At 68.4% G+C, this 56,857-nt stretch carries 51 protein-coding genes (1 of these 51 cut by a window edge); 34 read left to right on the forward strand and 17 right to left on the reverse strand.

From position 1 onward, the window contains the following. Positions 1-539 precede the first annotated feature (539 nt). A complete protein-coding gene (locus AC07Y4_RS15165) occupies positions 540-1,361 on the reverse strand; it encodes a ferritin-like domain-containing protein (RefSeq protein WP_095947537.1) in 822 nt (273 codons plus the stop codon). Positions 1,362-1,622: 261 nt separating this feature from the next. Here AC07Y4_RS15165 and alaS point away from each other — a divergent pair, with 261 nt between their 5' ends. From alaS to AC07Y4_RS15280, 23 genes are all read left to right on the forward strand, one after another. Next, entirely contained in the window at positions 1,623-4,247 is a 2,625-nt protein-coding gene (gene alaS / locus AC07Y4_RS15170) for an alanine--tRNA ligase (RefSeq protein ID WP_495274811.1), read from the forward strand. A 33-nt stretch (positions 4,248-4,280) separates the two neighbouring features. Further along, positions 4,281-5,297: a 2-dehydropantoate 2-reductase gene (locus tag AC07Y4_RS15175; RefSeq protein ID WP_070060324.1), complete on the forward strand. Its 1,017-nt coding sequence runs from the start codon at positions 4,281-4,283 to the stop codon at positions 5,295-5,297. A gap of 54 nt (positions 5,298-5,351) precedes the next feature. Next, the gene (locus tag AC07Y4_RS15180) at positions 5,352-6,611 is read left to right on the forward strand and encodes a D-amino acid dehydrogenase (protein ID WP_487847172.1); all 1,260 of its coding nucleotides are present in this window, start codon (positions 5,352-5,354) and stop codon (positions 6,609-6,611) included. Between the two features lie 190 nt (positions 6,612-6,801). Beyond that, positions 6,802-7,785, forward strand: coding sequence for a Bug family tripartite tricarboxylate transporter substrate binding protein (locus tag AC07Y4_RS15185; protein WP_487847171.1), 984 nt, complete (start codon positions 6,802-6,804; stop codon positions 7,783-7,785). Between the two features lie 86 nt (positions 7,786-7,871). Further along, a complete protein-coding gene (locus AC07Y4_RS15190; protein ID WP_487847343.1) occupies positions 7,872-8,630 on the forward strand; it encodes an SDR family oxidoreductase in 759 nt (252 codons plus the stop codon). A gap of 43 nt (positions 8,631-8,673) precedes the next feature. Further along, entirely contained in the window at positions 8,674-9,222 is a 549-nt protein-coding gene (locus AC07Y4_RS15195; protein ID WP_487847170.1) for a cupin domain-containing protein, read from the forward strand. 27 nt (positions 9,223-9,249) lie between these two features. Further along, on the forward strand, positions 9,250-10,119 hold the full coding sequence (locus tag AC07Y4_RS15200) for an alpha/beta fold hydrolase (protein WP_487847169.1): 870 nt from the start codon (positions 9,250-9,252) through the stop codon (positions 10,117-10,119). Positions 10,120-10,155: 36 nt separating this feature from the next. After that, the gene (locus AC07Y4_RS15205; protein WP_070060330.1) at positions 10,156-10,989 is read left to right on the forward strand and encodes an IclR family transcriptional regulator; all 834 of its coding nucleotides are present in this window, start codon (positions 10,156-10,158) and stop codon (positions 10,987-10,989) included. A 20-nt stretch (positions 10,990-11,009) separates the two neighbouring features. Further along, positions 11,010-11,849 carry an SDR family oxidoreductase gene (locus tag AC07Y4_RS15210; protein WP_495274812.1) on the forward strand — a complete coding sequence of 280 codons (840 nt, stop codon included), beginning with the start codon at positions 11,010-11,012 and terminating at the stop codon, positions 11,847-11,849. Continuing rightward, positions 11,842-13,539, forward strand: coding sequence for a thiamine pyrophosphate-binding protein (locus tag AC07Y4_RS15215; RefSeq protein WP_062474586.1), 1,698 nt, complete (start codon positions 11,842-11,844; stop codon positions 13,537-13,539). Before AC07Y4_RS15210 ends, AC07Y4_RS15215 begins: the two co-directional genes overlap by 8 nt. A 20-nt stretch (positions 13,540-13,559) precedes the next feature. After that, on the forward strand, positions 13,560-14,360 hold the full coding sequence (locus tag AC07Y4_RS15220) for an aspartate dehydrogenase (RefSeq protein ID WP_369632549.1): 801 nt from the start codon (positions 13,560-13,562) through the stop codon (positions 14,358-14,360). An 8-nt stretch (positions 14,361-14,368) separates the two neighbouring features. Then, entirely contained in the window at positions 14,369-15,844 is a 1,476-nt protein-coding gene (locus tag AC07Y4_RS15225) for an aldehyde dehydrogenase (RefSeq protein ID WP_062474590.1), read from the forward strand. 13 nt (positions 15,845-15,857) lie between these two features. Beyond that, a complete protein-coding gene (locus AC07Y4_RS15230; protein ID WP_487847167.1) occupies positions 15,858-16,829 on the forward strand; it encodes a VOC family protein in 972 nt (323 codons plus the stop codon). Positions 16,830-16,843: 14 nt separating this feature from the next. Next, a complete protein-coding gene (locus tag AC07Y4_RS15235; RefSeq protein ID WP_307693878.1) occupies positions 16,844-17,830 on the forward strand; it encodes a Bug family tripartite tricarboxylate transporter substrate binding protein in 987 nt (328 codons plus the stop codon). Positions 17,831-17,862: 32 nt separating this feature from the next. Next, a complete protein-coding gene (locus AC07Y4_RS15240; protein WP_495274813.1) occupies positions 17,863-19,032 on the forward strand; it encodes an FAD-dependent monooxygenase in 1,170 nt (389 codons plus the stop codon). A gap of 30 nt (positions 19,033-19,062) precedes the next feature. Next, positions 19,063-19,284, forward strand: coding sequence for a recombinase-like helix-turn-helix domain-containing protein (locus tag AC07Y4_RS15245; RefSeq protein WP_095744981.1), 222 nt, complete (start codon positions 19,063-19,065; stop codon positions 19,282-19,284). 11 nt (positions 19,285-19,295) lie between these two features. Next, complete coding sequence (locus tag AC07Y4_RS15250; protein ID WP_487847164.1) at positions 19,296-20,339, forward strand: Rieske 2Fe-2S domain-containing protein; 1,044 nt, start codon at positions 19,296-19,298, stop codon at positions 20,337-20,339. A gap of 35 nt (positions 20,340-20,374) precedes the next feature. Beyond that, a complete protein-coding gene (locus tag AC07Y4_RS15255; RefSeq protein WP_390344438.1) occupies positions 20,375-21,343 on the forward strand; it encodes a PDR/VanB family oxidoreductase in 969 nt (322 codons plus the stop codon). A gap of 57 nt (positions 21,344-21,400) precedes the next feature. Further along, positions 21,401-22,507, forward strand: coding sequence for a porin (locus AC07Y4_RS15260; protein WP_159277223.1), 1,107 nt, complete (start codon positions 21,401-21,403; stop codon positions 22,505-22,507). A gap of 15 nt (positions 22,508-22,522) precedes the next feature. Beyond that, the gene (locus AC07Y4_RS15265; protein ID WP_487847163.1) at positions 22,523-23,680 is read left to right on the forward strand and encodes an alpha/beta hydrolase family protein; all 1,158 of its coding nucleotides are present in this window, start codon (positions 22,523-22,525) and stop codon (positions 23,678-23,680) included. A gap of 41 nt (positions 23,681-23,721) precedes the next feature. Next, on the forward strand, positions 23,722-25,038 hold the full coding sequence (locus AC07Y4_RS15270) for an MFS transporter (RefSeq protein ID WP_487847162.1): 1,317 nt from the start codon (positions 23,722-23,724) through the stop codon (positions 25,036-25,038). A 657-nt stretch (positions 25,039-25,695) separates the two neighbouring features. Next, complete coding sequence (locus tag AC07Y4_RS15275; protein WP_487847161.1) at positions 25,696-27,933, forward strand: M1 family metallopeptidase; 2,238 nt, start codon at positions 25,696-25,698, stop codon at positions 27,931-27,933. A 78-nt stretch (positions 27,934-28,011) separates the two neighbouring features. Further along, positions 28,012-28,419 carry a hypothetical protein gene (locus AC07Y4_RS15280; protein WP_487847160.1) on the forward strand — a complete coding sequence of 136 codons (408 nt, stop codon included), beginning with the start codon at positions 28,012-28,014 and terminating at the stop codon, positions 28,417-28,419. Between the two features lie 149 nt (positions 28,420-28,568). Here AC07Y4_RS15280 and AC07Y4_RS15285 read toward each other — a convergent pair whose 3' ends face one another. The 5 genes from AC07Y4_RS15285 to AC07Y4_RS15305 all read right to left on the reverse strand — a co-directional run bounded on the left by AC07Y4_RS15285 (position 28,569) and on the right by AC07Y4_RS15305 (position 32,362). Beyond that, complete coding sequence (locus AC07Y4_RS15285; protein ID WP_487847159.1) at positions 28,569-29,303, reverse strand: transporter substrate-binding domain-containing protein; 735 nt, start codon at positions 29,301-29,303, stop codon at positions 28,569-28,571. A 70-nt stretch (positions 29,304-29,373) separates the two neighbouring features. Next, positions 29,374-30,222, reverse strand: a complete 849-nt coding sequence (locus AC07Y4_RS15290; RefSeq protein ID WP_487847158.1) for a substrate-binding domain-containing protein — start codon at positions 30,220-30,222, stop codon at positions 29,374-29,376. Between the two features lie 49 nt (positions 30,223-30,271). After that, complete coding sequence (locus AC07Y4_RS15295) at positions 30,272-30,475, reverse strand: type II toxin-antitoxin system antitoxin (RefSeq protein WP_062474617.1); 204 nt, start codon at positions 30,473-30,475, stop codon at positions 30,272-30,274. 45 nt (positions 30,476-30,520) lie between these two features. After that, entirely contained in the window at positions 30,521-31,417 is an 897-nt protein-coding gene (locus AC07Y4_RS15300; protein ID WP_095744991.1) for an SPFH domain-containing protein, read from the reverse strand. 24 nt (positions 31,418-31,441) lie between these two features. Next, positions 31,442-32,362 carry a LysR family transcriptional regulator gene (locus AC07Y4_RS15305; protein WP_487847342.1) on the reverse strand — a complete coding sequence of 307 codons (921 nt, stop codon included), beginning with the start codon at positions 32,360-32,362 and terminating at the stop codon, positions 31,442-31,444. 109 nt (positions 32,363-32,471) lie between these two features. Between AC07Y4_RS15305 and AC07Y4_RS15310 the strand changes: the two genes are divergently transcribed. Together AC07Y4_RS15310 and AC07Y4_RS15315 are read left to right on the forward strand one after the other, a co-directional pair. After that, entirely contained in the window at positions 32,472-32,903 is a 432-nt protein-coding gene (locus tag AC07Y4_RS15310; RefSeq protein WP_070060349.1) for a VOC family protein, read from the forward strand. Between the two features lie 10 nt (positions 32,904-32,913). After that, positions 32,914-33,828 (forward strand): amino acid ABC transporter substrate-binding protein, encoded by a 915-nt coding sequence (locus AC07Y4_RS15315; RefSeq protein ID WP_062474625.1) that lies wholly within the window; start codon positions 32,914-32,916, stop codon positions 33,826-33,828. Positions 33,829-33,857: 29 nt separating this feature from the next. Here the strand turns inward: AC07Y4_RS15315 and AC07Y4_RS15320 are convergent, their stop codons facing one another. The 3 genes from AC07Y4_RS15320 to AC07Y4_RS15330 all read right to left on the reverse strand — a co-directional run bounded on the left by AC07Y4_RS15320 (position 33,858) and on the right by AC07Y4_RS15330 (position 38,981). Next, complete coding sequence (locus AC07Y4_RS15320) at positions 33,858-34,628, reverse strand: TIGR04325 family methyltransferase (protein ID WP_487847157.1); 771 nt, start codon at positions 34,626-34,628, stop codon at positions 33,858-33,860. A gap of 92 nt (positions 34,629-34,720) precedes the next feature. Then, entirely contained in the window at positions 34,721-35,614 is an 894-nt protein-coding gene (locus AC07Y4_RS15325) for a response regulator transcription factor (RefSeq protein ID WP_062474629.1), read from the reverse strand. Beyond that, positions 35,586-38,981 (reverse strand): hybrid sensor histidine kinase/response regulator, encoded by a 3,396-nt coding sequence (locus AC07Y4_RS15330; RefSeq protein WP_495274814.1) that lies wholly within the window; start codon positions 38,979-38,981, stop codon positions 35,586-35,588. The genes AC07Y4_RS15325 and AC07Y4_RS15330 overlap by 29 nt, the downstream gene beginning before the upstream one ends. Positions 38,982-39,225: 244 nt before the next feature. On the opposite strand from AC07Y4_RS15330, the gene urtA reads away from it, so the two are divergent. The 8 genes from urtA to AC07Y4_RS15370 all read left to right on the forward strand — a co-directional run bounded on the left by urtA (position 39,226) and on the right by AC07Y4_RS15370 (position 46,417). Then, positions 39,226-40,494, forward strand: coding sequence for an urea ABC transporter substrate-binding protein (gene urtA / locus AC07Y4_RS15335; protein WP_062478305.1), 1,269 nt, complete (start codon positions 39,226-39,228; stop codon positions 40,492-40,494). A 124-nt stretch (positions 40,495-40,618) separates the two neighbouring features. Beyond that, entirely contained in the window at positions 40,619-41,533 is a 915-nt protein-coding gene (urtB, locus tag AC07Y4_RS15340; RefSeq protein WP_139701702.1) for an urea ABC transporter permease subunit UrtB, read from the forward strand. A gap of 28 nt (positions 41,534-41,561) precedes the next feature. After that, positions 41,562-42,758 carry an urea ABC transporter permease subunit UrtC gene (gene urtC / locus AC07Y4_RS15345; protein WP_487847154.1) on the forward strand — a complete coding sequence of 399 codons (1,197 nt, stop codon included), beginning with the start codon at positions 41,562-41,564 and terminating at the stop codon, positions 42,756-42,758. A 22-nt stretch (positions 42,759-42,780) separates the two neighbouring features. Then, positions 42,781-43,524 (forward strand): urea ABC transporter ATP-binding protein UrtD, encoded by a 744-nt coding sequence (gene urtD, locus AC07Y4_RS15350; protein ID WP_062478314.1) that lies wholly within the window; start codon positions 42,781-42,783, stop codon positions 43,522-43,524. 15 nt (positions 43,525-43,539) lie between these two features. Then, positions 43,540-44,229: an urea ABC transporter ATP-binding subunit UrtE gene (gene urtE / locus AC07Y4_RS15355; RefSeq protein ID WP_062478384.1), complete on the forward strand. Its 690-nt coding sequence runs from the start codon at positions 43,540-43,542 to the stop codon at positions 44,227-44,229. A 24-nt stretch (positions 44,230-44,253) separates the two neighbouring features. Further along, positions 44,254-45,486, forward strand: coding sequence for a formamidase (fmdA, locus tag AC07Y4_RS15360; RefSeq protein WP_487847153.1), 1,233 nt, complete (start codon positions 44,254-44,256; stop codon positions 45,484-45,486). Positions 45,487-45,490: 4 nt separating this feature from the next. Further along, complete coding sequence (locus tag AC07Y4_RS15365; RefSeq protein ID WP_095947570.1) at positions 45,491-45,835, forward strand: zinc ribbon domain-containing protein; 345 nt, start codon at positions 45,491-45,493, stop codon at positions 45,833-45,835. A 231-nt stretch (positions 45,836-46,066) separates the two neighbouring features. Next, complete coding sequence (locus AC07Y4_RS15370) at positions 46,067-46,417, forward strand: hypothetical protein (RefSeq protein ID WP_056582144.1); 351 nt, start codon at positions 46,067-46,069, stop codon at positions 46,415-46,417. A 61-nt stretch (positions 46,418-46,478) separates the two neighbouring features. Here the strand turns inward: AC07Y4_RS15370 and AC07Y4_RS15375 are convergent, their stop codons facing one another. The 4 genes from AC07Y4_RS15375 to AC07Y4_RS15390 are packed head-to-tail and all read right to left on the reverse strand — an operon-like array spanning position 46,479 to position 50,318. After that, on the reverse strand, positions 46,479-47,603 hold the full coding sequence (locus AC07Y4_RS15375; protein WP_487847152.1) for an NAD(P)/FAD-dependent oxidoreductase: 1,125 nt from the start codon (positions 47,601-47,603) through the stop codon (positions 46,479-46,481). 5 nt (positions 47,604-47,608) lie between these two features. After that, on the reverse strand, positions 47,609-48,586 hold the full coding sequence (locus tag AC07Y4_RS15380; RefSeq protein WP_159272123.1) for a Bug family tripartite tricarboxylate transporter substrate binding protein: 978 nt from the start codon (positions 48,584-48,586) through the stop codon (positions 47,609-47,611). A 41-nt stretch (positions 48,587-48,627) separates the two neighbouring features. Beyond that, positions 48,628-49,320, reverse strand: coding sequence for an RraA family protein (locus tag AC07Y4_RS15385; RefSeq protein ID WP_487847151.1), 693 nt, complete (start codon positions 49,318-49,320; stop codon positions 48,628-48,630). Next, positions 49,317-50,318, reverse strand: a complete 1,002-nt coding sequence (locus AC07Y4_RS15390; RefSeq protein ID WP_487847150.1) for a hydroxyacid dehydrogenase — start codon at positions 50,316-50,318, stop codon at positions 49,317-49,319. The genes AC07Y4_RS15385 and AC07Y4_RS15390 overlap by 4 nt, the downstream gene beginning before the upstream one ends. A 106-nt stretch (positions 50,319-50,424) precedes the next feature. Here AC07Y4_RS15390 and AC07Y4_RS15395 point away from each other — a divergent pair, with 106 nt between their 5' ends. After that, a complete protein-coding gene (locus AC07Y4_RS15395) occupies positions 50,425-51,354 on the forward strand; it encodes a LysR family transcriptional regulator (RefSeq protein WP_487847149.1) in 930 nt (309 codons plus the stop codon). Positions 51,355-51,405: 51 nt separating this feature from the next. Here AC07Y4_RS15395 and AC07Y4_RS15400 read toward each other — a convergent pair whose 3' ends face one another. The 4 genes from AC07Y4_RS15400 to AC07Y4_RS15415 form a co-directional block, all read right to left on the reverse strand. Further along, positions 51,406-53,685 (reverse strand): glycoside hydrolase family 3 N-terminal domain-containing protein, encoded by a 2,280-nt coding sequence (locus AC07Y4_RS15400; RefSeq protein ID WP_487847148.1) that lies wholly within the window; start codon positions 53,683-53,685, stop codon positions 51,406-51,408. A 100-nt stretch (positions 53,686-53,785) separates the two neighbouring features. Continuing rightward, entirely contained in the window at positions 53,786-55,024 is a 1,239-nt protein-coding gene (gene tcuB, locus AC07Y4_RS15405) for a tricarballylate utilization 4Fe-4S protein TcuB (protein ID WP_487847147.1), read from the reverse strand. Continuing rightward, positions 55,008-56,435 carry an FAD-dependent tricarballylate dehydrogenase TcuA gene (gene tcuA, locus AC07Y4_RS15410; RefSeq protein WP_487847146.1) on the reverse strand — a complete coding sequence of 476 codons (1,428 nt, stop codon included), beginning with the start codon at positions 56,433-56,435 and terminating at the stop codon, positions 55,008-55,010. Before tcuA ends, tcuB begins: the two co-directional genes overlap by 17 nt. Positions 56,436-56,512: 77 nt before the next feature. Next, a protein-coding gene (locus tag AC07Y4_RS15415) for a LysR family transcriptional regulator (protein WP_369632573.1) crosses the window boundary here: on the reverse strand, positions 56,513-56,857 show its end. Its footprint extends 582 nt past the window's final position; 345 of the gene's 927 nt are visible here — the last part of the coding sequence; its start codon lies beyond the right edge, outside the window; its stop codon occupies positions 56,513-56,515.

Consider the following 56,857-nt stretch of genomic DNA (forward strand, 5'->3'; position numbering starts at 1 on the left):
GCAGGCACCGCGTTGCAGGCCCCGCCAGGCAAGGGTTTCGCGCGCTGCACACACGGTTTTCCACAACATTGTCCCCACCGGATTGGGAAAACCCGTCATGGCGATGTGGTAGGGCGACGGCCGGCCCGGCGGCGGGCAAAAAAATACCCGCCGGAGCGGGTATCTCGAGGGGCCCCCGAAGGGGCGCGCTCTAAGGCAAACAGAGAGCTCTTCTTTTGCGGCCCTGTTGCGTGACAGCAAGTGCATCCTCGGCGAGGACGCGCGCCCAGCATGTCAGCTGAAAAATGTCGTAACCGTAGGACAAGTTAAAAAGTGTGAAGAATTTGGCACTTTTCGAGCTTCGGGGGATACCCTCGGTCCGAACGATCGTGCAGAACTGTCGGTGTTGTCCGACAAGCCGGGGGCGGCCCGGGCCCTAAATTTTGCGGACTCGCTTCAAGTGCGGGTTCTCTGTGCGTGACAGCAATCCAGAGATTCAGCCCAGCATCGTGCTGGGTTTTTTTTGCGCGTTTTCCGGCGTTTTCTGGGGTTTTGGCCCGTCAGCGCAGGAAGACATGCTCCATGAACTGCCGGATCGGGTACTGGATCACCGTCTGCACCCGGGCCGGCAGTTCCAGCGGGCGCATCAGCATCTTGAGCGTGGCGGCGGGGCTCAGGTGGGTGCGGATGGTGCGGTTCATGTGCGCGCTCAGCTGCTGCACGTAGGCCGCGTCGCCAGCGCGGTGCGGGGCGCGGGCCTGCAGCACGTGGCGGACGGCGCAGTCGGCGTCCTCGCTTTTCAGCTCCAGCGTGCGCCGGCCGATGGTGCCCATCACGCGGAAACGGTTCAGCCGCTCCTGCGCGCGGTAGCGGCGAAAGAACCGGTAGAAGTGCTTGTAGTGGTTGACCTCGTCGGTCGCGATGCGGGTGGCCAGGTCGCGCAGCACCGGCTCGGTGGTGCTGCGGGCCATGGCCCGGTAGTAGGTGGCGGTGCCGGTCTCGACCACGCAGCGGGCGGTCATTTCCAGGGCGCGGGTCGGGGCCAGCAGCTCGACCTTGCAATAGGTGGCGTACTCGTCGAGAAAGCCGCGGTAGGCGCTTTCCCAGGGGAATTCGGGCCAGACGTGGTCCACGTAGGCGCGCAGGGCCCGGCCGTGCTGCAGTTCTTCCTGCTCCCAGTGGTTCGACAGCCACTCGGTGACCTCGTCGTCGCCCCGGAAGAAATCGACCAGGTTCTGCGTGTACAGGTCGGAGCCGCTCTCGATGAAGGAGGCCGACGCCACCAGGTAGAAGAGGTTCTCGTCCGTGCGCACCTGCTCGCGTGCGATGCGGGAGAAATCGAGGTCTTCGATCTTCCAGTGTTCCGACGCCTGACCCGCCATGCGTGCTCCTTGATTCATGTTGCCGATGAAAACAGGGAAGAAACAGGCTGCAGCCGGGGAGGGCGCGCACCGCTTCAGCCGTCCATATTAGCCCCGGCTCCCGGATCGCGCGTGCGCAAGGCCCGCGGCGGGCCCAGGCACCATGCGCAAACCTATAATCGATTGTTCAAGCAAATCAAGCAGTTAGGCCGGTTCAACGCAGTGGTTTCGACGCAGGGTCGCCATCGCCAGGCCGCCCCCGACAGCAGACGAAATCCAAAGATGAGCCAGCCCACATTCACGGTCGCGGACATCCGCAAGACCTTTCTCGATTTCTTCGCCTCCAAGGGCCACACCGTGGTGCCTTCGAGCTCGCTGGTGCCGGGCAACGACCCGACGCTCATGTTCACGAACTCGGGCATGGTCCAGTTCAAGGACGTGTTCCTCGGCGAAGACAAGCGCCCCTACGTGCGCGCCGCCTCGGTGCAGGCCTGCCTGCGTGCCGGCGGCAAGCACAACGACCTCGAGAACGTGGGCTACACCGCGCGCCACCACACCTTCTTCGAGATGCTGGGCAACTGGAGCTTCGGCGACTACTTCAAGCGCGACTCGCTGAAGTGGGCCTTCGAGCTGCTGACCCAGGTCTACAAGCTGCCGGCCGAAAAGCTCTGGGCCACCGTCTACATCGAGGACGACGAGGCCTACGACATCTGGACCAAGGAAATCGGCCTGCCGCCCGAGCGCGTCGTGCGCATCGGCGACAACAAGGGCGGTCGCTACATGTCCGACAACTTCTGGATGATGGCCGACACGGGCCCGTGCGGCCCGTGCTCCGAAATCTTCTACGACCACGGCCCCGAGATCCCCGGCGGCCCGCCTGGCTCGCCCGATGAAGACGGCGACCGCTACATCGAGATCTGGAACAACGTGTTCATGCAGTTCGACATGCAGCCCGACGGCTCGGTCAAGAAGCTGCCCGCGCCCTGCGTCGACACCGGCATGGGCCTGGAGCGCCTGGCGGCGATCCTGCAGCACGTGCACAGCAACTACGAAATCGACATCTTCGACGCGCTCATCAAGGCCGCCGGCCGCGAGACCGGCACGCAAGACCTGTCGAACAACTCGCTGCGCGTGATCGCCGACCACATCCGCGCCACCTCCTTCCTGGTGGCCGACGGCGTCATTCCGTCGAACGAAGGCCGCGGCTACGTGCAGCGGCGCATCGTGCGCCGCGCCATCCGCCACGGCTACAAGCTGGGCCAGAAGAAGCCCTTCTTCCACAAGCTGGTGCCCGACCTCGTGAAGCTCATGGGCGACGCGTACCCCAAGCTGGTGGCTGACGAGAAACGCATCATCGACACGCTGAAGGCCGAGGAGGAACGCTTCTTCGAAACGCTGGCCAACGGCATGGAAATCCTCGACGCGGCGCTGGCCGGCGATGCCAAGGTGCTGCCGGGCGACGTCGCCTTCAAGCTGCACGACACCTACGGCTTTCCGCTCGACCTGTCGGCCGACGTGTGCCGCGAGCGCGGCCTGAGCGTCGACGAAGCGGGCTTTCACGCCGCGATGGAAAAGCAGAAGGCCGCGGGCCGTGCCGCCGGCAAGTTCAAGATGGACCGCAACGTCGAATACGCCGGCGTGGGCAACACCTTCACCGGCTACGACCACCTCGAAGAAAACGCGAAGGTCGTCGCGCTGTACCTCGAAGGCGTGGCCGTCAACGAGCTGAAGGAAGGCCAGAGCGGCATCGTGGTGCTCGACACCACGCCCTTCTATTCGGAAAGCGGCGGCCAGGTCGGCGACCAGGGCGTGCTCGTGGCCGAAGGCGTGCAGTTCGGCGTCGACGACACGCAGAAGATCAAGGCCGACGTGTTCGGCCACCACGGCACGCAGACGCAAGGCACGCTGAAGGTCGGCGACACGGTCAAGGCCGCGGTCGACACCGCGCGCCGCGCCGCCACCATGCGCAACCACTCGGTCACCCACCTGATGCACAAGGCCCTGCGCGAAGTGCTGGGCGACCACGTGCAACAGAAGGGCTCGCTGGTCGATGCCGACAAGACGCGCTTCGACTTCGCGCACAACGCCCCCGTCACGCGCGAGCAGATTCTCGAGATCGAGAAGCGCGTCAACGCCGAGATCCTGGACAACGCGCCCACGCAGGCCTGCGTGATGGACCTCGAGTCGGCCCAGAAGACCGGCGCCATGATGCTGTTCGGCGAGAAGTACGGCGAGACCGTGCGCGTGCTCGACATCGGCACCAGCCGCGAACTGTGCGGCGGCACCCACGTGGGCCGCACGGGCGACATCGGCCTGTTCAAGATCGTGAGCGAAGGCGGCGTGGCCGCCGGCGTGCGCCGCATCGAAGCCGTCACGGGCGCCAATGCGTTGTCGTACCTGCAGGACCTCGAATCGACCGTGCACAGCGTGGCCGCCACGCTCAAGTCGCCGGCCGCCGAGCTGCAGGGCCGCCTCTCGCAGGTGCTCGAGCAGGTCAAGACGCTCGAACGCGAAGTGGGCGCGCTCAAGGGCAAGCTCGCGTCGTCCAAGGGCGACGAGCTCATCGCGCAGGCGGTGGACGTCAACGGCATCAAGGTGCTCGCGGCCAAGCTCGACGGCGCCGACGCCAAGACGCTGCGCGACACCATGGACAAGCTCAAGGACAAGCTGAAGACCGCCGCCATCGTGCTGGCCGCCGTGGACGGCGACAAGGTGCAGATCGCGGCCGGCGTCACGGCCGACAGCATCGGCAAGGTCAAGGCCGGCGAGCTGGTCAACTTCGTGGCCCAGCAGGTCGGTGGCAAGGGCGGCGGCAAGCCCGACATGGCCATGGCCGGCGGCACCGACGCCGCGGGCCTGCCGGCCGCGCTGCAATCGGTGCAGGCCTGGGTCGCCCAACGGACCTGAGGTCCTTTCCGCTCACTACCCACACAGCACTTCATGTCCGACGCGATCCCCGGTGAAGTGCTCGTGATGGGGGCGGGCACCATCGGCTGTTTCATCGGCGGCAGCCTGGCGGCGGCGGGCGTGCCCGTCACCTTCGTCGGCCGCCCGCGCGTGCTCGACAAGCTCGCGCGCCACGGCCTCACGCTCACCGACCTCGACGGCGCCCGGCACAAGCTGGCGGCGCCCACGCTGCGCCTGTGCGAGCAGGTGCCGGTGGGCGCGCGGCCCGCGCTGGTGTTGCTGTGCGTGAAGAGCGGCGCCACCGCCGAAGCGGCGCGCGAGCTGGCCTTTGCCTTGCCGGCCGGCACCACGGTGGTTTCGTTGCAGAACGGCATCTCGAACTGCGCCGCAGCGGGGCAGGCCGGCCCCTCGCTCAACATCCGCGCCGGCATGGTGCCGTACAACGTGGCCGAGATCGACGACGGCGCCTTCCACCGGGGCACGCCCGGACGGCTGGCCGCGGAAGACGACCCCGCATTGCGCGACTGGCTGCCCGTGTTCGAGCGCGCCGGCGTGCCGCTCGACCTGCATGCCGACCTGCTGCCGGTGCAGTGGGGCAAGCTGCTGCTCAACCTCAACAATCCGGTCAATGCGCTGTCGGGCCTGCCGCTGCGCGACGAACTCATGCAGCGCGGCTACCGCCGCTGCTTCGCGGCGCTCATCGACGAAACGCTGGGCGTGCTGCGCACCGGCGGCATCGTGCCCGCGCAAGTGGCGGCCGTGCCGGCGCGGCGCTTGCCGGGCCTGCTGCGCTTGCCCGACTGGCTGTTTCGCATCGTCGCGGCGCGCATGCTGCGCATCGACGCCAAGGCCCGCTCCAGCATGGCCGACGACCTCGCACTGGGCCGTCGCACCGAGATCGATGCGCTCAGCGGCGAGGTGGTGCGGCTCGCGCAGGAGCACGGCCTGAGCGCACCGCGCAACGCGCGCATGGTCGCGCTGCTCGAGGCCTGGCCGCAACAGCCGAAGCGCTGGACGGCGCGCGAACTGCAGGACTCGCTGGGCCTGTAAGCGCCGACCCTGTACTCTCAGGCCCATGGCGGCTTTCAAGAGGGAGGGGTTGTCATGCAGGTCCTGATTCTCGGCAGCGGTGTCATCGGCACCTCGGTGGCGTACTACCTGGCGCGCGCCGGGCACACGGTGACGGTGCTGGAGCGCCAGCCGGCGCCCGCGCTCGAAACCAGCTTCGGCAACGCGGGCGAGGTGTCGCCCGGCTACTCGGCGCCGTGGGCCGGGCCCGGCGTGCCGGTCAAGGCGATCAAGTGGATGCTCATGCAGCACAGCCCGCTGGTCATCAAGCCAATGCTCGATCCGGCGATGTGGCGCTGGGGTCTGTCGATGCTGCGCAACTGCACGCAGGCGCGCTACGAACTCAACAAGGGCCGCATGGTGCGGCTGGCCGAATACAGCCGCGACTGCCTGAAGGCGCTGCGCGCCGACACCGGCATCCGCTACGACGAGCGCATGCAGGGCACGTTGCAGCTCTTTCGCACGCAGGCACAGCTCGACGGCACCGCGAAGGACGTGGAAGTGCTGAAGGCGTCGGGCGTGCCTTACCAGGTGCTCGACCGCGACGGCTGCGTGCTGCATGAGCCCGCGCTCGGCGCCGTGAAGGACAAGTTCGTCGGCGGCCTGCGACTGCCGGGCGACGAGACCGGCGACTGCTTCAAGTTCACGCAGGCGCTGGCCAAGCTGGCCGAAGCCGAGGGCGTGCAATTCAGATTCGGCGTGAACATCCAGGCCATCGAACACGAAGCGGGGAAGGGCGTGACCGGGGTGCGCACCGACCAGGGCCATTTCACCGCCGACCGCTACGTGGTCGCGCTCGGCAGCTACTCGCCTGCGCTGGTGCGGCCCTTGGGCATCGACCTGCCGGTGTACCCGGTCAAGGGTTTCTCGATCACGGTGCCCATCACCGACGCGAGCGGCGCGCCCGAATCCACCGTGATGGACGAGACCTTCAAGGTCGCCGTCACGCGCCTGGGCGATCGCATCCGCGTGGGCGGCACGGCGCAGCTCTCGGGCTTCGACCTCGCGCTCGATGCGCGGCGGCGCGACACGCTTGAGCACGTCGTGACCGACCTGTTCCCGCGCGGCGGCCCGGTGCGCGATGCGTCCTTCTGGACCGGCCTGCGCCCCATGACGCCCGACGGCACGCCGGTGATCGGCGCCACCCGCGTGCCCAACCTGCTGCTGAGCACCGGCCACGGCACGCTCGGCTGGACCATGGCGGCCGGCACCGGCCGCGTGATGGCCGACCTGGTCGCGGGCAGGGCGCCCGAAATCGACATGGAAGGCCTGACCGTGGCGCGCTACGGCGGGTAGCCCAACCCCGCTTCCTCCCTCGAAGGGCGGCCCGAAACGGCCGCCCTTTTTCGTGCGCGCGCAGCCTGGCTTCACCTCAACTAGGGTTTTTACCTAGCCATGAAGTTGTCTTCGTCGGTATTCTCGCGGTGTTCCATTAATAAATCGTTGTTTCTTTAGTGAAACAAGCCACCGATTCCACGGACCCTCGATGACACACACTCGCCGCCTCGCCATCGCCGCTGCCGTCTCCCTGGCCGCCGCTTGCGCTTCCGGATTCGCCTGGGCAGACACCTACCCCAGCAAGCCGATCACGCTGGTCGTTGCCTATCCGGCGGGTGGCGACACCGACGCCCTGGCGCGCCTGTACGCCGAAAAGCTCTCGGCCCGCGTCGGCCAGCCCGTGGTGGTCGACAACCGCCCCGGCGCCAGCGGCATCATTGGCAGCGCTTTCGTGTCGAAGGCCGCGCCCGACGGCTACACGCTGCTGCTCGCGCCCAGCACCTTCTCGATCGCGCAGCTGGTGCTCAAGACCGGCAGCACCTCGGGCTACGACGTGCTCAACGGCTTCACGCCGATCGTGCAGACCGGCAACCTGCCGCTGTTCCTGGTGGCCAGCGGCGCCAAGGGCTACACCGGCCTGAAGGACGCGGTGGCCGCGGCCAAGGGCGGCAAGTCGCTGAGCTACGCCAGCCCGGGCAGCGGCTCGCCGATGCACATCCTGGGCGAAATGTTCGCCCGCGCCTCGGGCACCAGCCTGGCGCACGTGCCCTACAAGGGCGTGGCGCCCGCCGTCAACGACGTGCTCGGCGGCCACGTGCCGGTGACCTTCATCACGCTGGGCCCGGTGGCGCCCTACATGCCCAACGGCAAGATGGTCCCGCTGGCCGTGGCCTCGCGCGAGCGCTCGCCGCTCGCGCCCAAGGTGCCGACCTTCGCCGAGCTGGGCTACAAGGACGTCGAGCTCACCGCCTGGAACGGCCTGTGGGGCCCGCGCAACCTGCCGCCCGAGATCGTGAAGACGCTCAACGGCCACTTCAACGAGATCCTGAAGATGCCCGACATCGTCGCGCGCATGGCCGTGCTGGGCACCACGCCCGTGGGCGGCGACGCCGACGTGCTGGCCAAGACCAACGCCGCCGACTTCGCGCGCTTCGGCAAGGTCATCAAGGAACTCGGCATCCAGGCCGACTGAACCTCACCCCACCCGACGTGACGCCCGCCATGACCGACCTCAAAGCCATCGCCGATCCCTCCAGCCTGCAGTCGCTGCTGGCCGAGATGCCCGCCAACCTGCTGGCTGGCCGCCGCGTGCTCGTGACCGGCGGTGCGCGCGGCCTGGGCCTGGCGTTCGCGCAGTGCGTGGCCGCGGCGGGGGCGAGCGTGGTGCTGGCCGACATCCTCGGCGAGCTGGCCGAGACCGAAGCCCAGGCGCTGCGCGAGGCCGGCCGCACGGCGCACGCGCTGGCCATCGACCTGTCGGACCCGGCTTCCATCGAGGCGGGTGCCGCCGAGGCGGTGCGCCTGCTGGGCGGCCTCGATGGTCTCGTCAACAACGCCGCCATCACCAACTCGGGCGGGCGCGACGCGCACCAGCTCGAGATCGACATGTGGGACCGCGTGATGAACGTCAACGTGCGCGGCAGCTGGCTCATGGGTCGCGCCTGCCGCCCCGCGCTGGCGGCCAGCGGCCGTGGCGCCATCGTCAACCTGGCGTCGGACACGGCGCTGTGGGGCGCCCCCAACCTGCTGGCCTATGCCTCGAGCAAGGGCGCCGTCATTTCCATGACGCGCTCGCTGGCGCGCGAATGGGGCGGCGACAACATCACGGTGAACGCCGTGGCGCCCGGCCTCACGCTGGTCGAGGCCACCGAGTACGTGCCGATGGCGCGCCACCAGAAGTACCTCGAAGGCCGCGCCATCCCGCGCGAGCAGCAGGCGGCCGACGTCTGCGGCGCGACCGTGTTCCTGCTGTCCGGCCTGGCGCGCTTCGTCACCGGCCAGCTGCTCGCCGTCAACGGCGGCTTCGCGATGCACTGAACCCGTCACCAACGACCGAATTTCCCGACCAAGGAGTACACCCATGAGCGATTTGTCCGAACAGCAGAAGATCAACAACAGCGCCACCAACACCCTGGCGCAGCCCGAGGGCAGCAGCCTGGCCGAGTGGATGAACACCCGCATCGCCCGCTACGAAACCCGCAAGTACGACTGGGACGCGCTGAAGTTCCAGGCCGACTTCGACCCCAAGTTCCGCCGCGCGCAGATGCGCTACGTGGGCACCGGCGGCACCGGTGTCGCGGCCGACACCAACACCGTGCCCTCGGAGCACTTCACCTTCTCGACCATGGTGATCCCGGCCGGCCACGAAGGCCCGCCGCACATCCACACCGACGTGGAAGAAGTGTTCTTCCTCATCCGCGGCAAGCTCAAGGTCGTGATCGAGAAGGACGGCGAGCGCTTCGAAACCATCATGACCGACCGCGACCTGATCTCGGTGCCGCCCGGCGTGTACCGCGAAGAGATCAACATCGGCGACGAAGACGCGCTCATGTGCGTGATGCTCGGCGCCAAGAAGCCCGTCACGCCGACGTACCCCGCCGACCACCCTCTGGCCAAGATCAAGCGCTGAGCGAGCAAGCAAGCGAGCGAACAGGTCATGAGCACCGTCGACATCTCCGCGCAGACCCTGCCGGCTTCCGAGCTGGCGCGGCTCGACGCGCGCTTTCCGGCCCGCGACGTCGCGGTGGGCGGCGGCGCGGTGGTGTCGGTGCGCGAATGCGGGCAGGGTCCGGTCATCGTGTGCCTGCACGGCATCGGCTCGGGCGCGGCCTCGTGGCTCGACACCGCGGCGCTGCTGGCGCCGCAGGCCTGCCTCATCGCGTGGGACGCACCGGGTTACGGCCGCTCGACGCCGCTGGCTTCGGCCGCGCCGACCGGCGCCGACTACGCCGCACGCCTTGAAGAAATGCTCGATGCGTTGTCGATCCGCTCCTGCGTGCTCGTCGGCCATTCGCTGGGCGCCATCGTCGCCGCGTCGGCCGCCCGCAGCGATGCGAGCGCCAGTGCCCGCATCCGCCGCCTCGTGCTCGTGAGCCCCGCCATCGGTTATGGCGCCGCCGCGCGCATCGACGCCCGCGCCAAGGTGCGCGCCGAACGCCTGGCCACGCTCGACGACCTCGGCATTGCCGGCATGGCCGCCAAGCGCGCGGGCCGGCTCGTGTCCGACGGTGCCAGCGAACACGCCCGCCAGTGGGTGCGCTGGAACATGGCGCGCCTGAACGACCACGGCTACCGCCAGGCCGTCGAGCTGCTGTGCAACGCCGACCTGCTGGCCGACCTGCCGCCGCCGATGCCCGTGCGCGTGGCCTGCGGTGCGCTCGACGTCGTCACGCCGCCCGCCGCCTGCGAAGAAGTCGCGCGCCGCTGCGGCGTGCCCCTCGAATTGGTGGACGATGCGGGTCACGCCGGCTATGTGGAACAACCGCAGGCCGTCGCCGCCTTGCTGCGCGAATCGCTCGCCGGCTGACCCGACACGAACAAGACAACCGAGAGGAATCCAGACATGGCCACCGACAACGAAGTGATGGAAGAGGGCGCAGACCGCTACAACGTGCCCGCGCTGGAGCGCGGCCTGCGCGTGCTGTGCGAGTTCAGCCGCGAGAGCCGGACGCTCTCCGCGCCCGAGCTGGCGCGCCGCTTCGATCTGCCGCGCTCGACCGTCTTCCGCCTGCTCACCACGCTGGAGAACATGGGCTTCCTCGAGCGCGCCGAGGGCGGGCGCGACTACCGCCTGGGCCTGGCCGTGCTGCGCCTGGGCTTCGAATACCTGGCCTCGCTGGAGCTCACGCAGCTGGGCACGCCGCTGCTCAACCGCCTGTGCGACGAGCTGCGCACGCCCTGCAACCTGGTGGTGCGCGACGGCCGCTCGATCGTCTACGTCGCCAAGGTGGCGCCGGCCACGCCCTTCGCCAGCTCGGTCACGGTGGGCACGCGCCTGCCGGCCCACGCCACCGTGCTGGGTCGCATCCTGCTGGAAGACCTCACGCTGCCGCAGCTGCGCGCGCTGTACCCCGAAGACAAGCTCGAGACCTTCTCGCCGAGCACTCCCAAGACCGTGAACGAGCTGTTCGACATGGTGCAGGCCGACCGCCAGCGCGGCTATGTGCTGGGCGAGGGCTTCTTCGAATCGAACATCTCGACCATCGCTGCACCGGTGCGCGACCACAGCGGCCACATCGTGGCGGCGCTGGGCGCCACCATCACCTCGGGCCACATCGACGAGAACCGCATGGACGAGATGGTTCAGCGCGTGCGCGGCACCGCCGACGAGATCTCGGGCCTGCTCAATTACTCGCCCGCGCGCACCAGCAAGGTGGTGCCGCTGCGCAGCGCCTGACGACTGATTTCAGATCGACCATGACGACCCTCGCCCCTTCCTCCTCCTTCTTCGCCGCCGACGCACTGGCCGGCCGCGTGGCCGTGGTCACGGGCGGGTCGTCGGGCATCGGCCTGGCCACCGTCGAGCTGCTGCTGGGCTGCGGCGCCGCCGTGGCGCTGTGCGGACGCAACGCCGAACGGCTCGATGCCGCCGCGGCCAGCCTGCGCGCGCAACACCCCGACGCCAAGCTGTTCGCGCAGACCTGCGACGTGCTGGACGCCGCCTCGGTGCGCGCCTTCGCCGCCGCCAGCGAGGCCGCGCTCGGCCCGGCGTCGATGCTGGTCAACAACGCAGGGCAGGGGCGCGTCTCCACCTTCGCCGACACCGACGACGCGGCCTGGATGCAAGAGCTGCACCTGAAGTTCTTTTCGGTCATCCACCCGACGCGCGCCTTCCTGCCGCAGCTCACGGCGCAGCGCGCGGTGCTGGGCGATGCCGCCATCGTCTGCGCCAACTCGCTGCTCGCGCGCCAGCCCGAGCCGCACATGGTCGCCACCTCGGCCGCGCGCGCGGGCCTGCTGAACCTCGTGCGCTCCATGGCCACCGAGTTCGCGCCGCAGGGCGTGCGCGTCAACGGCATCCTGATCGGCCTGGTCGAGTCGGGCCAGTGGCGCCGCCGCTTCGAGGCGCGCGAAGACAAGTCGCAGGACTGGGCCGCCTGGAGCCGCCAGCTCGCCACCACCAAACACATCCCGCTGGGTCGCCTGGGGCTTCCGACCGAAGCCGCGCGCGCGATCCTTTTCCTTGCTTCACCGCTCGCGTCGTACACGACCGGCAGCCACATCGACATCTCCGGAGGCCATTCCCGCCATGCATAACCCCAACAACACCGTCACGGTCGGCGCCGTCGTCGCCGCGTTCCTCGAGCAGTGCGGCGTCAAGGCAGCCTTCGGCGTGATCTCGATCCACAACATGCCGATCCTCGATGCCTTCGCGCAGCGCGGCACGGTGCGCTTCATCTCGGCGCGCGGCGAGGCCGGCGCGGGCAACATGGCCGACGCCTATGCGCGCTCCACCGCCAGCCTGGGCGTGTGCATCACCAGCACCGGCCCGGCCGCGGGCAACATCGCCGGCAGCATGGTCGAGGCACTGACGGCCGGTGCGCCGCTCTTGCACATCACGGGCCAGATCGAGACGCCGTACCTGGACAAGGGCATGTCGTACATCCACGAAGCACCCGACCAGCTCACCATGCTCAAGGCGGTGTCGAAGGCCGCGCTGCGCGTGCGCAGCGTTGAGACGGTGCTGGGCACGCTCAAGCGCGCGGTGCAGCTCGCGATGACGGCGCCGACCGGCCCGGTGAGCGTGGAGATTCCGATCGACATCCAGTCGGCGCTCACGACCATGCCGGCCGACCTGTCGCCGCTGCCCATCGAGCGCCCCGTGCCTTCGGCCGCCGGCCTCGATGCACTGGCCGCGCGGCTGGCCACCGCCAAGCGTCCGCTGCTGTGGGTGGGGGGCGGTGCCCGCCATGCGCGCAGTGCGATCCAGCGGCTGCAGAAGCTGGGCTTCGGCGTGGTCACGACCACGCAGGGCCGCGGCACGGTGCCCGAGGACGACGCCGGCTCGCTCGGCGCCTACAACATCCAGAAGCCCGTCGAGGCCTTCTACCAGACCTGCGATGCGATGCTCGTGGTCGGTTCGCGCCTGCGCGGCAACGAGACGCTCAAGTACGAACTGAAGCTGCCGCGCCCGCTGTACCGCATCGACGCCGATGCCGCCGCCGAAGGCCGCTGCTATGCATCCGAGGCCTTTGTCTGCGGCGATTCCGCGCTGGCCCTCGACGGCCTGGCCGACCGCCTCGAAGCCGCGAAGTACCAGGCCGACCCGCAGCTGCTGGTCGACCTGCGCGCCGCGCACGACCAGGCCGTGGCCACGCTGCGCGACGGCCTCGGCCCGTACGCCGAGCTCGTGCGTCAGCTGCAGTCGGTGGCCGGCCGCAAGTTCAACTGGGTGCGCGACGTCACGGTGTCCAACAGCACCTGGGGCAACCGCGAGCTGCGCGTGTTCGAACCCAGCGCCGGCGTGCACGCCACGGGCGGCGGCATCGGCCAGGGCATGCCCATGGCCATCGGCGCGGCCATCGGCGCGGCGGTGACGGGCTCGGGCCGCAAGACCTTCTGCCTGGCCGGCGACGGCGGCTTCATCCTGAACCTGGGCGAGCTGGCCTGCATGGTGCAGGAGAAGGCGCCCATGGTCATCGTGCTCATGAACGACAAGAGCTACGGCGTGATCAAGAACATCCAGGACGCGCAGTACGGCGGCCGCCAGTGCTACGCCGAGCTGCACACGCCCGACTACGACCTGCTGTGCAAGTCGATCGCGCTGCCGCATGCCCGCGTGAAAGACCTGGCCGACCTGCCGGCGCAGCTGGACCAGGCGCTGGCCGCCGACGGCCCGTTCCTGCTGGAGATCGACATGCTGTCGATCGGCGGTTTCAAGACCAGCTTCGCCGGCCCGCCGACCAACACGGTCACGCAGATTCCCGCGCTCGGCGCGGCCAAGTGAGCGAACGCGGAGCCCCACGCATGACCACTGCCATCACGCGCATCGCACTCGTCGGCTGCGGAGCCATCGGCACCTCGGTGCTCGAACTGCTGCGCGGCGATCCCGCCCTGAAGGTGGTGGCCATCGTCGTGCCGGCCGAAGGCATTGCCGCCGCGCAGAAGGTCGCCCCTGGCGCGCAGGTGGGCAGCGCCGTGCCCGCCGACGGCATCGACCTGGTGGTCGAGACCGCCGGCCATGCCGCCATCGAGGAGCACGTGCTGCCCGCGCTGGCACGCGGTACGCCCTGCGTGGTGGCGTCGGTGGGTGCGCTGTCGGCCACGGGCTTCGCCGAGAAGCTCGAAGCCGCCGCCGTCGCCGGCCGCACGCAGGTGCAGCTGATTCCCGGCGCCATCGGCGGCATCGACGCGCTGGCCGCGGCCCGCATCGGCGGCCTGGACAGCGTGCGCTACACCGGCCGCAAGCCGCCGCAGGCCTGGAAGGGCACGCCGGCCGAGCAGGGCCGCAACCTGGACACGCTGGCGCACGAAACCGTGATCTTCGAAGGCAGTGCGCGCGAAGCCGCCTTGCTCTATCCGAAGAATGCCAACGTGGCGGCCACCGTGTCGCTCGCGGGCCTGGGCCTGGACCAGACGCTGGTGCGCCTCATTGCCGACCCGGCCACCACCGAGAACGTGCACACCGTCGAAGCCGAAGGCGCCTTCGGCAGCTTCGCGCTGACCATGCGCAACAAGCCGCTCGCGGCCAACCCCAAGACCTCGGCCCTGACCGTGTACAGCGCCGTGCGCGCGCTGCGCAACCGCGTCGCGCCCCTTGCCATCTGAGCCACCCCATGATCTCCACCGAACTCCTTCCGATCTGCATCGCCGGCGAATGGCGCCTGGGCGGCGGCGACGTCTACGAAAGCCTGTACCCGGCCACCGGCGAGCCCATCGCGCGCCTGAAGGCCGCGAGCCTGGCCGACGTCGAAGAAGCCATCACGCGCGCCGACCACGCCTTTCGCACCAGCGGCTGGGCCCAGCGCCTGCCGCACGAGCGCGCCGCCGTGCTGCACCGCGTGGCCCAGCTGATCCGCGAAGAGGGCGAGTCGCTGGCGCAGAAGCAGCGCCTGGACAACGGCAAGCCGATCAGCGAAACCCGCAACCTCGTGGCCAGCGCCGCGGGCACCTTCCAGTTCTTCGCTGCCGCATTGGAGACGCTCGAAGAAACCATCACCCCCTCGCGCGGCGCGTTCGTCACGATGAGCGTGCACGAGCCCATGGGCGTGGTCGCGGCCATCACGCCGTGGAACTCGCCCATCGCGAGCGAAGCCCAGAAGCTGGCGCCCGCGCTGGCCGCCGGCAACGCGGTGGTCGTGAAGCCCGCCGAAGTCACGCCGCTCATGGCGCTGGAGCTGGCGCGCATCTGCGAGCTGGCCGGCGTGCCCAAGGGCATCGTGAGCGTGCTGCCGGGCAAGGGCTCGGTGATCGGCGACGCGATCACCAAGCACCCGCTGGTCAAGCGCGTGTCGTTCACCGGCGGCACCACCACCGGCAAGCACATCGCCCACATCGCGGCCGACAAGATGATGCCGGTGTCGCTCGAACTCGGCGGCAAGTCGCCCACCATGGTGCTCGACGACGCGGACCTCGACCATGCGGTGAACGGCGTGCTGTACGGCATCTTCAGTTCGTCGGGCGAGTCGTGCATCGCGGGCTCGCGCCTGTTCGTGGCGCGTGGCATCTACGACGAGTTCCTCACGCGGCTGGCCGAAGGCGCCAATGCCCTGCGCGTGGGGGACCCGGCCTCGGAGCGCACGCAGATGGGGCCGCTCATCACGGCCAAGCACCGCGAAGGCATCGAGCGCTACGTGGATCTGGGCGTGTCCGAGGGCGGGCGCATCCGCACGGGCGGCGTGCGCCCGCACGGCGCCGACTACGACAAGGGCTACTTCTACCAGCCGACCATCCTCGAAGGCCTGACCAACAACGCCCGCATCAGCCAGGAAGAAATCTTCGGCCCGGTGCTGGTCGCGATGCCCTTCGACAACGAGGAAGAACTGATCGCGCAGGCCAACGACAGCGTCTACGCGCTGGCCGCCGGCGTGTGGAGCCGCGACTTCAAGCGCGCCTGGAAGCTGGGCCGCGCGGTGCAGGCCGGCACGGTCTGGGTCAACACCTACAAGCAGTTCTCGGTCTCGACGCCGTTCGGCGGCTGGCGCGACAGCGGCCTGGGCCGCGAGAAGGGCCGCGAAGGCATCTTCCAGTACATGGAGCAAAAGAGCATGTACTGGGGCACCAATGAACAACCGCTCCCGTGGGCGAACTGAACAGGAGCACACGATGAGCGTACTTGGCATCGACCAGATCACCTACGGCGCGGACGACCTGCCCGCCTGCCGCCAGTTCTTCCAGGACTGGGGCCTCGCACTCACGTCCGAAGCCGCCGACGAACTCGTCTTCGAGTGCCTCAACGGCTGCAAGGTGGTCGTTGCGGCGTGGGACAAGCCCGGCCTGCCGCCCGCGATGGAAGAGGGTCCGACGCTGCGCGAAGTGGTGTGGGGCGTGGAAAGCGACGCCGACCTGGACCGCTACGCCGCCGCCATCGCGCAAGACCCGGCCTTCACCGACACCACGGTCGACGGCGCGCGCCGCATCGGCTGCACCGACCCCAACGGCCTGGCCGTGCGCCTGCAGGTCAGCCGCAAGCGCGCGGTCGAGGTCGATTGCGGCGCCATGAACACCTGGAACGCCAAGCCGCGCGTGAACCAGCCCGCACCGATCTACGAACGCGCCACGCCGATCGAGGTCGGCCACGTCGTGTTCTTCGTGAGCGACGTGAAGGGCACGAGCGCGTTCTATGCGCAGCGCTTCGGCTTCGTCTCGTCCGACGGCTATCCGAACCGCGGCGCCTTCATGCGCTGCGCGCCCGAGGGCGGCCACCATGACCTGTTCCTGCTGCAGATTCCCTCGGGCAAGCGCGGGCTCAACCACGTGGCCTTCACCGTGCGCGACATCCACGAGGTGTTCGGCGGCGGCCTGCATTTTTCGCGTTGCGGCTGGGACACCCAGCTGGGCCCGGGCCGCCACCCGGTGTCGTCGGCGTACTTCTGGTACTTCAAGAACCCGGCCGGCGGCCTCATCGAGTATTACGCCGACGAAGACCAGCTCACCGCCGACTGGCAGCCGCGCGAGTTCGAACCCGGCCCGACCGTGTTCGCCGAATGGGCGGTCGATGGCGGCCTCGATGGCCACACCCGCCGTCAGAAGAACGCGGAAGGCCCGAAAGGTGCTTTCCTGACCGAGAAGAAATGAATCCGGTGACCCTCATGCAACGACGTTTCTCCTTCTCCCTGCTGGCCGCCGCGGCGCTGGCCATCGCCTTGCCCGCGCATGCACAGAGCGACGCGCACAAGCAACTGTCGAGCGACCGCTTCACCATCGTCTCGCCGTTCCCGCCCGGCGGCCCGGTCGACACGCTGGCCCGCATCCTGTCGGACGGCCTGGCCAAGCGCTACGGCCAGGCGGCCGTGGTCGAGAACATGGTGGGCGCGGCCGGCAACATCGGCATCGACAAGGTCAAGCGCGCCAAGGGCGACGGCCACACGCTGCTCGTGGTGCCGGCCGGCAACCTCACGATCAACCCGACGCTGATGCCGAACTTCCCGTTCAACATCGAGAAGGACTTCGTGCCCGTCACCATGCTCGCCAAGGCGCCCAACGTGCTGGTGGCGTCGCCGGCCTCGGGCATCAAGAGCGCCAAGGAACTCGTGGCCATGGCCAAGGCCAAGCCCAACACGCTGTCGTATGCCTCGCCGGGCGTGGGCAGCGGCCTGCACCTGGCGGGCGAGCTGTTCAAGCAGCAGGCCGGCATCGACCTGCTGCACGTGCCCTACAAGGGCACGGCGCCCGCACTCAACGACGTGCTCGGCGGCTCGGTGCCGCTGATGTTCAGCAACCTGCCCGCGACCATGCCCTTCATCAAGAACGGCAAGCTTGTCGCGCTGGGCGTGACCGAGGCCAAGCGCAGCGCCGCCGCGCCCGACATCCCCACGCTGGCGGAGCAGGGCATCCAGGGCGTCGCCGTGACCTCGTGGTATGGCCTCTTGGCCCCCAAGGGCACGCCGCCCGCGGTGGTCGAGCAGCTCGCGAAAGACGCGGCCGAGATGCTGGCCCAGCCCGACGTGCGCGAACGCCTGAAGGCACAGGGCATGACCGACGCGGCCATGAAGCCCGCCGAGTTCGCTGCCCACATCCGCGATGAGACGGCCGTCTGGGCCCGGATCATCAAGGCCCGCAACATCGTGGCCGAGTGAGCCACGCCCAAGAACAAAGAGAGACAGAGACCATGCAGACAAGCGAATCCACCATCGGCATCGTCGGTGCCGGCATCGGCGGCCTGGTCGCCGCCATCGCACTGCGCCGCGCGGGGCACGACGTGGTCGTGTTCGAGCAGGCCAAGCAGTTCGCCCGCGTCGGCGCCGACATCAACCTCACGCCGAACGCCGTGCGCGCACTCGACGGCCTGGGCGTGGGCGACGCCGCCCGCGTGACGGCGGCGCGCCCGTCGCACCGCATCAGCCGCACCTACGACAGCGGCGAGGAAACCTCGCGCCTCGAAATGGCCGACTCGGCCGAACAGCGCTACGGCGCGCCGCAGCTCACCATCCACCGCGCCGACCTGCTGGCCGCGCTGGCCGACATGTTCCCGGCCGAGCGCGTGGCGCTGGGCAAGCGCGCCGAGACCATCGCGGCCGACGACAAGGGCGTGACCCTGTCGTTCAGCGACGGCACCAGCGCCCGCGTGGGTGCGCTCATCGGTGCCGACGGCATCCACTCGGGCGTGCGCACCGCGATGTTCGGCGCCGAGAGCCCGCGCTTCACGGGCATCGTCGCCTACCGCGCCGTGGTGCCCGCCGAGCGCGTGGCCGGCGTGCCCAACCTGGGCGCCTTCACCAAGTGGTGGGGCCCGAACCCGCAGAGCCAGATCGTCACCTTCCCGCTGAACCGCGGCAAGGACATCTTCATCTTCGCCACCACGCCGCAGGACACCTGGCACCTCGAGTCGTGGACCGCGCCGGGCAGCGTCGACGAGCTGCGCGAGCAGTACGTGGCCTACCACCCCGAGGCGCGCGCGCTGCTCGACGCCTGCGACACGGTGCTGAAGACCGCGCTGTACGAGCGCGACCCCATGCCCGCCTGGGCGCAGGGCCGCATGGCGCTGCTGGGCGATGCCGCGCACCCGATGCTGCCCTTCATGGCGCAAGGCGCCGGCATGGCGATCGAAGACGCCGTGGTGCTGTCGCGCCACCTCGACGGCGTGGCCATGGCCGGCATTCCCGCCGCGCTGCAGGCCTACCAGACCGCGCGTATCGAGCGCGCCAGCCAGGTGCAGCTCGGCTCGCGCGGCAACAACTGGCTGCGCGAAGGCGGTAACGCCGACTGGGTGTACGCCTACGACGCCTGGGCCGTGCCGCTGGGCGTGCCGGCGCAGGGCGCCGTCGCTGCCACCGCCTGAAATTTTTCCCCTCGCTTACGGAGGCTCACGATGCAACAAGACCGCTTTCTCCAACCGCACCAGGCGCGCCAGCGCCCCGCGACCACCTACGAAGACCTGCTGGGCGACGTGATCGAACGCGCCTACGCCGACGGCATCCACGACCTGCCGGGCCTGGTGCAGCGCCTGAACGACAGCGGCCTGGCCACGCCGGGCGGCCTCGCATGGACCGAGGCGCTGTACCGCAAGGAAATGGCCGCGCTGGCCGCCTGAGGAGAACCACCATGACCATCGCCATCCATCCCGTTCCCGCCGATCCGGTCGACCACCTGCTCGGGATCGGCCTGAAGGACCTCTGGTACCCGATCTGCCCCTCGCACTTCATCAAGGAGAACCCGATCTCCCTGCGCCGCCTCGGCCGCAAGATCGCGCTGTGGCGCGACGGCGAAGGCGTGCTGCACGCGCTGGAAGACCGCTGCCCGCACCGCGGCGCGCCGCTGTCGCAGGGCGTGGTGCTGGGCGACCGGCTCTCGTGCCCGTACCACGGCGTCGAAGTGCGCCACGACGGCGTGGTCACGCGCGTGCCCGGCAGCCCGGGCTGCAAGCTCGAAGGCTCGCGCGCCACGCGGCACTTCCACGTGCAGGAGCGCGCGGGCGCCGTGTTCCTCTACAACGGGAAGGAGTCGGTCGACGTGCCGCCGCCGCTGGTGCTGCCCGAGCAGCTGACCGACGAGGCCGAGTACTCCAACTTCCTTTGCTACACCGAGTGGAAGGGCGACTACCGCTACGTGCTGGACAACGTGATGGACCCGATGCACGGCACCTACCTGCACAAGCAGTCGCACTCGATGGCCGAGGGCGACTCGAGCGCCAAGTTCGGCGTGCGCCCGACCGACATCGGCTTCGTGTTCGAGAAGGAAGGCCAGCGCAACGTCAACTTCGACTGGACCGAGTGGGCCGACACCGGCATCCACTGGATGCGCCTGGAGATTCCGTACCCGAAGACCGGCGGCCCCGGCGGCAACTTCATCATCATCGGCGCCTTCTCGCCCATGGCCAACGGCATGACCGCCACCTTCTTCTGGCGCGCACGCAAGCTGTCGCCGGGCTGGGAGCGCGACACCTGGCGCTTCCTCTACAAGAACCGCCTCGAGGCGCGCCACTGGCACGTGCTGGAACAAGACCGCGTGATGCTCGAAGAAATGGAAGCCGACGCCAACCAGCACGAGAACCTGTACCAGCACGACCTGGGCATCGTCCGTCTGCGTCGCCACATGCGCAACCTCGCGCAGGCACAGCTGGCGCAAGCCGAGGCCGCCACGGCCTGAACTGCAAGCAAGTAAGCAAGCAAGCGAGCATCGCCATGTCTTCTCCCACGCTGAACGCCCTCGTGCACACCATGCGCTACGAGGCCGACGGCATCGTCAGCGTCGAGTTCCGGCCGGCCACGCCGGCGGTGGACTTTCCCGCCTTCGAGGCCGGCTCCCACATCGACCTGCACCTGCCCAACGGGCTGGTGCGCAGCTACTCGCTGTGCAACCCCTCGAGCGACCGCCAGCGCTACGTCGTGGGCGTGCTCAACGACCGCAAGAGCCGCGGCGGCTCGCGCTACGTGCACCAGCAACTGCGCGTGGGCATGACGCTGCCCATCTCGGCGCCGCGCAACAACTTCAAGCTGGAGGAGGGCGCCGAACGCTCGGTGCTGGTGGCCGGCGGCATCGGCGTGACGCCCATCTGGTGCATGCTGCAGCGGCTCATCGCCATCGGCAAGCCGGTCGAAATCGTCTACTGCGCGCGCACCCGCAAGGAAGCCGCCTTCTGCGACGCCATCGAGGCGCTGGCCACCGAGAAATCGGTGCAGCTCACCTGGCACTTCGACGACGAGAAGGGCGCACCGCCCGACCTCGCGTCGCTGCTGGGCGGCAAGGGCGCCACCAGCCACTACTACTGCTGCGGCCCCACGCCGATGCTCGACGCCTTCGAAAGGAGCTGCGAGCAACTGGGCTATGCCAACGCCCACATCGAACGCTTCGCCGCCGTGCATGTGGAGGCGCCCAGCGCCACGCAGACCTGCGTGGTGCAGTGCGCCAAGAGCGGCAAGAGCGTCGAGGTGCCTCCGGGCAAATCGATTCTCGACAGCCTGATCGACGCTGGCCTCAACCCCGACCACAGCTGCAAGGAAGGCGTCTGCGGCGCCTGCGAAACGGCGGTGCTCGAGGGCGAAGTCGATCACCACGACGGCATCCTCACCAAGATCGAACGTGCGTCCAACAAGACCATGATGATCTGCGTCTCTCGCTGCAAGGGCGAGCGGCTGGTGCTGGATATCTGAGCAACAAGGCCACAACCTAAAAGACGGCCGAGAGAAGAAAACCAACCGAGACATTCAATGAAAAAGTACTTGATCGCGATGGCTGCGGCCACCGCGGCTGGCGGAGCGCTGGCCCAATCTTCCGTGACGCTGTTCGGCGTCGTCGATGCCTCCGTGGTCTACACGCGCGGCAGCGGCAACGGATCGGCCCACAAGACGCAGCTGGGCAACAGCGGCAACATGTTCAGCCGCCTCGGTTTTCGCGGCACCGAAGACCTCGGTGGCGGTTACTCGGCCAACTTCTGGCTCGAGATGGGCCTGCAGAACGACAGCGGCACCGGCTTTCCGTCGAACTCGAACAACCAGGCCAGCGGCAACGGCACGCCCGGCGTGCTGAGCTTCAACCGCCGCTCGACCGTGAGCCTGGCCGGCCCCTTCGGCGAAGTGCGCCTGGGCCGCGACTACGTGCCGGCCTTCTGGAACACCGCGATCTTCGACCCCTTCGGCACCGGCGGCGGCATCGGCGCCAACCAGATCTACTTCTCGGGCCTGGGCGGCCTGGTGGCACCCACCGGCACGCGCGCCTCGAACAGCATCGGCTACTTCCTGCCGGCCAACCTGGGCGGCTTCTACGGCCAGGTGATGTACGCGATGGGCGAGAACGATTCGAACTCGGTGCTGCCCGGCACCCAGGTGTCGAACAAGCGCGACGGCCAGCACACCGGCGCGCGCTTCGGCTACCAGAGCGGCGGCCTCAACGTGGCGCTGGCCACCGGCCGCACGCGCTACACCGCCGGCGACCTGCGCGTGACCAACCTGGGCGCGTCCTACACCTTCGATGCGGCGCTCATGAACCTGAAGCTCACGAGCGAGTTGTACAAGGAATCGAAGGGCAGCACCGACGCCAAGGGCGTGCTGATCGGCTTCCAGCTGCCCATCGGGCCGGGCGAGATCAAGGCCTCGTACGCGCGCTACAAGCTGGAGCCCGCCAACGCGGTGCGCGAGCCCACGTCGTCGAAGCTGGCCATCGGCTACGTGCACAACCTGTCCAAGCGCACGGCGGTGTACGGCACCATCGCGCGCATCAGCAACAAGAACGGTGCGACGCAGGCCCTGGCCGGCGCCATCACCATGCCCAACCGCGCCTCCAGCGGCGTCGAGTTCGGCATGCGGCACATGTTCTGACGCGAAGGGGCCGGCATGCGCGCAACCCCCGTCTGGCCGCAGGTGCGGCGCCTCGCGGCGCTGGCCCTCGGATCGCTGCTCGTGGCCGGCTGCGCCGGCATGTCGCCGGCCGCGCCGCCCGCGCCCGGCCAGCTGCTGCTGGCCAGCCCCGACAAGCTGCACGGCCTGCCCGACGCAGGGCGCAACTGGGTCATGTCGTACGCGTCCACCGCCTTCGACGGCGCGAACGCCGTGGTCGTCGGCCAGGTGGCGCTGCCGCGTACGCCCGCGCCCGCCGGCGGCTATCCGGTGATCGCCTGGGCCAACGGCTCGACCGGGCTCGCGCCGCAGTGCGCGCCCTCGCTGGTCGTGAACCGCGAGCGCGATGCCTACCTCAACGCCTGGGTGCAGCAGGGCTATGCCGTGGTGCGCACCGACTACGCAGGGTGGGGCGCCTTCGGGCCCGTGCCCGACCTGCACAGCCGCAGCAACGCCGAGAACCTGGCCGATGCCGTGGCGGCCGCGCATGCGCTCGACGGCACGAAGCTGCGCCCCGACTGGATCGCCGTGGGCCACAGCAAGGGCGGCGGCGCCGTGCTGTGGGCCGCCGGCCTGCCGGACCGCAGCGCCGGCCGCTACCCGCTGCGGGCGGCGATCGCCATCGCGCCCACGGGGCCCGGCGTGCTGCGGTTCATGGACAGCGTGGTGCGCGGCGAAGCGGTCGCCGTCCCGGCGCTGCCCTTCGTGTCGCTGACCGTGATGAGCGCCAAGGCGATGAACCCGGCCATCGACGTGCAGGCCCTGGCCTCGCCCGCGCTGCGCCCGCACCTCGACGCGATGGGTTCCGCCTGCCTTTCGGGGCTGTTCGCGATGCCACCGCTGCCGCCGGGCCCGTACCTGAAGCCCGGCGCGGCGTACGACGCGATGGCCCGGCTGCTGGCCGCGCAGGATGCCTCGTCGCTCACGATGCGGGTGCCCGTGTCGGTCATCCAGGGCGAGAAGGACGAGACGACGGTCACGCCCGACACCACGGCGGCGATGGTGCGCAGCCTGTGTGCGCGCGGCGCGACCGTGCAACTGAAGCAGTACGCCGGACAGACCCACCGGTCGGTCATCGGCGCCTCGCAATCCGACGCGTTCGGGTTCGCCCGAACGGTCCTCGACGCAGGCAGGCCGGCGAGCGACTGTCCCTGAAGCCGCACCGGCCCCCGTGCAACCCACCTGAGAAGAATCCCATGTCATCCAAGGCCATGCGCTGGTACGGGGTCGTCACCCTGTTCGTGATCGTCGCGATCTCCTACGTCGACCGCATCAACATCGCGGTGCTGATCACCGATGCGGCCTTCCTGAAGCACGTGGGCATCGACGCCTCCGACCGCGTGAGCCAGGGCCTGCTGGCCACGGCCTTCATGCTGGGCTACGGCATCTCGGCCTTCGTGCTCACGCCGTTCTGCTCGGCGCTGTTCGGCGTGCGGCGCAGCCTGATCTACGGCCTCGTGCTGTGGGGCGTGGTGACCTGGGCCTCGCCGATGTTCAACAGCTACGGCCTGCTGCTGGCGTCGCGCGTGCTGCTGGGCGTGTCGGAAGGGCCGCTGTTCTCGCTGGCCTCGTCGTACATCAAGGCGCACTTCAAGAGCGACGAGAACGGCAAGCCGAATGCGCTGGTCAACATGGGCACGGGGCTGGGCCTGGCGGTGGGCTATCCGCTGGTGGGCTACCTGCTCACGCAGTTCGAGTGGGACAGCTCGTTCCACGTGCTGGGCGTGCTCAACATCGTGCTGGGCATTCCGCTGGTGCTGGCCTTCGTGCGCATGCCCGCGGGGCACGGCGACGGCATCAAGCCCTCGTCGCTGGGCGATGCGATGTCGCGCGTGGCCGGCATCGTGAAGGGCGCGCTGCACACGCGGCACCTGTTCCTCATCACGCTGCTGACCTCGGCGGCGCTGGCTTACCTCTGGGGCAGCAGCAACTGGCTGCCGACCTACCTGCGCGAGGCGCGCGGCTTCTCGCTGCGCGAGATGGGCTGGATCGCCTCGCTGCCGCAGTACGCCACCGTGCTCGCGGTGTTCACGGGCGGCGTGCTCATCGACAAGCTCGGGCGCGACCGCGTGCCCTTCATCTTCATGGGCGCGAGCGCGGGCGTGGCACTGTCGGTGCTGCTGGCCATCAATGCGCGCGACCCGTACATGGCCGCAACCTGCCTCGTGGCGGCCAACTTCTTCTGGGGCCTGCAAAGCCCCGCCATTCCGAGCACCGTGCAGCACTGCTCGCGGCCCGAGCACACGGCCAGTGCCTTCGGCGTGACCAACGGCGTGGGCAGCCTCGTGGCGGGCTTCATGCCGGCGCTGATGGGCGGCGTGATCAGCGCGGTGTCGCATGGATCGGGCGCGGCGAACACGGCGGTGACGGCGGCCTCGTCGGCGGCGGGTTTCTTCGCGGGCTTTGCACTGCTCATCGGCACGCAGGTCGTCGTGTTCGCATGCGGCTTTCTGCTGTGGTGGCGCGAGCGCGCGCAACGCACTGCTGCAGTCTCTGGTTCACAGCTTTCGTAACCTTCGCCGCGGCTTGAACCTTCGTACTGTGGCCGCTTCGTCACAGTGAAGGCCCCGTGTTTTTGTCATCTGCGTGAGCAGGTGTTTCGGTCGCAGAACCATCTTCGTATCGCATGGCACGCGTCGCGTGCCATGACGCCATTCGGCCTATCGCGCGCGAACAATTGGAGAGAGAAAAGTTCCGCGGATCGTTGAGCTCATTGCATCGATCAGCTACAACTGCGTGCACTTCAACGGACGAGGGAATGCGCGTGAAATCAACCACAAGAGCCGCAGCCAGTCTTGCCGTCGCCATCGCTTTCGCCATGGCCCCGGCCGTTCACCTGACGGGTGAACGCATCGCGTCGATGCACGGGCACTGAGCCCGGCCCGCGACACCCCACCGCGTTCACACGCTCCCCCCCAACACCCCGCGTCCTGACGGGAATGGCGCCGCTCGCCCCGCGCATCCTGGGACCACCGCAGCACACGCGGTGCGGTCCGGCCTGAGCCTGCGTTCCTGACGAACTGTCTGTTCGACGGGAGGGCACTGTGCTGCCCGCATTTCCTGCTGATCTGTCGTTCCACTCATTCCGCGCGCGTCACGCGCATCGCCGGCTATCCGCCGGTGCCTGCGGTGCGGCGCATGTTCCTTACCAAGAGTACCCAGAGGCGATCATGAAATCACTGAATACACCTGTCGTTCATTGCCTGGCCCTCACGGCCGTGACCCTTGCCGCGTTGACGGCCTGCGGCGGCGGCGGAGACAGCGGCGGTGGCGCATCGTTCGGCGGCACCGGCCTGAACGCGCCGTCGCTGGCCAACGCGCCCGCGGCCGACAGCGGCGACACCACCAAGAAGACCCCCGACGACGGCGTGCCCGCTGCACGCGATTCGGCAGTGGCCGCGGTCGATCGCTCGGCCCGGCCGATGGAGTTGCCCGACACGGTCTGGCCCGTGAACTACAAGCTGTGGTTCCGCCCCGATGCGGCGCTCAAGACTTTCGTGGGCCGCGCCGACGTGGAGATCGACGTGCTCAAGCCGGTGGACGCCATCGTCGTCGCCGCGCACGACCTCAACTTTGCGCGCGGGCGCACCACGCTGCGCAAGGTGTCCAAGCCGGGCGAGGTGATCCCGCTGATTCCCACGCCGCAGACGCGCGGCGACTTCGTGCAGCTGCGGCTGAACGACGGCCAGATCGCCAAGGGCAAGTACCTGCTGCACATGGAGTGGGACGGCAAGATCCAGTTCTCCGATGCCGAGTACTGCACGCCGGAAGTGATGGCGAAGAACCCGCTGTGCTCGGCCGCGTCGGGCATCTTCAAGGTGGGCCTCTCGACGCCCGAGGGCGTGAGCAGCGACGCCATCGTGACGCAGGGCGAAACCAACTTCGCACGCCAGTGGTTCCCGGGCTGGGACGAGCCGGCCTTCCGCCACACCTTCGAGATCTCGGCCGAGGTGCCGGGCGACTGGAAGACCGTGTCCAACGGCGCGCAGACGGAGGCCGTGAAACTGCCCGACGGCTACCAGCGCGTCGCCTTCGAGAAGACGCCCTCGATGCCGATGTACCTGGCCTTCTTCGGCGGCGGCAAGTTCGACATCCTGGCCGACACCTTCAAGAACCCGCTCGATGGCAGCGACATGGCGCTGCGCTGGTTCACGCCGCCGGGCCGCTCCGACTGGGCCAAGTTCGCGATGGAGTGGACCAAGGTGTCGATGGACTACTACTACAAGTACACCGGCATCTCGCTGCCCTTCAAGAAGTTCGACACCGTGGCCGCCAACGACAGCTACGACAACAAGCCCAACACCGGCTTCGGCGGCATGGAGAACTGGGGTGCGATCTTCGAGTTTGCCGATGCGGTGCTCACCAAGCCCGGCGACAAGCCCACGCTGTACTCGGTGACCGTGGTCACGCACGAGGTGGCGCACCAGTGGTTCGGCGACCTCGTCACGCTCGACTGGTGGGACAACGTGTGGCTCAACGAGTCGTTTGCGCGCTGGTTCGAACGGCGCACCACGATCAAGTTCCACCCGGAGTACTACAGCTTCTCCGACTACGTGCTCGACAAGCACAACGTGATCGTCGCCGACCTGAAGCCCTCGGCCGTACCGGTGCAGCGCAACCTGAATGATGCAGGCTCCTTCGGCTTCATCAGCCCGGCGATCTTTGTCTACAACAAGGGCAGCCACGTGCTGGAGATGGTGCAGAACTACATCGGCGAAGAGGCGATGCAGAAGGGCCTGCAGATCTATTTGAAGGACTACGCGTTCGGCAACGTCACGCCCACGCGGCTGTGGACCTCGCTGGAGAAGGCCGCCGGCGGCAAGAAGGTGAGCGAGATCGGCGACAGCTTCATCCGCCAGACCGGCATTCCGCTGCTCACGGTCGATGCGCAATGCGCCGGCGACCGCACCTACGTGAACATCACGCAGGAGTCGTTCCCCAACCAGAACCAGTTCCCGGCCTCGACGTGGACCATTCCCGTCACGCTGGCGTACGGCGACGCAATGGAAAAGCGCGAGACCTTCGTGATGTCGAACAACGCCACGCAGGTCGAGCTGCCGGGCTGCACCGCGGTGCTCGCCGGGCCGACGGGGCAGGACTACTACGTGAGCAACTACAGCGCGCCGTCGTGGAGCAACCTGCTGGCCAAGGTGCAGAACTTCGCGGGCAACAAGCCGCTGCTGCTGAACATCGAGCGCGATGCCTTCCGCCTGCTGGGCGTGGGGCGCATCACGCAGGCGCAGTACGACCAGATCAAGGGCGTGCTTAACCTGCCGGCGCCGCTGCTCGCCAAGACGCAGCTGAGTCAGCAGAAGACGGCGGCGGTGGAAGCGGGCGGCAAGGAAGAGTACCCGCACGCGCTGCGCTTCCAGGGCAAGCTGCCGCTGCGCGAGAACCAGAAGCGTTGAGTCGGATGGAACCGAACCTTCTTTCGTGAACCCCGCATGCGCCGCCCGGCGGCGCATGCGTCACTTCATTCGAATCCCATGAACACTCTTCTGAATTCTTTGCTGGCAGTGGCCTGCGTGTCACTGCTCTCGGCCTGCGGCGCGCGCGGCGGGCCCGAGACCGAACTGGTCGGCGTCTATGCCGTCGAACGCAACGGCGTGCTCAAGGAGGTCGTCAAGATCGAGCGCGACGGCGACCGCTACATCATGCGCGACAAGGTGCGCACACCCGAGTGGAGCGAACCGAAGATGCAGCTGCAGCCGGTGACGCGCGAACGCTGGAGCCGCATCACCACCGACACGGAGAACACGTCCTTCGTCGGCATCTCGAGCGACCAGCTCGGCATCTTCAAGGTGCCGCCCGGGTGGCAGAAGAACGGCTTCAAGACGCAGACGGGCTACTTCCTGTTCTATTCGCAGGGACCGGTGGAGGCCCACAAGCTCTGATCGGCCACCACCACGACGACAGCACTCAGTGGGCGCAGGACACTGGGTGCTTCCCGCAGCGAAATCAAGGAGGAGGCCGCAGGCCGGGGGACATTCGCGGAGGGAAGTACCCGGTGGCCTGTGCACGCGCCCTGAACGAGCGCGCTCGATCAGGGCGCAACGATCGCGCCTTCGATGCGATGGCGCTTCAACGCATCGGCCACAAAGCCCGAAGCCTTCATCTCCTCGACGAAGGCAGCAAGCAGCGCCTGCGCCTCGGCCCCCCGGCTGGCCGGCGTTCCCATCGCCTGCTGGATCACCATGAAGCGCCCCGGCAGCACACGCACCCCAGGTGCGCGGGCCGCTTCGCCTTCGAGCAGCTGGCGGATGCCCGCCGCCACCTCGACCTCGCCCGCGCGCAATGCCGCGAGCGCAGGCCCGGCGCCCTGCAGACGCACGATCTCGGCCGCCTTGATCTCGCGCGTGAGGAACAGGTCATAGGCACTGCCAGAGCCGACCGAGATACGGTGGCCTGCGGCATCGACCTGCGCGTTGTCGGTCAGCGCAGAAGATTCAGGCACGAGGTAGCTGCCTTCGATCAGCACATAGGGCGCCGTGAAGCGCAGCCCTTCGCTGCGCGCCGGATCGACCGCGAAGAAACCGATGTCGGTCTTTTCGTTCTTCACCGCGTCCACCGAGGCCGCGGCCTTCTCGAACACGATCAGCTCGATGCCCACGCCAAGGCGCCGCGCGAACTCGCGGGCCAGGTCGATCGATACGCCGACCGGTTCGCCCGTGCTGGCGTCCTTGTTGGCCAGGATCGGGTTGCCGAGGTTGATCGAGGCGCGCAGCGTGCCGCTGGGCGCGAAGGCGGTCACGAGGGCGGAAGAGGGCGATGTGGTCATGGCGTCCGTTCGTCGGGAAGGCGGAAGGAGGGGATGAAGGCCGCCAGTTTACGGGCCGTGGGGCGCCGGCTCAGCGTGCTGACAGGGGCTCCAGCCCCGTCTTCGCGATCGTCGGCGCCGCGGCCGGGGCGTTGAGGTAGCGGATCAGCTGCCGCGCTGCTTCGGGCTGCTTGGAGGCCGTGGCCACGCCGGCCGAGAACACCGTCACGCGCTGCACTTCGGCGGGCAGCGGGCCGATGTAGTCGATGCCCTCGATGGGCAGCAGCTCGCTCACCTGCTGCAGGCCGAGGGCCGCGTCGCCGCGCGCCACCACCGTGCCCACGCGCTCGCTGAGGATGCGCTTGCTCTTGGGCTTCACCAGGTCCTCGATGCCCAGCGTCTTGAGCAGCTCGGTCTCGTAGTAGGTGCCGCTCGCGCTCGCCGAATAGGCGATCGACGGCGCCGCGAGCAGCGTGCGCTTGAGCGCGTCGACCGTGCCGATGTCCGGCTTGGGCGCGCCCTTGCGCACCGCGAAGCCGATCGACGAACGCACCAGGTCGACCTGGCTGCCCGCCACCACCTTGCCCTGCGCCACCAGCGCATCGAGCGCGGGGCGCGCGAGGATCACGACGTCGGCGGGTTCGTTGCGCCCCAGGCGGCTGGGAATCGAATCGCTGGCGTTGCCCATCGACGCGCCGTAAGCCGTCTTCACGCTGCGGCCGGTGCTGCGCTCGAAGCCGGGGCGCAGCTCGTTGTAGGCGGCGGTGAAGCCGCCGGAGGTCATGACGTGGATGTCGCCCGTCGCGGCGGGTGGTGTGCTGACGCAACCGGCGAGCGCGAATGAGGCGGCCAGCGCCAGGGCGGCGCGGCGGGTCAGGGCGGAACGGGGGAAGGCGAAGGCTGTCACGGCGTGTGTCTCCTGAAGATCGTGCCGTGCCATCGTAGGGGGCGAGCCTGTCAATCGGCCTTCAGGAAATTCGGGGTTACTACTAGCGCGAGGGCTTGGGCGGGTCCGCGTCCTTGGCGGGCGCAGCCGCCGCCGGCAGCCGCCCCCGCTTCGCCAGCCCTTCGCGCAGCAGGAACTCGACCTGCGCGTTCGCGCTGCGCAGCTCCTGGGCCGCCAGCCGCTCGATCTCGGCCCACAGGGCCGGATCGATGCGCAGCGGGTAGGACTTCTTACCGGGACTGGCCATCAGGGAACAACGACGTGGCGGCGGTGAACAGGTGCCGTGGATGCATCAGGTGTAGAGCGTGCCCGTGTTGACCACGGGCTGGGTTTCGCGGTCCGAGCACAGTACCACCAGCAGGTTCGACACCATCGAGGCCTTGCGTTCGTCATCGAGCACGACGAGGTTGCGCTCCGACAGCCCCTTGAGGGCAGCCTCGACCATGCCGACCGCGCCCGCCACGATCTGGTGCCGCGCGCTCACGATGGCCACCGCCTGCTGGCGCCGCAGCATCACCTGGGCGATCTCGGGCGCATAGGCCAGGTGCGTGAGCTTGGCATCGAGCACCTCGACGCCGGCGCTGGCAAAGCGCTGGTTCAGCTCGGCCTTGAGGGCGTCGGCCACCACGTCGAGCCCGGCGCGCAGCGTGACCTCGTCGCTTTGCAGGTCGTCGCCGCTGTCGTACGCGTAGAGCGTGGCCAGGTGGCGGATGGCGGCTTCGGACTGGATGGCGACGAACTTGTTGTAGTCGTCGATCTCGAACACGGCCTGCGCCGTGTCGTGCACGCGCCAGACCACGGCCGCGCCGATCTCCACCGGGTTGCCGCGCTTGTCGTTCACCTTCAGCGGCGGCGTGTTCAGGTTGCGCGCGCGCAGCGAAATCTTCTGGCCGGCCTGGAACGGGTTGGTCCAGCGCAAGCCCTCGCTGCGGTCGGTGCCCTGGTACTTGCCGAAGAGCGTGAGGATGATGCCCTCGTTGGGCTTGAGCATGTACAGCCCCGGCAGCAGCGAGACGCCGACGACGATCAGCAAGATGCTCAGGGGCAGCGGCATCATCCGCCGCACGAGAACCCAGGCGCCGACCGCAAGGATCAGCAGCGCCACGGCAACGATGCCGTATCCGTTGACGGACCGGTACGGCCGCTCCCTGCGGACCGGGCGAGGGATGGACGGGGTCTGCTCGTGCATGAAGGCCTCCTGTTGAAAGTGATATCACTCTAATATCTTTTTGGAGGTCGTCAAGGCTTTCTTTCGCCCCGCCTTCGCGGGTTCGGCCGCGTCCCGCAGACACTGCGCAAACTGCGCGACGAGGGGCGGGCTGGCGCGTGGCTTGCGCTGCAGGAGGCCGATCTCGCGATGGAACGTGGCCTCGCCGAGGGACAGCATGCGCACGCCCGGCGGCAGCGGCAAGTGGGCCTCGACCCACGGCACGAGCGCAACGCCCAGGCCCTTGGAGGCCAGGTGGATGAGCCCGGAGATTTCGTCGACCTCGATGGCGTCGTTGACCACGAGGCCTTCACGCTGGAGGAATCGTTCGACCATGCGTCCGCCGAACGATGCGCGGTCGTAGCGCAGGAACGGCTGTTCCTGCAGCAGGGTGCGCCAGTTCCTGCCCGGCACGTTCGCGGGGGCAATGAGCACATAGGGCTCGCGCACCAGGGTCTGCCAGGTCAGCTCGGGAAGAATGCCGAAAGGCGGCCGGATGATCACGGCCGCATCGATGCTGCCGGCGTCCAGGTCGTCCATCAGCCGCATCGACACGCCGGGCGAGATGTGCACGCGCAGCAGGGGGAAGCCGGCGCGCAGTTTTTCGAGCGCCCGCGCCACCAGCGTCGGCTGCGCGGACGCAATGGCGCCGATGCGCAGCAGCCCGGCGTTCGCAGCGTCGTCGGGCAGCTCGCCGAGCTTGGCGTAGAGGCCGCAGATTTCTTCCGCCCGTCCCAGCGTGGTCTCGCCCGCCGCATTCAAGGTGGCAGAGCGGCCTGTGCGGTCGAAAAGCGGGAACCCCAGGGATTCCTCGAGCCGCTTGATCTGGCTGCTGACGGCCGATTGCGTGAGGCCGATGCGCTCTCCCGCCGCGGCGAATGTGCCGTGGCGACACACGGCGATGAAGGTTCGAAGCTCGGTGATCATTCGGGATTCATCGAAATGGGTGGTGCTCAGCGATGAAATATATCGTTTTCGGTTATGTGGATCGCTGCTTAGAGTTTGCTCACCCTGAACTCCTTGATCGATGAACCCCATGAGCACCCCCACTGCACGCATCCCGTTCCACCTGGCCTTTCCCGTGCGCGACATCGCCGAGGCGCGCGCCTTCTACGGCGAGTTGCTCGAATGTCCTGAAGGCCGCAGTTCGACCGAGTGGGTCGACTTCAACTTCCACGGCCACCAGATCGTGGCGCACCTGGCGCCCGACGAATGCGGCCACAAGACGCACAGCGCCGTGGACGGCCATGACGTGCCTGTGCGTCACTTCGGCGCCGTGCTGCCGATGGACCTGTGGCAGGCAATGGCCGACAAGCTCATCGCACGCCAGACGTCATTCGTGATCGAGCCCTACATCCGGTTCAAGGGCGAGCCCGGCGAACAGGCGACGATGTTCTTTCTCGACCCGTCGGGCAACGCCATCGAGCTGAAGTCCTTTGCGGACCTGGATTCGCTGTTCGCCGTCTGAAAGCGCCGACGTGAAAACAACCCACTGCCTTCTGGCGGCCGCAACGGCCGCGGCGCTCCTGCTGTGTGCCGGGCGTGCATCCGCCCAAACCGACGTGCTGAAGAAGATCAGGGAGTCCGGCGCCATCACCATGGGCGTGCGCGACGCCTCGGGCGCCATGTCCTTCACCCTGGGGCCCGGCAGCTACACGGGCTTTCACGTCGAGGTCTGCGAACGTGTCATTGCCGACATCGGGAAGGCGTTGCAGATCGGCAAGATCCACGTGAAGTACCAGCTCGTCACGCCGCAGAACCGCATGCCCCTCGTGCAGAACGGAACGGTCGACATCGAGTGCGGTACCACGACCAACAATGCGGCGCGCCAGAAGGACGTCGCGTTCGCCCCGACGCTCTATGTCGAGGGGGTTCGCATCGCGGTCAAGGCGACATCCGGCGTTGCTTCGGCGGCCCAGCTCGCCGGCAAGGCGGTGGCCGTCACGACGGGGAGCACCTCCGTCCAGCTGCTGAGAAAACTCAAGCGCGACAACGCCCCTGAGATCGCGCAGGTGTACGCCAAGGACAACAGCGAAGGGTTCCTGCTGCTCGAATCGGGCCGCGCGGAGGGCTTCGTCGCCGACGGGCAGATCCTTGCCACCTTGATTTCCAGGAGCAAGGAGCCCGCGCAGTACCGGCTGCTCGACCAGGTGCTCAGCGTCGAGCCGATCGCGATCATGATTCCCAAGGGCGATGCCGCGTTCAAGAAGCTGGTCGATCAAAGCGTCCTGGCGTTGGCAAGGAGCGGGGACGCCGCGCGGATCTACGACAAGTGGTTCATGCAGCCCATTGCGCCGCACGGCGCGAAGGTGGGACTGCCGGCCAGCGCCCTGACCAGGGCCGCCTGGGCCAACCCCAGCGACAAGCCGATGGAAGACTACGAGGTGCGATAGGGCGGCACCCGCAAGGCGACGAGGTCGAATCAGGCGATCAGGTCGAAGCAGCAGCCCGCGTAGTAAGGCTCGTCCCCGCCATCGACGAAGGGCACCTCGATCGGCTTGCCCTCGTTGCGCCACACGTCGCGCTTGCGATAGCCGGAGCGTGCCAGGTCGGCCAGCAGCTCGTCGTGGTGCTGGATGCGGTAGGCGCACACGGCCACGCCGATGCTGTTGAGCGTGTAGATCGTGCGCTCGGGGTGCACGGCCGTGGTGTTCATGACGATGCGCCGGGGCTTCACGGCGAGCGCGGAAAGAATCGCGTCCATGCGCATCGGCAGGTACTGCAGGCTGCCCGACACGTACAGCACGTCGCAGCCGCTCGCATCGCGGTAGTCGGTGGTGAAGCCGAGCTGCGCGGTCGCCTCACGCTTGACGGCCATCGCGCGGCCGCTCTCGACCACGCCGGGCACGTCGCACACCGTCCAGCGCAGGGTGTCGGGGTAGCTCAGCACGCGCCGGAAGGCGTAGTACTTGATGCCGACGTGCCCGCCCAGGTCGAACACGCGCGTCAGGCCCGCGTCGATGGAGCGGCCCAGCCAGAAGAGGCCGGGATAGTCGTAGAAATAGATCTGCGGGCTGTAGAGCTCGCCCGCGTCGGCGTTGGCGTAGCCGACGGCCTTGCTGGGCGGCGCGCCAGCCTCGGCCGCCTCGAAGCTCTCGAACGACCCCATGAAGAGGTTCTCGTCCGTGTTGTTCAGGAACTTGCGCCGGTAGGCGCTCTCGCGGGGCGGGAAGGTCAGCAGGCTTGAAAGCATGTCTCTCTCCTGTGGCTTTCGCATTCTGAGCGCAACCGGCGTCTTTGGGGGGCGATAGCCCAGTGCCGCGGGGGCGGTTACCCCGTGGGGGTTTACATGCCGCTCGCCAGTGCCGCAGCCGCCGCGCGGGTCTCCACCCCCAGCTTCTCGAAGATGTGCTCCAGGTGCTTGTTCACCGTGCGCGGGCTGGTGCCCAGGATCTCGCCGATGTCGCGGTTGGTCTTGCCCTTGGCGAGCCAGGACAGCACCTCGGTCTCGCGCGGCGTGAGGGCCGCGTCGGCCAGGCGCGCGGCCGGCCCTTCGCGCTGGATGGCGAACAGCAGCATGGTCTCGCCCAGCGCCGCCGCACCCAGGTTGCGCACCGACAGGCGCATGCCCGTGGCGGTGCCGATGGCGATCGACGCACCCGGCGCCAGCGCAGGCTCCACCGACGCGGGCAGGCGCCCCGGCGCCACCGGGTCTTCGAGCGCATGCAGCCACAGCGCGGCCTGCGGCGAGCGCCAGGCGATGCGCCCGCGCGTGTCGACGAACACCACGCCCATGCCCGCCACGTCGACCGCGTCGCGCGCCATGCGCGTGATGCGGGCGTTGCGCGTGTGGGTGTGCAGCCGCGCCAGCACCTCCTGCGCGCGGATCGGCTTCACCACGTAGTCGACGCCGCCGCACTCGAAGCCCTCGACCACGTGCGCGGTTTCCGACAGGCCCGTCATGAACAGCACCGGGATGTGCGCCAGCGCTGCGTTGGCCTTGATGCGCCGGCAGGTCTCGAAGCCCGAGAGGCCGGGCATGAGGCCGTCGAGCAATATCGCGTCGGGCACCACCAGCTCGAGCCGCTGCAGCGCGGCCTCGCCGTCGGCCGCCACCAGCACGGTGTAGCCACTGGCCTCCAGCGTGTCGCACAGCATGCCCAGGCTGCTGGGGGCGTCGTCCACCACCAGCACGACGGGGCGTTCGGATTCATGACCGGGCGAGGGGAGTGTCTGCATCTTCTGCCAGTGCGTTGCGGAGGTTGTCGAGTTCGAAGCGCGCGACCATGCCGCGCAGCCAGGTGCAGGTGGCGGCCGCGGCGGGCGAGGCCGCGGCCAGCCGGTCGAGCGCGGTGTGCAGGCCGCGCACGTGGCCCATCTGCACCAGGCGCATGAGGTCGGCGCGGTCGTCTTCGCCGAGCGCGAGCAGGGGCGGGCGCGGCGGCGCCAGGTCGGGGTCGGTGGGCGGCGGCAGGGCGTCGCCCGTCGCCAGCCATTCGAGGCCCAGGTGCCGCTCCAGCGTGGCGATGAGTTCCGACTCGATCACCGGCTTGCCCACGAAGGCCTGGCAGCCCGCGGCGCGCAACCGGTCGGCCTGGTTCTCGAACATGTTGGCCGAGACGATGATGATCGGCAGCTCGGCAAAGCCCGAGGCCCGCACCGAGCGCGCGGTCTGCCAGCCGTCCATGTCGTCCATCGTCAGGTCCAGCAGAATGGCCGAGGGCAGCTCTTCGCGCAGGCTGTCCAGGCACTCGGTGCCACTGGCCGCCTCGCGCACCGTGAAGCCCAGCGGCGCGAGCATGCCGGCGAGCATCTGGCGCTGCACCGGCTGGTCGTCCACCACCAGCAGCGTGCGGCGCTCGCCCAGGTAGCCCGACACCGGCTCGCGCGAGCCCGCCTGCGGGCCGGGATCGGCCACCTCACGCAGGTACACGCGCACGCTGAAGGTGCTGCCCGCCGACGAGGTCGACGCCAGCTTGAGCTCGCCGCCCATCAGCGAGGTGAGCAGCCCGGTGATCGTGAGGCCCAGCCCCGTGCCCGGCTCGCCGCGCCGGCGGCCCGCGGCGCCGCGCTCGAAGGGCAGGAAGATGCGCTGGCGGTCCTGCGGCGCCACGCCGATGCCGGTGTCGACCACGTCGAAGCGCAGCACCTCGCGCCGTGCATCCACATGCAGCGTGACGGTGCCGCTGTCGGTGAAGCGCACGGCGTTGGTCAGCAGGTTGATGAGAATCTGGCGCAGCCACTTCACGTCGGCATGCACCCACGGTGGCAGCCGGCCCGCATGCGTGTAGACGAACGCCAGGCCCTTGGCCTCGGCCTGCGGGCGCACCATCTGCACCACCTGGTCGAGAAAGGCCGGCAGCGCCAGCGGCGAGGGCTCCAGCTGCAGCCGGCCGGCCTCGATGCGCGCGAGGTCGAGCAGCCCGTCGATGAGGCCCAGCATGTGCTCGCCGCTGCGGTGGATGGTCTGCACCGCCTCGCGCGGCGGCAGGGCCGCGTCGCCGCCCTTGAGCAGGATCTGCGAGTACCCCAGGATGCTGTTGAGCGGCGTGCGCAGTTCGTGCGTCATGCCGGCCACGTAGCGCGTCTTGGCCTGGTTCGCGGCTTCGGCGGCTTCCTTGGCGGTCTGCAGCGCGGCGTCGGTGCGGCGGTGCGCTTCGATCTCCAGGGCCAGCAGGTTGTTGTGGCGGTTCGATTCCTCCTGCGCCATCTGCCGGCTCTCGCTGCCCAGCACCACCCACCACGCGGCCACGGCGGCGATCACCGAGAGCAGCGCGAACACTTTGAGAAAGGCCGTCGCCATCGCCGAATCGATGGTGCCCGCAATGGCCTCCTGCGCGTAGACCACGCCCACCACCGTGGCGAGCAGCGCGATCAGCGAGGTGGCGACCAGCAGGTAATGCGCGACGCGGAAGTTCAGTCGCGCCGACAGCGCGGGCGGCAGCAGCGCCTGCAGCCAGCCGCTCATCTGCTCGGCCGCGCGCGAGTCGGTCTTGCAGCGGTCGTGGCAGCGCGATTCGAGCGTGCAGCACAGCGAGCAGATCGGCGCGCTGTAGGCCGGGCAGTGCGCCATGTCTTCCGATTCGAAGCTGTTGTCACACACCGAGCATTTCACGCTCTGGCCCGGCGTCCAGCGGTCGATGTCGGTGCGCGCCAGGTAGTAGCGCCCGCGCGTCCGCCACGCCAGCAGCGGTGACACGGCCATGGCCGTGGCCAGCGCGATGAAGGGCGAGAAGGCCCGCGCCCACTGGCCGAGCGCGCCCGAATAGGCCAGCATCGCCAGCGCCGCCGCCACCAGCATCGCGACCAGGCCCACGGGGTTGATGTCGTACAGGTGCGCGCGCTTGAACTCGATGGTCTTCGGGCTCCAGCCCAGCGGCTTGTTGATGACCAGGTCGGCCACCAGCGCGCCGACCCAGGCAATGGCGATGTTGCTGTAGAAGCCCAGCACGTGCTCCAGCGCGGCGAAGACGCCCAGCGCCATCAGCAAAATCGCGATGGCCACGTTGAACACCAGCCACACCACGCGCCCCGGGTGGCTGTGCGTGAGCCGCGCGAAGAAGTTCGACCACGCGAGCGAGCCCGCATAGGCGTTGGTCAGGTTGATCTTCATCTGCGACACGACCACGAACAGCACCGTGATGCCCAGCACCCACGCCGGATCGCGCAGCACGTACGAGAAGCCCGTGAGGTACATCTGCGTCGGCTCGATCGCGTGGTTGGCCGGTATCTCGTGCTGCAGCGCCAGGAAGGCGAGGAATGCGCCGCCCATCATCTTCAGCATGCCCGGCACGATCCAGCCCGGCCCGGCGACCAGCACCGCGGTCCACCAGCGCCCGCGGTTGGCGGCGGTCTTCTCGGGCAAAAAGCGCAGGTAGTCGACCTGCTCGCCGATCTGCACCACGAGCGAGAAGGCCACCGTGGCGGCAGCGCCGAACATCAGCGGATCGAAACCGCTGCTGTCCGAGGTGCGGCCCACGAGGCCGGTGAAGTCGGCATACAGCTCGGGCTTTTTCACCACCACCGCGATGAAGGGGCAGACGAACAGCACGATCCAGATCGGCTGCGTCCACAGCTGCAGCCCCGAAATGAGCGTGATGCCGCGCGCCACCAGCGGAATGATCACGATCGACGACACCAGGTACAGCAGCCACAGCGGCCAATCGAGGTACATCTGCAGCGCCAGCGCGAGGATGGCCGCTTCGAGCGCGAAGAAGATGAAGGTGAAGCTCGCGTAGATCAGCGAGGTGAGCGTGGAGCCCAGGTAGCCGAAGCCCGCGCCGCGCGTGAGCAGGTCCATGTCCACGCCGTGGCGGGCGGCGTAGTACGAGATGGGCAAGCCAGTGAGAAAGGTGATGAGCCCTACCACCAGGATCGCCCACAGCGCGTTCGAGAAACCGTAGCTCAGCGCGATGGCGCCGCCGATGGCCTCCAGCGCCAGGAACGAGGTGGCGCCGAAGGCCGCGTTTGCCACGCGGAACTCCGACCACTTGCGAAAGCTGCGCGGCGTGTAGCGCAGCGCGTAGTCCTCCAGCGTCTCGTTCGCGACCCAGGCGTTGTAGTCGCGGCGGATGCGAAAGATCTTCTGTCCGGAGACGGATGTCATGGCGGGTTCTCGCGGCGGCGGCAACGGTGGCATGCGGCAGGTACAGCAAGAAGCGCTCCCTGCTGTCCCGTGCCTTGTCTGCTCGCGAGTCTGCGGCCCGGGCAGGGGCGCATCGCTACGTTGAATGACGTATTCGCGCAGAGGCAAGTGATTTCTAAAGTACCAGCCATGGTGCTCGCAGCACCGTCCGATGCACTGCGATGGTGCGCGGCTCACTCTTCTTTCAACCTGCCTGGAGTTCCTGATGTCGCGTGATTCCGATCCTTCTTCCCTCGATGCCATGGCACTGCGCCGCCGCCGCCTGCTGCAGGGCGCCGCCGCGCTGCCCGTGATGGGCCTGAGCGGCCTGAGCTTCGGCCAGGGTCAGTTCCCCACGGCCAAGGTCAACACCACCAAGCTCGCGGTGACCGACACCGAGGTCACGGTAGGCCAGCTGCATTCGTCCACCGGCACCATGGCCATTTCGGAGACCGGCTCCATCCAGGCCGAGCAGCTCGCCATCGACCAGATCAACGCGATGGGCGGCATCCTGGGTCGCAAGATCAAGGTCATCAAGGAAGACGGCGCCTCCGACTGGCCCACCTTCGCCGAGAAGTCGAAGAAGCTCCTGGTCAACGACAAGGTCGCGGCCGTGTTCGGCTGCTGGACCAGCGCCTCGCGCAAGGCCGTGCTGCCGGTGTTCGAAAAAGAGAACGGCCTCTTGTACTACCCGACCTTCTACGAAGGCCTGGAGCAGAGCAAGAACGTGATCTACACGGGCCAGGAAGCCACGCAGCAGATCATCTGGGGCCTCGACTGGGGCGCGAAGGAGAAGAAGGCCAAGACCTTCTTCCTCGTCGGCTCCGACTACATCTGGCCGCGCACCTCGATGAAGATCGCGCGCAAGCACATCGAGAACTTCCAGAAGGGTTCGGTCAAGGGCGAGGAGTACTACCCGCTGGGCCACACCAACTTCAACTCGCTGATCAACAAGATCAAGGTGGCCAAGCCCGACTGCATCTTCGCGGCGGTGGTGGGCGGCTCGAATGTGGCCTTCTACAAGCAGCTCAAGGCCGCGGGCATCACGGGCGACAAGCAGTTCCTGCTGACGCTGGCCGTGACCGAGGACGAGATGACCGGCGTGGGCGGCGAGAACTTCGCGGGCTTCTACTCGTCGATGAAGTACTTCCAGACGCTGGACAACGAGAACAACAAGAAGTTCGTGGCCGCCTTCAAGGCCAAGTACGGCAAGGACGCGGTGATCGGCGACGTGACGCAGGCGGGCTACCTGGGCCCGTGGCTGTGGAAGGCCGCGGTGGAGAAGGCGGGCAGCTTCGACATCGACAAGGTGGTAGCGGCGTCGCCGGGCATCGAGCTGAAGACGGCGCCGGAAGGCTACGTGAAGCTGGATGCCAACCACCATCTGTGGAGCAAGGCGCGCATCGGGCAGGGGCAGCTGGATGGCAGCTTCAAGGTCGTTGCCGAATCGGGCGAACTGATCAAGCCCGATCCGTTCCCGAAGGGGTATCAGTAACTCCCCCGAAGCGGCTCACTTCGTGTAGCCGCCTCCCCCTCAAGGGGGCGACACCTGCGGCCCGGCAAAGCCGGTTCCGCGGTGTCTCACGACTTGTTCCCTGACCCTTACCGGATATTGCGCAATGAGCCTCTCGGACATGATGAACATCGGCCTGATGCAGGGCTTCGCGGGGCTGAGCCTCTTCGCGGTGCTGCTGCTCATGGGCCTCGGGCTCGCGATCATCTTCGGGCAGATGGGCGTGATCAACATGGCGCATGGCGAGTTCATGACCATCGGCGCCTACTCGATCTTCCTGGCCGCGCAGGTGACCGAACGCATGGCGCCCTCGCTCATGCCGTACTACTTTCCGATCGCGATCGGGCTGGCCTTCGTGTTCGCCTTCATCGCCGGCTGGCTCGTGGAGTGGGCGCTGATCCGCCACCTGTACAAGCGACCGCTCGACACGCTGCTCGCCACCTGGGGCGTCAGCCTGGGCCTGCAGCAGATTTTCCGCACCTTCATCGGCCCGAAGGAAGTGAGCCCCACGCTGCCCGAATGGCTCATGGGCTCGTGGACGCCGCATGAAGGCCTGGACATTCCGATCAACGGCCTGTTCGTGCTGGCGCTCACCGCGCTGGTCACGGGCGGCGTGCTCATCGCCTTGCACAAGAGCCGCTGGGGCCTGCGGGTGCGTGCCACCGTGGCCAACCGCACCATGGCGAACGCCACCGGCATCGACACGAAGAAGACCGACCGCCTCACCTTCGCCATCGGCTGCGGCATTGCCGGCGTGGCGGGCGCGGCCTTCACCACCATCGGATCGACCGGGCCGACCTCGGGTTCGCTGTACATCGTCGACGCCTTCCTGGTCGTCACCTTCGGGGGCGCCGCGAGCTTGCTGGGCACCGTGGTCTCGGCCTTCGGCATCGCGCAGACGCAGTCGATCTCCGAGTTCTTCATGACCGGCTCGATGGCCAAGGTGCTGACGCTGTCTTTGATCGTGCTGATTCTCATGATGCGACCGCAGGGACTTTTCGCAGTCAAGGTCCGTCGCTGAACCCGAATCCTTCCCGGAGAACCTCCCGATGAATTTCCTCAAGGCCTCGATCCGGCGCTACCAGCTCGGCAGCCTCCTGCTGCTGGTGCTGCTGCTCGCGGTGGTGCTGCCGCTGTCGCTCGACATCTTCCGCCTCAACCTCGTGGGTAAGTACCTCAGCTACGCCTTCGTGGCCGTGGGGCTCGTCATGGTGTGGGGCTACGGCGGCGTGCTGAGCCTGGGGCAGGGCGTGTTCTTCGGCATCGGCGGCTATGCGATGGCGATGTTCCTCAAGCTCGAAGCCTCCGACCCGATCACGACCAAGATCCAGTCGACGCCCGGCATTCCGGACTTCATGGACTGGAACCAGATCACCGAGCTGCCCGCGCTGTGGCTGCCGTTCAAGAGCCTGCCGCTGAGCCTGGCGCTGGTGGTGCTGGCGCCGATGGCGCTGGCCTGGCTCATCAGCTTCGCGATGTTCAAGCGCCGCGTGGGCGGCGTGTACTTCGCGATCATCACGCAGGCGGTGGCGCTCATCTGCACCGTGCTCATCATCGGCCAGCAGGGCTACACGGGCGGCGTGAACGGCATGACCGACCTGAAGACGCTGCTGGGCTGGGACACGCGCACCGACAGCGCCAAGTACATCCTCTACTACGTCTGCGTGGGCCTGCTGGTGGCCAGCATCCTGCTGTGCCGCTGGGTGCAGACGAGCAAGCTGGGCACGCTGCTGCTGGCCATGCGCGACAAGGAAGACCGCGTGCGCTTCTCGGGCTACGACGTGTCGAACTTCAAGGTCTTCACCTTCTGCCTGGCGGCCGGGCTCTCGGGCATCGGTGGCGCGATGTTCGCGCTGCAGGTGGGCTTCATGTCGCCGAGCTTCGTGGGCATCGTGCCCTCGATCGAGATGGTGATCTTCTGCGCCGTCGGTGGCCGCATGAGCCTGGTGGGCGCGGTGTACGGCGCGCTGCTGGTGAACGCGGGCAAGACGCTGTTCTCCGAGAGCTTTCCCGACCTGTGGCTGTTCCTGATGGCCGCGCTCTTCATCGGCGTGACCATGGCCTTCCCGATGGGCCTGGCGGGCCTGTGGGAAGACACGATCAAGCCGTGGTGGGCCTCGCGCCGGCAGGCCCTGCGCGACGCCGCGACGAAGCCACCGCCCGCCGCCGTGTCGGCCCCTTCACCCGTCGCCGCGCCGCAGGCCGAGCCCGTGCTGCCCGAAGGCATCGGCCGCCAGCGCGCCTGACCGAACCCGGAGCCCCCACCCCATGAGCAACACCGACTTCGCGCTCGCCGTGGAAGACCTCAGCGTCTCCTTCGACGGCTTCAAGGCCATCGACGACCTGACGCTGTACATCGACAAGAACGAGCTGCGCGTGATCATCGGCCCCAACGGCGCCGGCAAGACCACGCTGCTCGATCTGATCTGCGGCAAGACGCGCGCCAGCGCCGGCAGCATCAAGTTCAAGAACACCGAACTCACGAAGATGGCAGAGCACAAGCGCGTGCGGCTGGGCATCGGCCGCAAGTTCCAGACGCCGTCGATCTACGAGAACCTCAGCGTGTTCCAGAACCTGGAGGTGTCGTTTCCGAAGGGCCGCTCGGTGTTCGGTGCGCTGGCCTTCCAGTGCGACGACGAGGTCAAGGGCAAGGTGCAGGCGATTGCCACGGAGATCGGCCTGGCCGACAAGCTTGGCACCGAAGCGGGCCTCCTGAGCCACGGCCAGAAGCAGTGGCTGGAGATCGGCATGCTGCTGATGCAGGAGCCCGAGCTCCTGATGCTCGACGAGCCCATCGCCGGCATGAGCGCGCGCGAACGCGAGCTCACGGCCGACCTGCTTCAGCGCATCTGCCGCAACCGCGCCGTGATCGTCATCGAGCACGACATGGCCTTCGTGAAGCAGATCGCGCACAAGGTCACCGTGATGCACCAGGGAAAGATCCTCGCCGAAGGGCCGATGGAGAAGGTGCAAGCCGACCCGAAGGTCATCGACGTTTATCTGGGCCACTGAACCATGAGCACCATCATGCTGAAGGTCGACGACCTGCACACCGCCTACGGCCAGAGCGAGGCGCTGCACGGCATCTCGTTCGTGGGCCATGCCAACGAAACCATCGCCATCATGGGCCGCAACGGCATGGGCAAGACCACGCTGTTCAAGAGCCTCATGGGCGTGCTGCCGATCAAGAGCGGGCGCATCGAAGTGGCGGGGCAGGACGTGTCGCGCGATGAGAGCTTCAGGCGCGTGGCCAAGGGCATTGCGTACGTGCCGCAGGGCCGGATGATCTTCCCGACGCTGACGGTGGAAGAGAACATCCAGACCGGCCTGGAGAACTCGAAGACCCGCCGCATCCCCGAGGAGATCTACGCGCTGTTCCCCGTGCTGTGGGACATGAAGAGCCGCAAGGGCGGCAACCTCTCCGGCGGCCAGCAACAGCAGCTCGCCATTGCGCGCGCGCTCGTCACCGACCCCAAGGTGTTGCTGCTCGACGAGCCCACCGAGGGCATCCAGCCTTCGATCATCAAGGACATCGCCAAGGCGCTCAACGAGATCCGCAAGCTGCGCGGCATCACCATCGTCGTGTCCGAGCAGGTGCTGAGTTTCGCGATGGACGTGGCCGACCGGCTCTTCGTCATCGAGGGCGGCCGGCTCGTGCACGAGACCGCGCGCGACAAGACCGATGTGGAACACATCAAAGCCTATCTCTCTGTCTAACCACAACCCCAGGAGCCACTGCACATGACGGACACGCTGATCAAGGTCGACCTGACCAAGCCGCCCACCGAGAACGAGAACATCCACAACCGCTGGCACCCGGACATTCCGATGGCCTGCTGGGTCAACCCGGGCGACGACTTCATCCTGGAGACCTTCGACTGGACCGGCGGTTTCATCAAGAACAACGACAGCGCCGACGACGTGCGCGACATCGACCTGAGCACGGTGCACTACCTCTCGGGCCCGGTGGGCGTGAAGGGGGCCGAACCCGGCGACCTGCTGGTGGTCGACCTGCTGGACATCGGGGCCAAGCAGGACAGCCTGTGGGGCTTCAACGGTTTCTTCTCGAAGAAGAACGGCGGCGGTTTCCTCACCGACCACTTTCCCGAAGCGCAGAAATCGATCTGGGATTTCAAGGGCATGTTCACGAGTTCGCGCCACATCCCGGGCGTGAACTTCGCGGGGCTGATCCACCCCGGCCTGATCGGCTGCCTGCCCGACAAGCCCATGCTCGACATGTGGAACGAACGCGAAGGCAAGCTCATCGCCACCGACCCGGACCGCGTGCCCGGCCTTGCGAATCCGCCGTTCGCCGGCACCGCCCACATGGGCAAGATGACCGGCGAGGCGAGGGCGAAGGCCGCCGCCGAGGGCGCGCGCACCGTGCCGCCGCGCGAGCATGGCGGCAACTGCGACATCAAGGATTTGTCGCGCGGCTCGAAGGTGTTCTTCCCCGTGTACGTCGACGGCGCGGGCCTGAGCGTGGGCGACCTGCACTTCAGCCAGGGCGACGGCGAGATCACCTTCTGCGGCGCCATCGAGATGGCCGGCTGGGTGCACATGAAGGTCACGCTCATCAAGGGCGGCATGGCGAAGTACGGCATCAAGAACCCGATCTTCAAGCCCAGCCCCATCACGCCGCAGTACAACGACTACCTGATCTTCGAAGGCATCTCGGTCGACGAGAGCGGCAAGCAGCACTACCTCGACGTGAACGTGGCCTACCGCCAGGCCTGCCTCAATGCCATCGAGTACCTGAAAAAGTTCGGCTACTCGGGCGCGCAGGCCTATTCGATTCTGGGCACGGCACCGGTGCAGGGCCATATCAGCGGCGTGGTCGACGTGCCCAACTCGTGCGCCACGCTGTGGCTGCCCACGGGCATCTTCGACTTCGACATCAACCCGAACGCCTCGGGGCCTGTGAAGTTCATCGACGGCAGCGTGGACATGCCGCTGTCGCACGACCTGCGCTGAAGCCATGCCGACCTACGACTACGCCTGCGGGCAGTGCGGCGGCTTCGAATCGCTGCGGCCTTCGGGCCAGCGCGACGAGCCCGCTGCCTGCCCCGACTGCGGCAGCGCCTCGCCGCGCGTGTTCACGGCCGCGCCGCGCCTGGCACTGATGGCCGCCGACACGCGCCACGCGATGGCCACCAACGAACGCGCGCGCCACGAGCCCGCGAGCTCGCGCGACTATGCGCGGCTGAGGCATCCCTCGGGCTGCGGTTGCTGCTCGGGATCGTCGCGGCGCAGTGCCACGCAGACCGCGCCGAACGGGGCGAAATCGGCCCCGTCGCGGCGGCCCTGGATGATCTCGCACTGAGGGTCCGGCGTGCATTTCTTGCATGCGTACAGCGAATGCAAGGAATGCCGGCAGCGAGAACTTTCTCGTGCGTTCCCTCTGGAGGAGAGGGTTCCGGCCGCCGCATCGCATGCGCGGGCGGCGCGCGATTGTTTCAATCCCGTGAACGCCGCGATTCCTTTTGCTGCCGTTTTTTGGGGCGCTTCAGGCTCAAACTTCATCCCATCGACACACCACCTGAAGGAGATTGAAATGAATGCCTCGAAGACCCTCGCCGCCGTTGCGCTCTCGCTCCTGGCTGTTGCCGGTGCCCACGCCGAAACCTATGACGGCGTGCACACCGTGAACTCGACCCTCTCGCGTTCGGAAGTCGCGTCGCAAGCCGTGGCCGCCGCCCGTGCCGGCAACGAGTACAGCGACGGCGCCACCGCCGGCGCACAGACCTTCACCTCGACCGCCGACCGCTCGACGATCCGCGCTGAAGCCGTCGCCAAGGCCCACGACCCGCTCGCCAGCCTCGACCGCCGCGCGTTCTACCGCGACGAAGTGCCGGCTGCTTACAAGAAGCCCAGCGTGTCGTTCACGCGCCAGGCTGGCCTGTAATTGGTTGACTGCAGCTCCTTCGGGGGCTGACAAAGAAGAACGGGCCCTCGGGCCCGTTTTTTCATGCCCGCATCTTTGCCACGAGGTCCGCGACGTGCTCGCCCAGCGCGAGCGATGCCGTCAGCCCCGGCGATTCGATGCCGAACAGGTTGACCAGCCCCGCGATGCCGTGTGCCTGCGGCGTCTGGATCACGAAATCCGTCGCCGTGTTGTGCATCGACGAACCCGGGCCCGCCAATCGCGGGCGGATGCCGGTATAGCCCGGCTGCAACTCACCGTCCTCCAAGGCGGGGTAATAGCGGCGCACCGACTGGTAGAAGGCCGCTTCGCGCGAGGCGTCGAAGCTGTAGTCGATGCCGTCGCGCCAGCTCAGGTCCGGCCCGAACTTGCATTGCCCACCAAGGTCGAGCGTCACGTGGGCGCGCAAGGCGCCTTCACGCCCGGTCGGGTACACGAGATGGCGGAAGGGCGATTTGCGCGCCAGCGAGAAGTAGTGGCCGATCGCGTAGTACAGCGGTGGCATCAGGCCGGCCGGCATGCCGTCGATCCGCGATGCCACCTGCTGCGCACCCAACCCCGCCGCGTTCACCACCGTGTTGCACAGCACGCTCGTTGCTTCCGCGCCGCCCACCTCGACCACCAGGCCGTCTGGCGTGGGCCGCGCGGCCAGCACACGGCTCTGCAAAGCAAGCGAGGCACCCGCACGTTCCGCGTCGCCCAGGTACGACAGCATCAGCGCGTGGCTGTCGACGATGCCCGTCGAGGGCGAGTGCAGGGCGCCGACGCAGGCCACCTCGGGCTCCATGTCGCGTGCCTCGGCGGCGTCAAGGATGCGCAGGTCGGTCACGCCGTGGGCCGCGCCGAGCGCGACGTATTTGTCGAGCTCGGGCAGCTCCGAGTCCTGCACCGCCACGATCAGCTTGCCGATGCGCTGGTGGCCGATGCCGCGTTCGGCGCAGTAGGCGTACACCGCGGCCTTGCCCGCCACGCACAGCCGGCCCTTGAGCGAGCCGGGCGCATACGAGATGCCCGCATGGATCACCTCCGAATTGCGCGCGCTGGTATGCGTGCCGATGGCGTGCTCGGCCTCGAGGATCACCACCTCGCGCCCGGCCATGGCGAGCGATCGCGCGATGGACAGACCCACCACGCCGGCGCCGATCACGACGCAGTCGATCCGGTCCATACGGCTCAGTCCAGCTTGATGCCGGCTTCGCGGATCAGCGCGCCCCACTTGGCGTGCTCGGCGCGGATGTAGGCGTCGAACTGCTGCGGCGTGCCGCTGGCGGGCACGCTGCCTTCCTGCGCGAGCTTGTCCTGCACGTCCTTGCGTGCCACCGTCTTTACGACCGCAGCGTTGATGCGGTTGACCACGTCGGCGGGCAGCCCTGCCGGTCCGACGAGGCCGACCCAGGTCGTGGCCTCGAAGCCCGCGAAACCCTGTTCGGCCACGGTGGGCACGTTCGGCAGTGCGGGCAGGCGCTTGGCCGAGGTGACGGCCAGCGCGCGGGCGCGGCCGTTCGACAGCTGCGACATCACCGAAACGCTGCTGCCGAAGTACAGCGCGATCTGCCCGCTGATCAGGTCGTTCATGGCCGGGCCTGCGCCCTTGTAGGGCACCTGCATGACCTTGATGCCCGCGCGGCGCGCCAGCATTTCGCCGGCCAGGTGCCCCACGGTGCCGTTGCCGGCCTGCGCGATGCTGAACTCGCCCGGCTTCGCCTTCGCGGCTTTGATGAAGTCGGCCAGCGTGCGCAGCGGCGAGTCCGCGCGCACGGCGAGCACGACGGGTTGCGAGGCCACTTCGGCGATGGGCGAAAAGTCTTTCAGCGCCTCGAAGGGCATCTTCGAATAGAGCCAGGGGTTGATCGTGAGGTTCGACGTTTGCCCCATGCCGATCGTGTAGCCGTCGGGCGTGGCCTTGGCCACGGCGTCAAGGCCGATGTTGCCGGCCGCGCCGGGCTTGTTGTCGACGACGACGGTCCAGCGCTCGAGCGAGGTGAGGCGCTCGGCAATCAGGCGCGAGGTCGCGTCGGTGCCGCCGCCGGGCGTGAAGGGCACCACCAGCTTCACGGGGCGTTGCGGCCAATCGCCTTGCGCGTAGGCCATGCCCGCCGCTTGGGCGATGGATGCGAAGGCGGTGGTCTGCAGAAAGTCTCTTCGGTTCATGTCTTGTCTCCTGGGGGTTCTTGTGATCTCGTGGCTGCCGTTCAGACCGGCAGGCCCTTGGCGCGCAGCACGGCGTCGAAGCGCTCGGGGTCGGCGGTGCCGGTGCGGTTGGTCTCGCGGATCTTTGCTTCGCGCGCCAGGTGGGCCCGCGTCTTCTCGAGCACGTCGGCCGCTTCGGCGGCCGGCACCGCGATGACGCCGTCGGCGTCGCCCACCACGAGGTCGCCCGGCATCACGACCAGGCCCGCGCACGAGACGGGCACGTTCACCTCACCGGGGCCGTCCTTGCTCGGCCCGCGGTGCGTGTGGCCTCGCGCGAAGATCGGCATGCCGTCTTCGGCCCATTCGCACAGGTCGCGCACCGCGCCGTCGATGACGAGGCCCGCCAGCTGGCGCGCGATGCAGGTGGTGCGCATCAGGCCGCCGACCAGCGCCTGCGTGACGTCGCCGCCGCCGTCGATCACGAGCACGTCGCCCGGCGCGACCATCATCAGCGCCTTGTGGATCATCAGGTTGTCGCCGGGCCGCACGCGCACGGTGACGGCAGGGCCGCACAGCACGGTGTCGAGCCGCGCGTGGTACTGGCGCAGCCCGACAGTGCCGACATTGCGGCTCATTGAATCACCGATGGCGGCCACGGGCAGCGTGCGAAAGGCGTCGACGAGGGCGGCGTCAGGGCTGGGCGCGCGCGGGTTGATGCGGTAGCCGGGCGGCCAGGAGAGCGGGGCGGTCATGCGGTGATTCCGTGCAGAAGGGGGGAAGACAGGACCTGCGGGTTCACGCAAGCCGAAGGATCGACCGGACAGCCTTGCAGCCAGCCCAGCACGTTGCGTGCGGCGCCGCTGGCCATGCCCGCGAGCGCCGCGGGCGTGGAGCCGCCGACATGCGGCGTGAGCACCACGTTGGGCAGGGCGGCCAGCGGGCTGCCGGCGGGCAGGGGTTCGTCGGCCATGGTGTCGAGGCCGGCCGCGTACAGCTGGCCGCATTGCAGCGCCGCGATGAGCGCGGGCTCGTCGATCACCTCGCCGCGCGCCGTGTTGACGACGATCGCGCCGCGCGGCAGCGCCGCAAGCTGCGCGGCGCCGAGCATCTGGCGCGTGTGGCGGTTGAGCGGCACGTGCAGGCTGAGCACATCGCTCAGCGGCAGCAGCGCATCGAACGAAGGCAGCAGGCGCACGCCGGCCACTGGGCTCGGGCCTTCGCCGAGGGCCGGGTCGAACGCGGCCACCTGCATGCCGAGCGCGAGACCCACTCGGGCCACGCGCTGGCCGATCTGGCCGAAGCCAACGAGGCCCAGCGTCTTGCCGTGCAGTTCCACGCCATCTTGTGCGCGCGACCAGCGGCCATCGTGCAGCTCGCGGTCCATCCAGCCGATGCGGCGTGCGGCGGCGAGCATCAGGCCGAGCGTCATCTCTGCGACCGACTGCGCGTTGGCACCGGGCGTGACGTAGACCGGAATGCCGCGCGCGGTGGCCGCCTCGACGTCGATGTTGCTCACGCCCACGCCATGCTTTGAAATCACTTTCAGCGTCGGACACGCGGCGATGGCGCGGGCCGACAGTTGCACGGTGCGCGAGATGACGGCGTCGATGGGTTCGCTCGCCATCACGCGCTCGACTTCTTCAACGCTGTCTGCATTCGCAAGGTAGATGACGCGGGCGCCGGCTTCGGCGAGAAGGTCGGCGCCGGCCTTGGCAAGCCGTGGCGCAGTGACCAGGACAGTGGGGTTCATGGAGAGAGAGAGGGTCGTTCGAGGGTCGGTATGAGCTGGATTGTGGAAATCACCATTCATTCCGTCCAATCGATAATGTTCATTCAACGATTCCTCGGAGCTATGAATGGACATCCAGTTGCGCGACCTGAAATATTTCGAGGTGGTCGCCGACACCGGCCACCTGGGCCAGGCCGCCGACAAGCTCGGGCGCACGCAGCCCGCGCTGACCAAGGCGGTGCAGCGGCTCGAGGAGGCCTTCGGCAGCGCGCTGTTCGAGCGCAAGGGCCGGGGCATCCAGCTCACGGCGGTGGGCGAGGTGCTGCTGGCGCGTGCCCGGCTGCTGCGCGGCGCCACCGAGGAGGCGCTGCGCGAAGTGAGCGATTTCGCCAAGGGCAACGCGGGCCATGTGCGCATCGGCAGCGGGCCCATTGCGGCCGACCATGTGCTGCCCGAGGTGTGCAACCTGCTGCTGGCCGAGGCCGGCGACACGCGCATCGACATCACCGTCGCGCCCAGCATGGCGCTGCGCGAGCGGCTGCGCGAAGGCGCCATCGACCTCTTGATCGGCCTCATGCCCGAGCACGATCCGGCCTTCGTCACGCATTCCATCGTCGAGGATGTGGTGGTGGTCGCCGCCAGCCCGCAGCACCCCGTGTTCGACCTGCCGAAGATCACGATGAAGTCGCTGCTGCAATGGCGCTGGGTGCTGCCCGCCGACCCCATTCCCAGCCGCCAGTGGCTCGACGCGGCGTTTCAGTCGCGCGGGCTGCCGCTGCCTGCGGTGCAGGTCAACGCGAACTCGATCCCGCTGCTGCCGCGCCTGATCTCGCGCACCGACCTGTTGAGCTTCCTGTCGCGCCACACGCTCGGTGCGCCCGGGCGCGAAGGCACGCTGCGCGAAGTGCCGCTCAAGGAGACCACGCTGCGCCGCCACCTGGGCGTCACGTACCGCAAGGAGGGCTACCTGTCGCCGGCGGCGCGGCGCCTCGTGACCTTGCTGCGTAGCGAAGGGGCGCAGCTTTTTTCGTCGGCGCTGTCGCAGCGTGTGCTGTGACCGGTGCGGTGCGACGACTGAGGGGCTGAAGGAGTCGGCTCGCGCGTCAGCTCACTCGCGCGTCAGCACGAAGCGCTTCTGAATCCCGCCCGCAGCAGAAGGCGCCACCCACAGATCGAACTCACCCGGTTCAACAACAGGCTTCATGTCCCGCCCCAGAAATTGCAGGTCGTCATTGCCGACAGCGAACTCGACCACCTCCGAAGCCCCTGGCGCAATCCGCACCTTGCGGAAGTTCTTCAACTCACGCACCGGCCGCGTCACGCTCGCGGCGCGCTGCGCCAGGTACAGCTGCACCACTTCTTCCGCTTCGCGCGTCCCCGTGTTCGTGACGGTGGCGCGCACACGCAGCGTCTGGCCGATGGCGAGGCGGTCGCTGCTCAGCTCGACCTGGTCGTAGCGCACCGGCGCATAGCCGATGCCGAAACCGAAGGGGTACAGCGCCTCGTTCGTGGCGTCCAGGTAGCGGGTCTTGAAGGCCGTGCCCGGCGCGCCCTCGGGCGAGGGGCGGCCGGTGCGCTTGTGGGCGTAGTAGTAGGGCACCTGGCCGGCAGTCTGCGGAAAGCTCACGGGCAGGCGGCCCGAGGGGTTGGCGTCGCCGAACACCACGTCGGCGATCGCGTGGCCGGTCTGCACGCCGAGGAACCAGGTCACGAGAATGGCGCGCGCGCTGCGCACCGCACCCCGGAGCGCCATCGCGCGGCCATTGCTCAGCAGAACGACCACCGGTTTGCCCGTGGCGGCCACGGCTTCGGCCAGGTCCTGCTGGGCCTGCGGCAGGCCGATGTCGCTGCGCGAGCGCGACTCGCCCGACATCTTCTGGCTCTCGCCGATGGCCAGCACCACCACGTCGGCGTCGCGCGCGGCGGCCACGGCGGTTTCGACGCCGCCGGGCAGCGGCGACTCGACGTTCGCGCCGCGCGTGACGGTCAATCGCGAGGCCTCGGTGCCCAGCGCAGCATGCAGGCCCTCGTCGATGCCCACGGGCGCGGACTGGCCAGGGAACAGGCTCCAGGAGCCCATCAGATCCTTCGTGCCCTCGGCGAAGGGGCCGATCAGCGCGATCTTCTGCGGGCCGGTTTTCGCGAGCGGCAGCAGCTGACCTTCGTTCTTCAGCATCACGATGGAACGGCGCGCGCTCTCGCGGGCCAGTGCGATGAACTCGGGGTTCTCCACGCGCTGTGCGGCCGGCGGGCCGTCGAGGCCGCGCATCGGGTCGTCGAAGAGGCCGAGCTTGAGCTTGACCCGCAGCACGCGCCGCACGGCCTCGTCGAGCCGCGCCATCGGCACCTCGCCCGAGGCCACGAGGTCGGGCAGGTGGCGGATGTACAGGCCGCTTTGCATGCTCACGTCGGTGCCGGCCATGAAGGCCAGCTTGGCGGCCTCGCGGCCGTTGGCGGCGTGGCCGTGTTCGATGAGCTCCTCGTCGGCCGTGTAGTCCGACACCACGAAGCCCTTGAACTTCCACTCGTCGCGCAGCACGCCGGTGAGCAGCGCGGGGTTGGCGGTCGAGGGAACGCCGCCGATCTCGTTGAAGGCGCTCATGACCGAGAGCGCGCCCGCATCGAGCGCTGCGCGAAACGGCGGCAGGTAGACCTCGCGCAGCGTGCGCTCGGAAATCTCGCTCGTGTTGTAGTCGAGCCCGCCCTCGGCCGCGCCGTAGGCCGCGAAGTGCTTGGGCGTGGCCAGCATCGAGTCGGCGTTCGCGAGGTTGCTGCCCTGGAAGCCGCGCACGCGCGCCGCCGCGAACTGGCGCGCCAGGTAGGGGTCTTCGCCCACGCCTTCGAGGCCGCGGCCCCAGCGCGCGTCGCGCGCGATGTCGACCATCGGCGCGAAGGTCCAGCGAAAGCCGTCGGCCGTGGCCTCGACCGCCGCCGCGCGCGCCGTGCGCTCGGCCAGCGCGGGCTCCCAGCTCGAGGCCTCGGCCAGCGGCATCGGGAAGATGGTGCGAAAGCCGTGGATCACGTCGGCGCCGAAGATCAGCGGAATGCCCAGCCGCGACTCGCGCACCGCCACCTGCTGCAGCCGCCGCTTGCCCTCGAGGCCGGCGTTGTTGAACAGGCCCGTGAGCCGGCCGTTGCGCACGTCCTCCGTCTCCTGCTGCCCGTTGCGCCAGCCGGCCTGCGGGTTGTTCGGGATGTTGATGTCGGCCGGACCGTAGAGGCTGAGCTGGCCGGCCTTTTCCTGCAGCGTCATGCGCGCGATCAGCGATTCGATGCGGGCTTCGGCGGCGTCGGAGGGCTGGAGGTTTTTCGGAACGGACGCCGCGATGGCGGGGAGGGAAAGGGCGGACAGGACGAGGGCGAGAACGGCGGCTTTTCGAACATGCATGGCCGCCTATTCTGCAGACAACGCCCGCCACCCCCGGCCAGCGGGTTTCCGCCCTGGGCGTAGGGCCTTGTCCGACCCTGGCCCCTTCAGGCCCTGCCGGTCAGTCCGCGCCCAGCCGCAACCGGCTGGGCAGGCGCTTTTCGATGGCGAACTTCAGGAGCGCCGCGCAGCGGAAGATGCCGTGCGCGAACTTGCCGTAGGGCAGCGTGAGAAAGAGCGCCATCACCACGCCCAGGTGCACCGCGAGCAGCAGCGCCATGAAGCGGGTGTCGCGCCAGGCCAGCAGCGCGAGGCCCGTGAGGCTCGTGAGCAGCAGCAGCGCGATGAAGCCACGGTCCATTGGCCGCTGCGCCGCGTCGCCGTGCGCGGCATGGCGCCGCAGGTTGAGCCACAACAGGCCGACAGGGCCGATCACGAGGCCAATGCCGCCCGCGGTGCCCAGCAGCACCGGCAGGCTCGTGAGCGCATAGGGCGCATGCAGGTCGAACAGGTAGTGGTAGAGCGTCGCCACACAGGTGGAGGCGAAGCACAGCATGAAGCCGTAGAAGGTGAAGTGATGGAAGCGCCGGCGCCAGAGCGTGAAGCGGTCGTCGGCGTTGTTGCAGCCTTCGCCATGGCCGCCATCGAGGTACTTCAGGCGCAGCGCGTCGTGGGCGGCTTCGGCGCTGGCTGCGCGGCGCACGCCCGGCAGGTCGGGCGCGTTGCCCGGGTCGTTCGCGGGCGAGACCTCGCGCCAGAAGCGGCGCGTGCCCATGGCCAGCGCGAACATCACGAACAGGAACACCGCGCCGAACACCAGCGCGAGGAAGTTGTGCGGAAAGATCGCGTAGAAGTTGCCCGCGAGCGGCGCGTGCACGAGCGAACCAGCCATCGCCACGGCCAGCACGAGGAACAGCGCGAGCCCGCCCGCCAGTGCCAGCGCAACGGTGAGCCCGGCCCGCTTGTAGAGCTCGCCCATCGCGGGCGGCCAGGCGTAGTCGTGGTAGGTCTGCAGGCGCACCTGCGCCATCGCCTGCGGCACGTTCACCGCGAATTCGTGCGGCGGTGCGTACTGGCAGGCATGCAGGCAGGCGCCGCAGTTGTGGCACAGGTTGGCGAGGTAGTGCGTGTCGGCCTTGCCGAATTCGAGCCGGCGCGTCATGGCGGGGAACACGGCGCAAAAGCCCTCGCAGTAGCGGCAGGCGTTGCAGATCTGCAGGATGCGCGCGACCTCGCCCTCGGAAGCAGTGAGCGGCAGGGCGGGCTGGACCGGGATGACGCGCTGCGATGGCGACGGGGCGCTGCCGATGCCATCGGCATCCGCACGGGCGCGTGCGACGAGGTCAGTGAGCTGCTGCAAGGGCGGTCTCCGGGGATTTCTTCGAAATGTTCTTGGCGGCCTTCGCTGCCTGCGTGCCGGCGATGCGGCCGAAGGCCGTGCCGATGCTCATGCCCACGCCGGCCGTGTAGCCCTGGCCCAGCACGTTGCCGGCCATCATTTCGCCGGCCACGAAGAGGTTGGGGCTCGGGCGTCCACCGAAGCGCACGGCGGCGGTCTCGTCCACCTTGAGGCCCAGGTACGTGAAGGTGATGCCGGGGCGCAGTGGATACGCATGGAAGGGCGCCGTGTCGATCGGGCGCGCCCAGTGCGTCTTGGCGGGCGCGAGGCCTTCGGTGTGGCAGTCGTCCAGCGCCGTGTGGTCGAAGCGGCCGACGCGGCAGGCGGCGTTGTAGTCCTGCACGGTGCGTACGAAGGTGGCTTCGTCCAGGCCAATCTTCTGCGCCAGCTCGCCGAGCGTGTTCGCCTGCGTGCCGGGGAACACGGGCGGCATGAAGCGCCCGACCGCCTGCTGGTCGATGACCGACCACGCGATCTGCCCCGGCTGCTGCGCCACGAGCCGGCCCCAGATCGCATAGCGCTTGGGCCAGAAGTCTTCGCCCTCGTCGTAGAAGCGCTGCGCGTCGCGGTTGACCACCACGCCGAGCGATACGCAGTCGATGCGCGTGCAGATGCCGCCGTCGTACAGCGGTGCGCGCGCGTCGATGGCGACCATGTGGCCCTGCGACGGATCGCCGATGCTGTCGGCGCCCGCGTCGATCATGTGCCTGAGCAGCACGCCCTGGTTGAAGCGCGTGCCGCGGATGAGGAAGTTGTCGGCCGGCCACTCGCCGCGTTCGTTTTGCCCCCACGCTTCGCGCAGCCAGTCGCGGTTCGATTCGAAACCGCCCGAGGCCAGCACGCAGCTCTTCGCCGCGATGCGCTCGCCGGCCTCGGTGCGCACGGCGACGAAGCGCTCGCCGTCGAGTTCGACCGAGGCCACAGGCGTGTCGTAGCGGATCTGCACGCCGAGCGCTTCGGCGCTGCGGTAGTAGGCGTTGACGAGCGCCTTGCCGCCGCCCATGAAGAAGGCGTTGGTGCGCGCCACGTGCAGCGCACCCGACAGCGGCGGCTGGAAGCGCACGCCGTGGCGGCGCATCCAGTCGCGGCAGTTCGACGAGGCGCGGATCACGAGGCGCGCCAAGTGCTCGTCGGTGAGGCCGCTGGTCACCTTCAGCAGGTCTTGCCAGTACTCCTCTTCAGGGTAGGCCTCGACCAGCACGTCCTGCGGCGCGTCGTGCATGCAGCGCAGGTTGCGGGTGTGCTGCGAATTGCCGCCGCGCCATTCTTTGGGCGAGGCCTCCAGCAGCAACACCGAAGCGCCGGCCTCGCGCGCCATCAGCGCGGCGCACAGCGCGGCATTGCCGCCACCGACAACCAGTACGTCTATCACTCGTGGGTCTCCTTGGAATGCAGGAGACTTTAGGCAGCGCGGCCTTCACGCGAAAGACCGATCGAGGCAACAGGTGTTCAGCTTTCGAGAAGACTTGCACCGGCCCAGCGGCCTTCGCTGACCAGCGTGCGCGCCGTCTCGGCGACCACCACGCGCGCGGCCAGCGCGGCGGGCGAGAGTTCGTCGTCCGACAGGCTCACGAGCAGGTTGCGGCGCCCGACATGCGCGTCGGCAATCTGCGTGAGTTCGAGGTCGTCGCGGTCGTGCCGCGCCGTGGCGGCGCCGGGCTGGATGGTGGCGCCGTGGCCGGCGCGCACCGCGTCCATCAGCAGCGCCAGGCCGTCGACCTCGGCCACGATGCGCGGCGCCACGCGCGCCCGCGCAAAGGCGGCCATCAACGTGGCGCGCAGGCCGTGGCTGCC

Source organism: Variovorax sp. GW460-12-1-14-LB1 (assembly GCF_059423605.1).

Bases quoted from the DNA above. Each gene is read 5' to 3' on its own strand.
- AC07Y4_RS15165 (WP_095947537.1), bottom strand. From the start codon at position 1,361: ATGGCGGGTCAGGCGTCGGAACACTGGAAGATCGAAGACCTCGATTTC.
- alaS (WP_495274811.1), top strand. From the start codon at position 1,623: ATGAGCCAGCCCACATTCACGGTCGCGGACATCCGCAAGACCTTTCTC.
- AC07Y4_RS15175 (WP_070060324.1), top strand. From the start codon at position 4,281: ATGTCCGACGCGATCCCCGGTGAAGTGCTCGTGATGGGGGCGGGCACC.
- AC07Y4_RS15180 (WP_487847172.1), top strand. From the start codon at position 5,352: ATGCAGGTCCTGATTCTCGGCAGCGGTGTCATCGGCACCTCGGTGGCG.
- AC07Y4_RS15185 (WP_487847171.1), top strand. From the start codon at position 6,802: ATGACACACACTCGCCGCCTCGCCATCGCCGCTGCCGTCTCCCTGGCC.
- AC07Y4_RS15190 (WP_487847343.1), top strand. From the start codon at position 7,872: ATGCCCGCCAACCTGCTGGCTGGCCGCCGCGTGCTCGTGACCGGCGGT.
- AC07Y4_RS15195 (WP_487847170.1), top strand. From the start codon at position 8,674: ATGAGCGATTTGTCCGAACAGCAGAAGATCAACAACAGCGCCACCAAC.
- AC07Y4_RS15200 (WP_487847169.1), top strand. From the start codon at position 9,250: ATGAGCACCGTCGACATCTCCGCGCAGACCCTGCCGGCTTCCGAGCTG.
- AC07Y4_RS15205 (WP_070060330.1), top strand. From the start codon at position 10,156: ATGGCCACCGACAACGAAGTGATGGAAGAGGGCGCAGACCGCTACAAC.
- AC07Y4_RS15210 (WP_495274812.1), top strand. From the start codon at position 11,010: ATGACGACCCTCGCCCCTTCCTCCTCCTTCTTCGCCGCCGACGCACTG.
- AC07Y4_RS15215 (WP_062474586.1), top strand. From the start codon at position 11,842: ATGCATAACCCCAACAACACCGTCACGGTCGGCGCCGTCGTCGCCGCG.
- AC07Y4_RS15220 (WP_369632549.1), top strand. From the start codon at position 13,560: ATGACCACTGCCATCACGCGCATCGCACTCGTCGGCTGCGGAGCCATC.
- AC07Y4_RS15225 (WP_062474590.1), top strand. From the start codon at position 14,369: ATGATCTCCACCGAACTCCTTCCGATCTGCATCGCCGGCGAATGGCGC.
- AC07Y4_RS15230 (WP_487847167.1), top strand. From the start codon at position 15,858: ATGAGCGTACTTGGCATCGACCAGATCACCTACGGCGCGGACGACCTG.
- AC07Y4_RS15235 (WP_307693878.1), top strand. From the start codon at position 16,844: ATGCAACGACGTTTCTCCTTCTCCCTGCTGGCCGCCGCGGCGCTGGCC.
- AC07Y4_RS15240 (WP_495274813.1), top strand. From the start codon at position 17,863: ATGCAGACAAGCGAATCCACCATCGGCATCGTCGGTGCCGGCATCGGC.
- AC07Y4_RS15245 (WP_095744981.1), top strand. From the start codon at position 19,063: ATGCAACAAGACCGCTTTCTCCAACCGCACCAGGCGCGCCAGCGCCCC.
- AC07Y4_RS15250 (WP_487847164.1), top strand. From the start codon at position 19,296: ATGACCATCGCCATCCATCCCGTTCCCGCCGATCCGGTCGACCACCTG.
- AC07Y4_RS15255 (WP_390344438.1), top strand. From the start codon at position 20,375: ATGTCTTCTCCCACGCTGAACGCCCTCGTGCACACCATGCGCTACGAG.
- AC07Y4_RS15260 (WP_159277223.1), top strand. From the start codon at position 21,401: ATGAAAAAGTACTTGATCGCGATGGCTGCGGCCACCGCGGCTGGCGGA.
- AC07Y4_RS15265 (WP_487847163.1), top strand. From the start codon at position 22,523: ATGCGCGCAACCCCCGTCTGGCCGCAGGTGCGGCGCCTCGCGGCGCTG.
- AC07Y4_RS15270 (WP_487847162.1), top strand. From the start codon at position 23,722: ATGTCATCCAAGGCCATGCGCTGGTACGGGGTCGTCACCCTGTTCGTG.
- AC07Y4_RS15275 (WP_487847161.1), top strand. From the start codon at position 25,696: ATGAAATCACTGAATACACCTGTCGTTCATTGCCTGGCCCTCACGGCC.
- AC07Y4_RS15280 (WP_487847160.1), top strand. From the start codon at position 28,012: ATGAACACTCTTCTGAATTCTTTGCTGGCAGTGGCCTGCGTGTCACTG.
- AC07Y4_RS15285 (WP_487847159.1), bottom strand. From the start codon at position 29,303: ATGACCACATCGCCCTCTTCCGCCCTCGTGACCGCCTTCGCGCCCAGC.
- AC07Y4_RS15290 (WP_487847158.1), bottom strand. From the start codon at position 30,222: ATGGCACGGCACGATCTTCAGGAGACACACGCCGTGACAGCCTTCGCC.
- AC07Y4_RS15295 (WP_062474617.1), bottom strand. From the start codon at position 30,475: ATGGCCAGTCCCGGTAAGAAGTCCTACCCGCTGCGCATCGATCCGGCC.
- AC07Y4_RS15300 (WP_095744991.1), bottom strand. From the start codon at position 31,417: ATGCACGAGCAGACCCCGTCCATCCCTCGCCCGGTCCGCAGGGAGCGG.
- AC07Y4_RS15305 (WP_487847342.1), bottom strand. From the start codon at position 32,362: ATGATCACCGAGCTTCGAACCTTCATCGCCGTGTGTCGCCACGGCACA.
- AC07Y4_RS15310 (WP_070060349.1), top strand. From the start codon at position 32,472: ATGAGCACCCCCACTGCACGCATCCCGTTCCACCTGGCCTTTCCCGTG.
- AC07Y4_RS15320 (WP_487847157.1), bottom strand. From the start codon at position 34,628: ATGCTTTCAAGCCTGCTGACCTTCCCGCCCCGCGAGAGCGCCTACCGG.
- AC07Y4_RS15325 (WP_062474629.1), bottom strand. From the start codon at position 35,614: ATGCAGACACTCCCCTCGCCCGGTCATGAATCCGAACGCCCCGTCGTG.
- AC07Y4_RS15330 (WP_495274814.1), bottom strand. From the start codon at position 38,981: ATGACATCCGTCTCCGGACAGAAGATCTTTCGCATCCGCCGCGACTAC.
- urtA (WP_062478305.1), top strand. From the start codon at position 39,226: ATGTCGCGTGATTCCGATCCTTCTTCCCTCGATGCCATGGCACTGCGC.
- urtB (WP_139701702.1), top strand. From the start codon at position 40,619: ATGAGCCTCTCGGACATGATGAACATCGGCCTGATGCAGGGCTTCGCG.
- urtC (WP_487847154.1), top strand. From the start codon at position 41,562: ATGAATTTCCTCAAGGCCTCGATCCGGCGCTACCAGCTCGGCAGCCTC.
- urtD (WP_062478314.1), top strand. From the start codon at position 42,781: ATGAGCAACACCGACTTCGCGCTCGCCGTGGAAGACCTCAGCGTCTCC.
- urtE (WP_062478384.1), top strand. From the start codon at position 43,540: ATGCTGAAGGTCGACGACCTGCACACCGCCTACGGCCAGAGCGAGGCG.
- fmdA (WP_487847153.1), top strand. From the start codon at position 44,254: ATGACGGACACGCTGATCAAGGTCGACCTGACCAAGCCGCCCACCGAG.
- AC07Y4_RS15365 (WP_095947570.1), top strand. From the start codon at position 45,491: ATGCCGACCTACGACTACGCCTGCGGGCAGTGCGGCGGCTTCGAATCG.
- AC07Y4_RS15370 (WP_056582144.1), top strand. From the start codon at position 46,067: ATGAATGCCTCGAAGACCCTCGCCGCCGTTGCGCTCTCGCTCCTGGCT.
- AC07Y4_RS15375 (WP_487847152.1), bottom strand. From the start codon at position 47,603: ATGGACCGGATCGACTGCGTCGTGATCGGCGCCGGCGTGGTGGGTCTG.
- AC07Y4_RS15380 (WP_159272123.1), bottom strand. From the start codon at position 48,586: ATGAACCGAAGAGACTTTCTGCAGACCACCGCCTTCGCATCCATCGCC.
- AC07Y4_RS15385 (WP_487847151.1), bottom strand. From the start codon at position 49,320: ATGACCGCCCCGCTCTCCTGGCCGCCCGGCTACCGCATCAACCCGCGC.
- AC07Y4_RS15390 (WP_487847150.1), bottom strand. From the start codon at position 50,318: ATGAACCCCACTGTCCTGGTCACTGCGCCACGGCTTGCCAAGGCCGGC.
- AC07Y4_RS15395 (WP_487847149.1), top strand. From the start codon at position 50,425: ATGGACATCCAGTTGCGCGACCTGAAATATTTCGAGGTGGTCGCCGAC.
- AC07Y4_RS15400 (WP_487847148.1), bottom strand. From the start codon at position 53,685: ATGCATGTTCGAAAAGCCGCCGTTCTCGCCCTCGTCCTGTCCGCCCTT.